Here is a 57,671-nt window from a genome sequence, read left to right as displayed (position 1 = left end):
AGTGTAGTTTTGCTCTCCCTTTGGGCATGATGAATGAAGTGATCGGCATCATCCCGTGAAAATTTATCGATTTGAAAATCGCGCCGGCGATCTGACAGCGAATGCCAAAGATGGTACCCCGGATAATCGGAACCAACGGTTCCATCAGTTTTCCACGAGAACCCTACCACAAAATTTGAGCGAACTTCATCTGCAGCCAGCGCCAGTTCCTTCATTCGCGCAAATACGGGGGCCAGTTCAGCTCTGTGGATGATTTCCTCGAACTGATCGAAGATCACACAGATCACAAACCCTTGCTGCTTGGCGATGTCGAGAAGCTCAATGATGCTATCTTCCTCGAAAGGGTTGGCTTCAAACTTTGTGTTGAGTTGGAAAAGTGGGCCTGGGTAAAGCCGTTTGGCTGCGAGTTTGAAAGCCCGGTCCAAGACAAGGTTTGGGTAGATTGAGGTTTTCGCAGCTCTACAATCAACAGGAACCACAATAGTTTTACTTTTGCCGAATTCAGCTGCCAGTTTTAGAGCTAAGCTGCTCTTTCCCCACCCTGATTGACCTTTTACTCCAAACAGCCTCGAACTGGTTTCTTCGTTTCGCACTCTGCCAAAGAACTCACCTATATCTTCTATGACGCGCTTTCGTCCAACGAAGTCATCCGGTCGTGACGGTCGATAATCGCTCCACTCTTCGCCCGGGATTACTTCTACCACAGGTTGATTTTGTTTCGTTGCCGAGTTTTCTCCAGCCTGATGATCCAGCCATGTCAATTCAGGAAATGGAAAATCTGTGTCAGTCAAATCAGGAGCATCATTTGGGCTGATTGCTTTCCCCGTTTCGGCGTTCCACGCCCGTAGCGCAATCGGTTGTCCTGAAGAACTTTCGTGGACGGGATATACCCAAAGATATCGATTTTCAAAAATGCAAAGGTATTTTTCATTTGGTGTGTCTTCTTGAACTACAGTGGGTTCGGTCAACGCACTGATGTTCACCAAATGGCCAACGAGCGCACTCGGGGAAAAATGGCGAAACGTTTCCTTTCCCCCTTTCTCGTTAAGTTTCTTCAAACGCCCTTCAGCTTCCTTACCCAAGTCTGAGATCGAAAAAATCCAACCAACATGTGCGTCGTGCAGAGACACATCAGTGTGAAGTTTGTTCACGACAGACGACGGCAAGGTCTCGGTTTGTGTCTTGCATTCAACAACAGCTATGTCACCGGATAGGTCGTTGCTGCATACCAAATCGATTTCACTGCCCACATCTCGCACGCGTTCAGTGACCGTGAAGCTCTGATTTTTTAGGAACTGACTGACAATCCCTTCAAACAATCGACCTTTGTCGTTCCGGTATCGCTCATTCGCCTTATTGAGCGGTATCAATATCCGGTACTTTGTTTCTCTGAGTGACATATGTAGTCGCTATATCTGGTAGGCGATGAGCGCTGCGCTTTCTCCAATACTCTATGCCTGTCATTTAAAAAAGAACAGCATGTAACTGGCAACTGGATCGCATGACTGCGATCCAAAGTTCTAGGCGTTTAGGTTGGGGCCAACGACTGCACCCAAACAGCACCCAACTCACAAGCCTAGAAGCTGCAGCGATGCTGCGATAACGCGTAAGTTGTTGTTTTTGTTTGATTTAAGTGGTGCCCGGGGGCGGAATCGAACCACCGACACGAGGATTTTCAATCCACTGCTCTACCCCTGAGCTACCCGGGCACGGGCTGCCAAAGCTTGGCTGGGTGAGCGGGTTCTAGGAGTTTGCTTCAAAGGTGTCCAGTGCCTTTTTGCCAAATGCTCCGCTCAATAGCATCGCCAGTGCAGGCGGCTTCTGTGTGTGGAGCTATCCGGAGGTTACATTTGCCAGCGACGCTCACCAGAACGACCCCCTATCACATTCAGGTAAACAGATGGACGGCGGTTCACTCGCAGAGGGAAATCGCTCAAAAAACAGGCACGCATCTGCATTTCTCCAAGGTTATTAAGCTCTTGCCGCGAATTGGTTGTGCCTCTGCGTTAGACCAGTATCATGAAGGGATGACAACGAATGCAAAGAGCTTCGACGAGATGATCCGCCCCGACGGATCTGTAACCCCTCCCTACGCGGCCTACGACGCCTGGTTTAAATGCCAGGATCCGGCACGGCTCGAATCCAAAGCGGAAGAAGCTGAAGCCTTCTTTCGCAGGACCGGGATCACTTTCAACGTCTATGGACAATCAGAAGCACAGGAACGTCTGATCCCCTTCGATCTGGTACCCCGCATCCTGTCGCATCGGGAATGGACGAAACTGTCGAAGGGCATTGACCAACGGGTACGGGCGATCAACGCTTTCATCTGGGACATCTATAATCGGCAGGAAATCCTGCGGGCGGGGCGCATACCGAAGGCGCTCATCGCGCACAATGAAGCGTTCGTGCCGCAGATGATGGGCTTTACCCCGCCCGGCAAAGTCTACACCCATATCGTCGGCACCGATATTGTGCGCACCGGCGAAGGCGATTTTTTCGTGCTTGAGGACAATGCGCGCACGCCCTCCGGTGTCTCCTACATGTTGGAAAATAGGGAAACGATGCTGCAGATGTTCCCGGAGCTGTTTTCACAAATCCGCGTCCAGCCCGTGAGCGATTATCCCAAGAACCTGCGCCGGTCCCTGTCGGCATGCGCGCCGCAAGCCTGTTCCGGCAAACCGACCGTGGCGGTTCTGACTCCCGGCATCCACAACTCTGCCTATTTCGAACACTCCTTTCTCGCCGATCAGATGGGCGCGGAGCTGGTCGAAGGGCATGATCTGCGGGTGGTCGACGGGCGGATCGCCATGCGCACCACCAAAGGCTACCGCGTGATCGACGTGCTTTACCGGCGCATCGACGACGATTTTCTGGACCCGCTGAGTTTCAATCCCGACAGCATGCTGGGCGTTCCTGGCATCATGGATGTCTACCGAGCGGGCGGCATCACGATTGCCAATGCACCGGGTGCCGGGATCGCGGATGACAAGGCCATCTATTCGTATATGCCGGAAATCGTCGAGTTTTACACCGGTGAAAAGGCAATCCTGAAGAACGTGGAAACGCATCGCTGCGCGGAGCCCGAAGCGCTGCAATACGTGCTGGATCACCTCTCTGACCTGGTGGTCAAGGAGGTACATGGCTCTGGCGGTTACGGGATGCTGGTGGGCCCCGCGGCGAGTAAAAACGAAATTGCCGACTTCCGGAAAAAGCTCGAGGCGAGACCGGGCAACTACATTGCGCAGCCGACCTTGTCGCTCTCAACCGTTCCCATTTTTGTCGATCAGGGGCTTGCCCCACGCCATGTGGATTTACGCCCTTTCGTGCTGGTCTCCCCTCAGGGCGTCAATATCACGCCAGGCGGGTTGACCCGGGTGGCACTGACCGAAGGGTCGCTGGTCGTGAACTCCAGCCAGGGTGGCGGCACAAAAGACACCTGGGTGCTGGAGGACTGATATGCTTGGGAAAACAGCAGGTGGCCTCTATTGGATGTTCCGGTTCCTGGAGCGGAGTGAAAATACCGCCCGTCTCCTCGAAGCCGGGTTCCGCATGGCGCTCACCCGGTCGTCGGATGCTGAATCGGAATGGAAATCTGTGGTCACCACCTCTGGCACCGGTCTTGGGTATGACAATAAATACGACAGTTACAGTGACACGCTGGTCATGGACTGGCTGCTGCGGGACACCGACAACCCCTCCAGCGTGATTGCCGGCACCAAGTCCGCGCGCGATAACGCACGACTGGTGCGCACCGCACTGACGACCGAAGTGTGGGAGGCGGTGAACGATAACTGGATGACCCTGCGCGATTTGCTCGCCAAACCGGTGACAACAGTCGATCTGCCCGCGACACTCGCGCTGATCCGTAAGCAGAGCGCATTGGTGCGCGGGGCCCTTCACGGCACGATGCTGCGCAATGACATCTATGACTTTGCGCGCATCGGCACCTTCGTGGAACGGGCGGACAACACGGCGCGGATCATCGATGTGAAATATTATACGCTGCTGCCCTCGGCCTCGGCTGTCGGGTCGTCGCTGGATAATGTGCAATGGGAAATGATCCTGCGGTCGGTCTCGGCACATCGCTGTTTTCGCTGGCTGGACGAGCAGGACATGACGGCGACGGCCATCGCGGACTTCCTGATTTTCGACAAACGCCTGCCCCGCTCGCTGGCCTTCTGCGTAAAACAGACAACGGAAAATCTGCGCTATCTGGAGCAGGAATATGAGACACGTCACCCCTGCCACGATCTGGCGGACAAACTGGGGCGACAGTTGAAGACGCTGGATATCAATACGGTCTTTGACCACGGGCTGCATGAGATGATCACGGAGTTCATCCGCGACAACAACGCGCTGGGGGCACAGATTGAAAGAGACTTCCGCTTCATTGGATAGGACAGGCATCAGGTGCGACTGAAAATCAACCACACGACGCGCTACAGCTATGACAGTCCGGTGGATTATGCACTGCAGCAGGTACGGCTGACACCGCCGCGCACGGCTCAACAGGAGGTGCACACCTGGGATTTAAGCGTCGAAGGCGGCAAGATCGAGACGGAATATCGGGATCACAATGGTGCACAGGTGCATTTGGTCAGTGTCGACCAAGGCGCGCAAGAGGTTGCGATCACGGCCGAAGGTGAGGTGGAAACCACGGACACCGCAGGCGTCTTGGGCAAGGTCTACGGACCTGCGCCCCTGTGGTATTTCAAGCAGTCTACGCCGCTGACCGAAGCTGGCCCTGGTATCAAGGCCCTGGCGGGCCATCTGGCGGCAGCGCCTGACCCGCTTTCGGCTCTGCACGCCCTCTCCTCATCGATCCTGATGGCTGTGCCCTACCGGATTGGCGAGACCTATGCGGCCACCTCTGCCGAAGAAGCGGTGATGGGGGGCAGCGGTGTGTGCCAGGACCACGCCCAGATTTTCGTCGCCGCCGCGCGCGCCGCCGGGGTGCCCGCGCGCTATGTTTCGGGTTATCTGATGATGGACGATCGGGTGGATCAGGACGCCAGCCACGCCTGGGCGGAGGCGCATGTGGACGAGCTGGGCTGGGTCGGTTTTGACATCTCCAACGGGATCAGCCCGGATGCGCGGTATGTCCGGCTGGCCACAGGGCTGGATTATAGCCACGCCGCCCCGATTTCAGGCCTGCGTTTGGGGGCCTCCAATGAATCCATGATTGTGTCGCTGCAGATACAGCAGTAAGCCTCTGCCCTGAAAGACTGCCTGACGACTGGAAATCTTCATGACCTATTGTGTGGGCCTGCGCCTGGATCGCGGCCTTGTGTTCATGTCCGACACCCGCACGAACGCGGGCGTCGACAACTTTTCAAAAACGCGCAAGATGTTTCAGTGGGGCGTGCCGGGCGAGCGGTTGATCACGCTGATGACAGCCGGCAATCTGGCCACCACGCAGGCGCTGGTCAGCCTGATCGAAGAGCGGGTCAAGGCTGTGGGAGACCGCGATCCGTCGATCCTGCACGCGCCGTCGATGTTTCAGGTCGCGCGCATGGTCGGATCGACGCTGAAAGAAGTCATCGCCCAGAGTGCGCCCGTGGGTCAGACGGGAGATGCCGCGTTTCAGGCCACCGTGATCGTAGGCGGGCAGATCAAGGGCGGCGCGCCCACCATGTTCATGATCTACCCGGAAGGGAACTTCATCGAGGTGACGTCGGAGACGCCGTTTTTCCAGATTGGCGAGACGAAGTACGGGCGTCCCATTCTGGTGCGGGCTTACGAGCCGCATATGCGCTTTGAAGATGCCGTGAAGCTTTTGCTGGTCTCCTTTGATTCCACGGTGCGTTCCAACCTCTCTGTCGCGCCTCCTTTCGATTTGATGGTCTATGAGAATGACGCCTACGCGCCGCTTCTGGACCGCCGGATCGAGCAGGATGACGCCGTCTATCAGAGCATTTCAACCGGGTGGGGCGATGCCCTGCGCACGGCCTTCGATCAGTTGCCCACCTTCGACCTTTGAACAAAGGTGGCCTGAAGCCCACCTTACCTGCCTGACGTCAGTGTGGCATTTCAGGGCCGCGCTGGTCGCGCGCGGCTTCTTCCAGCGCCTCATCGAGCTCTTCGATGTCTTCCGGGTCCGTCGACGGCACCGCGTAGCTACCATTGAACCAGCGCGCCAGATCGCGATCCGCGCAGCGCTTGGAGCAGAACGGGCGCACATCCGGCACCGTTGCATTGCCACAAATCGGGCAGATCATGCCAGGACCTCGCTCAATGGCAGGCGCGCGCGTTTGCGCTGGAGCTCAAAATGGCCCAGCGGTGTCCAGCCAACAAGGGCCGTTTCGATATCGTCCCTTCGAAAGCCTTGACGCAGCGCCGTCTCGAAGCTGCGGCGGTCTTTTTTGGGCATGGGAGCAAGGTCGAGCACGATCTGACCCCCCAGACCGCGCAGGCGCAGCGCGCGTGGCAGAGCCTTGGCACAGGCCATATTGGCCTTGATCCCGGCGGCCAGCGACGCATCCGCGCCCGTGTTGACATCGACGGCAACCAGGGCGCGGGTCGGCTCAACGTAGAGGCGCGCGCCAGAGCCCAGAGAGACCTCCGGGCCGCGCACCGTTTCCAGAGCATTCAGCACGCCGTGGGTCTCGAACCCACCTTCATCGGTTACCACTTCGGCCGGCGCCACCCAGTCGCGCCAGGCCAAGAGATGCGGACCATCGCCTTCGGCGAGCACCTCCATCTCCTGGCTTTCATCCGCCAGGATACGTGCCGCAAGCTCCGCCATTTGCGCGATGTCTTCCGCAATCGCGTCGACCGGCGCGCCGTCACAGGAGGACCGCAGGATCAAGCCCGTGGGTTGATCCGACAGGGTGTCATGAGCAATTTCCAGAAGCCGGTCGCGTTCCGCCTCATCCTTGATCTGGCGGCTGATGTTGATCCCCGGCGCGCCGGGTGTGACAATCGCGTAACGGCTTTTGAAGAGCAGTTTCTGGGTGACCGGCAAGGCCTTGCCCGGTTCGGCATAGCCCGTGACCTGCACCAGAATGGGCTGCCCGGGCGCCAACCCTTTGATCTGCCGCAGAAAGGCAGACCCGTCGGGTGTTTTCAGGAACATGCCCCCCTGCCCTTTTACGGGCCGGTCGGCAATCGCGCGGTACACGGTCCCGGGACGCGGCGCATCGGTATCGATCAGGATATCTTCAAGCTGACCATCAACCATCAGGGCGGCGGCCTCGCGGTCGCCCATTTGATCGAGAATGATACTCCGGCCCTTCATGAGGGGGCCTGCAGAACAGGATGTCCGGCGGCCCTGAGCAGGTTCGCCGTTTCCGCCAAGGGCAATCCAACGATGCCGGTGAAAGAGCCACTGATCCACGGGATCAACGCCCCGGCGGGCCCCTGAATGCCATACCCCCCTGCCTTGCCGCGCCAATCCTGCGTTACGAGGTAAGCGTCCAGCTCTTCATCGGAGAGAGATTTCATACGCACCGTGCTGACCACATCCTTTTCCCAGATCTTCTCACCCCTCCGCACCGCCACTGCCGTGATCACCCGATGCCTGCGGCCCGACAACAGGCGCAGGAAAGCGGCGGCCTCTGCTGCATCGGCCGGTTTGCCCAGAATGCGACGTCCCAGGGCCACCGTGGTATCTGCGCAGAGTACAATATCACCATCGTCAGCCGTCACCGCCGCCACCTTTGCGCGGGTGATGCGGCGGCAATAGGGGCGCGGCAACTCACCCTTCAACGGGTCCTCGTCAATATCCGGCGCGCGAACATGGTCCGGCACAACGCCGATTTGCGCCAGCAATTCCTTGCGGCGCGGACTTCCAGACCCCAGAATAAACAAGGGGTTACTTAAAGCGGTAGTTGATCCGACCCTTTGTCAGATCGTAGGGGGTCATCTCGACCTGCACCTTGTCGCCAGCCAGAACGCGGATGCGGTTCTTGCGCATCTTGCCTGCCGTATGTGCGATGATCTCATGGCCGTTTTCAAGCTCGACCCGAAATGTCGCATTTGGCAGGAGTTCCTTCACGACACCGGGAAATTCGAGCGTATCTTCCTTGGCCATGGTTTCTCCTTCATTGCACGCCCACCCATTTGTGGACGCCGCTTAAATGCGCGCATTCGAAGCTGTTTTCAAGGGGGATTCAGCGCAAGCTTACAATTGGCGCCGCAGCGTCCCGGTCAATCTGCTCGGCCCAATGGGCCCGCCCCAGCACCACGCCATCCACGCGCACATGCGCAATGGCCCGCAAATCCACCTCTGCGTAGGTCCAGCCCGGAACGCCCATTTCGCCCTCGGCCAGGACCCCATTGGCAGGAAAGCCAGTATCCGGCGGGCCAAAGATGCCCCCTGTCCCGGTCGAGATATCCACGGCGTCCGACCACGGTGCCTCTCCCACCAGCGAGGCCATGACGCTGACGCATTGGCTCTCCAGTGCGCGGGCCATCGCCCCGATGCGCACACGCCAGTACCCGGACAATGCCTCGGTGCAGGACGGCACAAGGATGATGTCACAGTCCGCCAATGCCCGGCCTAACAGAGGAAATTCACTGTCGTAACAGATCAGTATGCCGATTTTGCCGATGGCCGTATCAAAGATTTGCAGCGGTCCGCCGCCGATCACGCCCCAGATATCGCGCTCGAACCGTGTCATGATCTGCTTGTCCTGCATCCCGATCTGACCGCCGGGTGCAAAGAGACGCGCGCGGTTGACCGGGCGTGTTGCGGTGGCCGCCGGTCCCGATGCCGCCAGAATGTGGATGTCATGCGCAGCCGCCAGTTTGCCGTGCAATGCGTCCGCCTCGGGCAATCTGTCAGAGACAGCGTAAAGCGATCGTTCCAGATCACCGGCGGCGGCCTCCCCGCCAAGCGTGGCCAGTTCCATCGCACCATACTCAGGAAAAACCGCCAGTTTCGCGCCCGCCTGCGCCGCCTCGGACACCCAAGCGGAAATCTTGTCCTCATATTGCGCCCAGGACGTCAGGAAATCGAGCGGGTAAGCGGCTGTGGCGATGATCACGTTTGAAAGTCCCTGTGGTGTTGGCGCCCTACCCTCCGGCAAATCCCGCCCCGCTGCAAGTGCCCACGCCTGCGCCGATATCTTTGGAATTTCGACATATAGAGCATGTGAGTTCTCAATATTTCTTGACGCATGGCAGGAATGCCCTCAAGAAACCGGAAACTGCGCGAAGGTTGTTCGACATGATGAAGGGGATCACATTGCGCGGGCTGGAGGTTTTCGAGGCCCTGGCCAGCACCGGTTCGGTCGCGCAGGCCGCCGCGCGCACGGGTCTCAGTCAACCTGCCGTCAGCCAACAACTGCGCAACCTTGAGGCGGCACTCAGCACGGACCTCATCGATCACGGGCGCAGACCGATGCGCCTGACCCCCGCCGGCTCGCTTTTCCTGCACCGGGCCGAGGCGGCGCTGGCCGAACTGCGGTTGGCGCAAAGTGAGTTGACCGTGATGGACCTCGCTCATCTCCGCGCCCTCAGCATCGGCATTATCGATGATTTCGACGACAGCCTGACGCCGCGGCTGGCAACAATCCTCGCCGACAGTCTCACCGGATGCCAGTTCAAGATGATTACCGCCTCCAGCAATGATCTGGCACTTGCGATGGTGGAAAAGCGCCTGCACTTGGCAATTTCCGCCAGTACGGGTCGACCATTGGAGGGGGTCATTGAACATCCGCTTGCGCGGGATCCCTTCATGCTGGTGGCGCCCAAGGGAACCAAGGTGGCTGAAAACGCACTGCCTGCGCCGGATGGCTTGCCCTTCCTGCGCTACGACGCGGATCAGCTGATCCGCCACCAGATCGAAGCGCATCTTGCAGGACATATGGGCGATCACCCCGAACGGTTCGAGATCGGCAGCCATCTGGCGCTGATGGCCATGGTCGCGCGCGGCATCGGCTGGACGATCACAACGCCCCTGGGGTACATGCGTGCACATCGGTTTCACAGCGATCTGGTCGCCTACCCCCTGCCCGGGCCGCCGTTTTCCCGGCAGATATCGCTCTTTGCAAGCGAAGACTGGGCCGACGATGTGCCATTGAACGTGGCGCAGACGATGCGGCGGTTGATCAAGACCCACATGATTGATCCCGCCCTTGCCGAGCTGTCTTTCCTGTCCGGTCACTTGCAGGTTCTGGAAGGCTGACGCCCGCGCACTTTGACACCGGTGCACGGGCGCGGCATCTATGGGTCAAGATATCAGAAGGCAGGCCCCATGCAGAAAATCGTGATCCTTACTGGTGCAGGCATTTCCGCTGAAAGCGGTCTGGGTACATTTCGGGCCGAAGGCGGACTTTGGGCACAGCACCGGATCGAAGATGTGGCCACGCCAGAAGGCTTCGCCCGTGATCCAAAGCTTGTGGTTGATTTTTATAATGCGCGGCGCGCGCAGGCGGCGGAGGCCGCACCCAACGCAGGTCATATCGCGCTGGCCGAGTTGGAGGAGGCCTTCAGCGGTGAGGTTGTGGTGATCACGCAGAATGTGGATGACCTGCACGAGAAAGCAGGCAGCAAGAAAGTGATGCACATGCACGGCGCGCTCAAAAGCGCGCTCTGCGCCGCCTGCGATCATCGCTGGCCCGCGCCGCTGGCCATGGCGCCCGGCGACACCTGCCCCTCGTGTCAGGCGCCGACAGCCCGCCCCGATATCGTCTGGTTTGGCGAAATGCCCTACGACATGGATGAGATTTTCGATCATCTGGCAGGCGCAGATGTCTTTGCCAGCATCGGCACCTCGGGCAACGTCTATCCGGCCGCAGGTTTTGTTGCCGAGGCCCGCAGGTCAGGCGCACATACCGTTGAATTCAACCTCGAACCCTCGCTGGTCGGTAGCCAATTCGACGATATCCGCATCGGACCGGCCAGCCAGACCCTGCCGCTCTGGGTCTCGGAACTGTTGAAGGGCTGAAATGACAAAACCCCGCCCGATCTGGGCAGGGTTTCCCTACATTCAAAACCGGCTGTGATCAGCTCAGTGCTTCTGCCGTATCGGACGACTTGGCGATTGCCTTCTTCACTTTCAGTGCGTTTGGCGACAGCTCGCTGTCCTTGGCTTTCGCCAGGAACTTGTCCAGACCACCGCGGTGATCAACCGTGCGCAGGGCTGCGGCGGAAATGCGGAACTTGAACGCGCGGCCCAGTGCTTCGGATTGCAGGGACACATCATTCAGGTTCGGCAGAAAACGCCGGCGGGTTTTGTTGTTGGCGTGGCTGACATTGTTGCCAGTCATCGGGCCTTTTCCGGTCAATTCGCAAACGCGCGACATGGGTTTATCCTTTTATCTGAGCCGTCCCGGCGGTCCGGTAAACGACAAAAGGGGGCAGCCACAGGCCACGCCCCGGAAATTCGTTTGCTGGCTTTAGTGGGAATCATCCCTCCGGTCAACCCGAAGGGGCGCGGAATTCACCGATTTGATGCATCGGCTTTGCGTAGATCCGCCAGAAATTCTTCTGCGGCTGCTGCGGGGGTTTTTGCGCCAGTCTCCACATCTTGGCTCAGCATGGCCAGGCGTGCCTTGGCAGGCGCCGTCTCCAGCTGAGACAAAAGCGCATTCCTGACGTCCTGTTCAAACCAATACCGCGCCTGATCCGCCCGCGTCGCCTCCCAGAACCCATTGCTCTGGCGCCAGTCGCGCAAGCCGGTCAGATCGGTCCAGACATCCTTGAGACCCTGTTCCTGCAGCGCCGAGACCATCATCGCCTTTGGAAAACCGGCGGGGTCCTGCGAACGCTTACGTAACAAACGCAAGGCCCCTGCATAGTCGGCACAGGTCCGGGTCGCGGCAGGTTTCAGATCACCGTCCGCCTTGTTGATCAGGATGATATCGGCAATCTCCATGATCCCGCGCTTGACGCCCTGCAGTTCATCGCCCCCTGCGGGAGCCAGCAGCAGCAGGAAAATATCCGCCATCTGCGCCACAACCGTTTCAGACTGACCGACGCCCACGGTCTCGATCAGCACAACGTCGAACCCCGCCGCTTCGCATAGGGCGACAGCCTCGCGGGACCGGCGCGCGACCCCGCCCAGATGGGTCTGGCTGGGAGACGGGCGGATAAAGGCATTGGGCACCCGCGACAGCCTGTCCATCCGGGTCTTGTCCCCAAGAATGGACCCACCGGACCGCGTCGAGGACGGATCGACCGCCAATACGGCGACTTTCAACCCCTGATCCACCAACATCATGCCAAAGCTCTCGATGAAGGTGGATTTACCCACGCCCGGCGTGCCCGAGAGACCGATACGCAGCGCCTGCCGATCCTTGGGCAGTGCATCCATCAAGGCCGCGGCCTGCTGCCGGTGATCGGCGCGCGCGCTTTCCACCAACGTGATGGCGCGGGCCAGTGCCCGGCGCTCGCCTTGTGCGACACGCTCTGCCAGATCGGCGATATCCATAGGCCCTTGCCCCTCTTTCCTGAAATGGTTTTCCGGCAGCCGTTGCTAAATGTCCAGAGCTTGGCTGCGCCGGGGCTTTTCGCTAAGCAGAGGCATGCGGTTTTCCCTGCCCATCGACAACATTCTGCCGGATGCCATTGCGCAGCTGCGCGCATGTGGTCGGCTGGTGCTGCAAGCCCCGCCCGGTGCGGGTAAGACCACGCGGATGCCGCTGGCCATGCTGGAGGCTGACATTGCCCCAGGCAAGATCATCATGCTGGAGCCGCGCAGGCTGGCGGCGCGTGCCGCAGCCGAACGGATGGCCGACACGCTGGGCGAGGCCGTCGGTGGCACTGTCGGATATCGCATCCGCGGCGAGGCCAAGACGTCGCGCGCGACCCGGATCGAGGTGGTGACCGAAGGCATCCTGACCCGCATGATCCAGTCACAGCCCGATCTGCCGGGTGTTGGCGCGGTCATCTTTGACGAATTTCACGAACGCTCGCTCGACGCGGATCTGGGTCTTGCGCTTTGTCTGGATGTGGCGGGCGCGTTGCGCGACGATCTGCTGCTTGTGGCCATGTCCGCGACGCTGGATGCAGAACCCATCGCCCGCTTGATGGATGCACCGATCCTCACATCGGAGGGTCGGGCCTTCGAGGTGACCCCGCATTGGCTGACGAAACCCGTGGCCAAAACGCAACGACTGGAACGGGCAGTTGCCGATTTGACGCTGCAGGCTTTGGACACAGACGACGGCAGCGCGCTGGTGTTCCTGCCCGGCGAAGCAGAGATACGCCGCACGCAGGCCGCGTTGCAGGGGGCTTTGCCGTCGGACACGACATTGCATCCGCTCTACGGGGCCATGCCCTTCAAGGAGCAGCGCAAGGCCATCGCGCCAGCGCAGTCGGGACGTAAAGTGGTTCTGGCCACCTCCATTGCGGAGACCTCCCTGACCATCGAGGGCATCCGCATCGTGGTCGATGCGGGATACGCGCGGCGGGCCGAATTCGACCCGGGCTCCGGCATGTCCCGGCTGATCACGACGCGGGTGACGCGGGCGGAGGCGACACAGCGGATGGGGCGCGCTGGACGTGTCGCGCCCGGCGTGTGCTACAAGCTCTGGACGAAGGGCGAAGAAGGCGCCTTGCTCTCCCATCCTCCGGCTGAAATCAACGTGGGTGATTTGACCGGACTTGCGCTTGAGCTGGCCCTCTGGGGCGGCACGCCGGAACAGATGCAGTTCGTCACCCCGCCCCACGCCGGGCGGTTTGAAGAGGCGCAGACGGTGCTGAAAATGCTCGGCGCTCTGGACGAAAAGGCTCAGATCACAGCGCATGGCAAGGCGTTGGCGGCCCTACCGCTGCATCCACGACTTGCCCATATGGTCACGTTGGGTGGGAGTGATGCACCGCTTCTGGCTGCAATCTTGTCTGAACGCGATATTTTGCGTGGCGCACCGGTTGATCTTTCACTGCGCATTGACGCGGTCAAAAACCCCGGTGCCTTCGGGGCGAAATACAGCTGGGAACCGCATCGCCCTACTCTCTCTCGCATTCGTGACGAGGCAAGAAGGCTCAGATCCAAGGCCCCTGCGACCGGGCCAAACGCACCGGGGGTGCTGGCCGCCCTTGCCTATCCGGACCGGGTTGGCATGCGGCGGCCTGGTGAGAAACCTCGGTTCCTGCTGTCCGGCGGCAAAGGGGCGATGCTGCCCGAGAGTGATCCAATGGCCGGTGTATCACTGCTGGTCGCCACGGATCTGGATGGCGACCCGCGCGAGGCGCGCATCCGGCAGGCAATTCCCCTGTCGCAGGCCGAGTTACGCGACACCTTCCCCAATCAAATCGGCTGGCACGACGCTTGCGTTTGGTCCCGACGCGACGGACGCGTGCTGGCACGACGGCAGGAAAAGTTCGGGGCGCTGATATTGGAAGACCGTGCCTGGAAAGATGCGCCTGCCGAGGATGTGGCGCGCGCGATGCTGGAGGGTGTGCGGCAGATCGGTTTGACCCCGGACAACAAGGCACAGCGTTTCATCGCCCGCGCGCGTCTGATGCAAGCTGCAGATGACACCTTTCCGGACTTCTCGGAGCAGCATCTCATTCAGACGTTGGACAGCTGGTTGCTGCCCCATCTGAACGGCGCGCGCACCGCCGCCGATTGGAAATCATTCGACCTTTGTCCCGCGTTGCGGGCCCGGCTGGATTGGGATCAGACGCAACGCATGGACGCCGCTGTGCCGTCCCATTTTACCACGCCGCTCGGCCGCAAGATCGCCATCGAATATGATGACGCGCGGCCACGCATCTCTTTGCGCTTGCAGGAGGTTTTTGGTGTCACGCGACACCCGCAAGTAGCCGGTACGCCCGTGCAGTTTACGTTGCTGTCTCCGGCGCAGCGCCCGATACAGGTGACCGAAGATCTGCCAGGTTTCTGGGCGTCTTCCTACGCGGATGTGCGCAAGGACATGCGCGGGCGGTACCCGCGCCATCCCTGGCCGGAGGACCCGACGCAGGCCGATCCAACCCTGCGCGCCAAACCGAGAAAGTGACCCCATGACGCAGACCTCTTACGAACAGATGATCAGCGGCGATTGGTACAATGCCCTGACCCCGGAACTGGATGTATTGCGGATGAACGCCCGGCGCGCGGTTTATGCGCATAACACATGCCCGCCCGAGAAGCGGGGAGGCATGGCCCCTGAACTATTGGCGCTTCTGAAATCCGTGGGCCGGGATTGCCTGATCGAGGCCCCGTTTCACACCGCCTATGGCTGCAACACCACGCTGGACGACGAAGTCTTTCTGAACGCAGGTGTCACGATACTGGACAGTGCCCCCGTAACGATCGGGACACGCAGCATGCTGGGCCCGAACGTGCATATCTACTGTGCGGACCATCATCGCGATATTGCCAAGAGACGCGCCGGGATCGAACGCGCCCTGCCCGTGACGCTGGGTGCGGATGTCTGGATCGGTGGTGGCGCGATCCTGATGCCGGGGGTTACCATCGGAGCTGGTGCAATCGTTGGGGCGGGGTCGATTGTGACCCGGGATGTCGCCGAAAACGGGCGTGTTGTGGGCAATCCCGCGCGTCCGATCTGACGCTCCCTTCCTTAAATTTCATTGTGCAATTTTGTTTACAGAAAATTTGAACTTTTTGACTATTCTCGATCCGGAACGGTCTGAGAAACTTATCCACATATCCAGTGATTTGAAATCTCAGAGAAAATCGCTATAGTGAACAAAAATCTGGCAGGTAGTCAAAAACACGTACGATGTTTGCATTTGTTAAATCTCATTTCGAAGACGCCTTGCGTCTGATCCTCAAACCCGCTCGGGAAAGACAGGTTGCCGCTGTGTGCTACCGCCGCACGCGCGCCGGAAAAAAGGTGCTGCTGGTCACCAGTCGAGGCACCGGACGTTGGATTGTGCCCAAGGGTTGGCCCATTAAAGGTCTGGAAGATCCCGAGGCGGCGCTCCAGGAAGCCTGGGAAGAGGCGGGGGTCAAATCGGCGGACATTCAGACCGACCCGGTTGGCACCTACGACTATGACAAGAAGCGCGCGGGCGGCGATGTCACCCCCGTGCAGGCGCAGGTGTACCTTGCCGAAGTGGAAAGCATGGCGGAAAGCTATCCCGAAGACCACCAGCGCGAGCGCCAGTGGTTCAGTCAGGAGGAAGCCGCCTCCCGCGTGCAGGAACCAGAATTGAAAGCGATTTTGCGCGATCTCTGAGGTCTGATCAGACTTCGAGACACCAGCGCAGGATGGCTTTTTGCGCATGCAGACGGTTTTCGGCCTCATCAAAAATGACCGAATGCGGCCCGTCCATCACCTCGGACGTCGCCTCGTCATCGCGATGGGCAGGCAGGCAATGCATGAACAGTGCGTCGGGCTTGGCCTTGGACATCAAGACTTCGTCAACGCGGTAGGGGCGCAGCTGATTGTGCCGACGTTCCCGCGCGGACTGCGCATCGTGCATTGACACCCAGGTATCGGTGACCACCAGATCAGCGCCCGCCACAGCCTTGTCGGGGTCGCGTTCGATCTCCACTTTCGAGCCCTTGGCCCTTGCCAGATCAACAAACTCCTGCTCGGGGTCCAGGGTCGGCGGGCCGGTGAAGGTCAGATCGAAACCGAACTGCCCCGCCGCATGCAAGAACGACGCGCAGACGTTGTTGCCATCGCCGGACCAGACCACCTTCTTGCCCTTGATCGGGCCGCGATGCTCTTCAAAGGTCAGTACATCCGCCATGATCTGGCAGGGGTGCGTCCGGTCGGTAAGACCATTGATCACCGGCACGGTGGCAAACTCCGCCATCTCGGTCAGTACCGCCTCGTCAAAGGTCCGGATCATGATCAGATCGACATAGCGGCTGAGCACGCGCGCCGTATCGGCGATGGTTTCGCCATGCCCCAGTTGCATGTCCGAGCCGGACAGCACCATGGTCTGCCCCCCCATCTGGCGCACGCCCACATCGAATGAAACGCGCGTCCGGGTAGACGGCTTTTCGAAAATCAACGCGACCATGCGATCCTTGAGCGCCTGATCATCGTCCAGCGCCCCGCGCGGGCGCCCGGCACGGGCCGTTTTCATGGTCGACGCGCTGTTGATGATCTGCCGCAAATCCGATGGATCGGTCAGGTGAATATCGAGAAAATGGTTCATGATTTGTCGTTTCGTCTTTGAATTTGAATTGTACCGGTCCCTGACCGACGCAAGGTCCCGGCCTTAAGGACCCTTAGGCCGCTGACAGCGCCACTGCAGCAGCGTCCAGACGGTCAATCGCCTGCGCGATTTCCTCGTCTTCGATCGTCAGCGGTGGCAAAAGACGGATCACATTGTCCGCCGCCGGAACGGTCAGCACCAGTTGATCGTAGCCCGCCTTGACCACATCGACATTCGCAGCCTTGCATTTGAGCCCCAGCATCAGGCCCGATCCACGCACGCTCTCGAACACATCGGGATGTGTCGCGGTCAGGCCCTCCAGCTTTTGCCGCAAAAGCCCGGCCTTGCGGTTCACGCTGTCCAGAAACGCGGGGTCCGTCACGTGATCCATCACCGCAGACCCAACTGCACAACCCAAAGGGTTGCCGCCGTAGGTCGAGCCGTGGGTGCCCAGCGTCATACCGCGCGCCGCCTCTTCGGTCGCCAGCACCGCACCGAGGGGAAAGCCGCCGCCAATGCCCTTGGCTACCATCATGATATCCGGCGTGATCCCGGACCATTCATGCGCAAAGAGCTTGCCGGTCCGACCGACACCGCATTGCACCTCGTCCAGGATCAGCAGGATGCCCTTTTCATCACAGAGATCGCGCAGTCCTTTGAGACATTGATCGGGCACCGGGCGGATGCCACCTTCGCCCTGCACGGGCTCCAGCAGAATGGCCGCCGTCGTCTCTGAGATCGCCTCCGTCAGCGCCGCGTGATCGCCGAACTCTAGATGTACGAAACCCGGCAACAGCGGTCCAAAGCCCTTGGTCATCTTCTCCGACCCCGCCGCGGCAATGCCTGCCGATGACCGACCGTGGAACGAACCGGTGAAGGCGATGATATCGGTCTTTTCAGGCTGGTCTTTTTCGTACCAGTATTTGCGCGCCATCTTCACGGCCAGTTCGCAGGCTTCCGTCCCGGAATTGGTGAAAAACACCGTGTCGGCAAAGCTGTGCGCGGTCAGCTTGTCCGCCAGCTCCTGCTGTTTCGGGATCTGATAGAGGTTAGACGTATGCCAAAGCACCCCGGCCTGATCGGTCAGTGCGGCCACGAGTGCGGGGTGCGCGTGACCCAGCGCGTTGACGGCGATCCCCGCACCGAGATCCAGGAAACGTCGCCCATCCGCCTCGATCAACCAAGCGCCTTCGCCTTTGACAAAGCTGAGCGGAGCACGGGCATACGTGGGCAAAAGGGTCGGGATCATCGGATCATCCTTTTCAGGGGTCTGCAGCAAGAACACAACACGTGCATGAGCCAAACAGACAGGTCAACATTTTAAGTGAGAAGTGGAGGAATGCGCCGGGCGCACAAGATCATGGCAGCGGGATTATGCGGCTGCGCGTCGTCGGTTCATTTTCAAATTCAACGTGATCATAGCAAACGGCTACCGTATTCCAGCAGATTTGCAAAGCCCTTTTCATGCTTGATGCCCGTGCGGTTCGGGCGCATAGCAGCCAGAATGTTCCTGCCGAAAAAGCATAATCCCAGGCTTGCCGTCTTGCTGATGATCGTGGCGACGGCCTTCATTGCCGCTACCACCCTTTTTGCCAAGGCGCTTGGGGGTGATACGCTTGGTCCGCCGCTGCACCCGTTCCAGATCAGCCATGGGCGTTTTGTCTTTGCGTTCATCGCCATCGCGTCGGCAGTCGCGGCGACGCGGCCTCAATTGACGCGCCCTCATTGGGGTCTGCATTTTGCCCGCACGTTCTTTGGGTGGGGCGGCGTCACGCTGATGTTCGCCTCCGTCGCCTTCATCCCGCTGGCTGATGCCACGGCCATCGTGTTTCTCAACCCGGTTTTCGGGATGATCCTGGCCATCCCGCTTCTGGGGGAAAAAGTCGGGCGCATTCGCTGGAGCGCGGCTGCTATCGCTCTGACCGGGGCGCTGCTGTTGTTGCGCCCGACACCTGAGAGTTTCCAGATTGCGAGCCTTCTGGCGCTCGCGGCGGCAATGATCATGGGCGTGGAGATCATCTTCATCAAGAAACTCTCCGGGCGCGAGGCACCGATCCAGGTTCTGCTGATCAACAACTTCCTCGGTGTCCTCATCGCCTCGGTTGCCGTTCTGGCGGTCTGGCAGATGCCGACGGCGGCTCAATGGGCTGTTCTGATCGCCTTGGGCATTTGCATGGCTTTGGCACAGGCCTGTTTCGTCAATGCAATGGCCCGCGCCGATGCAAGTTTCGTGGCGCCTTTCAGCTATGGCACGCTGATCTTTGCCACGCTCTATGACATTGCGTTTTTTGCCCAGATCCCCGATTGGATCACGCTAACGGGCGCAGGCATCATTCTGTCGGGCGGGCTCTTGTTGGCATGGCGCGAGGCGCGACTGCGTCAATTGCCATAGATTGCGGCCCAAGTGACGCGCGTTCACCGCTTGTAACTCCGTCCCGAGTGACTAAAATAGGGCGATATCGATACTGACAAAGCGGTCCGCAGCCAGCAGGACCGCTTTTAAATTAGGGAATGGCTGATGTCGTGGACTGACGAACGCGTGGAAATGCTCAAGAAGATGTGGGGCGAGGGTCAATCCGCAAGCCAGATCGCCAAAGAGCTTGGCGGCGTGACCCGCAATGCCGTGATCGGCAAAGTGCATCGTCTGGGTCTGTCGAACCGCGCCACCGCGTCCGCCACGGCCAAGCAGGAGCCCAAGGCCAAACCGGCCCCCAAGGCCGAAGCCAAACCCAAACCGGTCCCCAAAGCCGCCGAGCCTGCCGCCAAGGTAGAGGCCGAACCCGCGGCCCCCAAGCCGCTGCCCGCACGCAGGCAGATCATTCCGGCGGGTCAGCCCCTGCCGCCGCAGCCTTCGGCGAACGAAATCAGTCCCGAAGCGCTGGCCAAGGTGTCTGAAATCGAGAAGAAGGCCAAGAAGCTCTCCTTGATGGAACTGACTGAACGGACATGCAAATGGCCCGTGGGGGATCCGGCAACGGACGATTTCTGGTTCTGCGGCCTGCCCGTGCAGCAAGGCAAGCCCTATTGCGAAGCACATGTTGGCGTTGCCTTTCAACCCATGTCTTCGCGGCGTGATCGCCGCCGTTGATCCGTCCCGCCCGCACCGGCGCGTCTTGAAACACTTCGAACACAATGGTGAATTGCGCTCGCCTCGGCATCGTTTATGACGATGCAGTGAAGTGACAGTCGGGAGAGCGGCACGTGGCCACATCAACAACGATCAGAGCGGCAGATGCCTTGGCGCGCCGCCTTTACGCCGAAGGGTGCCGCTATGCCTTTGGCATGCCAGGGGGCGAAGTCCTGACACTGGTTGATGCGCTTGAAGATGCGGGCATCCGTTTTATCTTGGCCAAGCATGAAAACGCGGCGGCCTTCATGGCCGAAGGCGCCTATCACCGTACGGGCGCGCCGGGAATTCTGGTGGCCACCGTTGGTCCCGGTGCATTGAACGGCGTAAATGCGGTGGCCAATGCGCATCAGGATCGCGTGCCCATGATCGTGCTGGCCGGGGCCGTCGATGCGGACGAAGCCCAGACCTACACGCATCAGGTGCTCGATCAGCAGGCCGTCTTCCGCCCGATCACCAAGGCCACGTTTTCGCTGGTGCCCGGTGCCACCCATGTGATCGCGGACAAGGCTGTGGCCATCGCCACCGAAGGCCGCCCCGGCCCGGTACATATCGACGTTCCGATCTCTGTCGCGGATGCGCAGGTGCCCGCAAAAGCCCCGCCCCCCCGCGCCAAGGCCTCTGCCACTGCGCCCTCGGGCGAGGATCTGGCAACCGCGCGCGCGTGGCTGCAAGGCGCCGAACGCCCCGTCATGATCCTGGGACTGGACGCGATGGTCGAAGACGCAGGCGCAGAGGTCACCGCCTTTGCTGAACGCTTTGGCGTGCCGGTGATCACCACCTACAAGGCCAAGGGGCTGCTGGCCGAGGATCACGCACTGGCGCTTGGCGGCGCCGGGTTGTCACCACTGGCAGACCGCCACCTGCTGCCGTTCATCGAAAACGCGGATCTGATCCTCTGTGTCGGCTATGATCCCATCGAAATGCGTGTCGGCTGGCGCGACATATGGGACCCCACGCACCAGCGGGTCATCGACATCACCGCCGAGCCTAATCACCACTACATGCATCAGTCGAGCCTCAATTTCATCGCCGATTGCGCCGCCAGCCTCAAGGCGCTGTCAGACGGCGTGACACCCCAGGATACATGGCCGGGTGGAGAGATTTCCGCCACCAAATCCGCGCTGGCGCAAGCCTTTCCAACGGATGAAGACTGGGGCCCGTCGGCCATCATGGACACCTGCCGTCAGCTGCTGCCACGCGAGACACTGGCAACCGTGGACAGTGGCGCGCACCGCATCCTGCTCAGCCAGATGTGGGAATGTTATGAGGCGCGCGGGCTGACCCAATCCACCGCCCTCTGCACCATGGGCTGCGCCATCCCGCTGGCCATGGGCGCCAAGCTCGCCGACCCCGACAGACCCGTTGTCGGATTTTGCGGCGATGCCGGTTTCCTGATGGTGGCAGGCGAGCTTTCCACCGCCGCCGAATTGGGGTTAAAACCGATCATCGTGGTTTTTGTCGACGCCTCCCTATCCCTGATCGAGCTGAAACAACGCTCGCGCCAGATGAAGAACCGCGGCGTGGATTTCGCCAAACATGATTTCGCGGCCATGGGCGTGGCCTTTGGCGGCGCTGGCCATACCGTGACCACCCGCGCCGAGCTGACCGACGCCCTGCACACCGCGATGACGGCGGAGACCTTCACCGTGATTGCTGCCGTGATCGAGCGCGGGGCCTACGATGGCCGCATCTGACACCCCCATGGCGCTCGACGGATTGGTTGTGCTGGACCTCAGCCGCATTCTGGCCGGGCCCACCGCCACGCAAATGCTGGGTGACCTCGGCGCGACCGTGATCAAGGTCGAGAACCCCAAGAGCAAGGGGGACGATACCCGCAGCTGGGGCCCCAACTATGCCAGGGACAGCGCGGGCAACCCGACCGATCTGTCGGCCTACTTCATGGCCGCCAACCGCAACAAGCTGTCGATATCGATCAATCTGTCGAGTGAGGAAGGCCAGCACACGGTGCGCCAGCTAGCGGCGCGGGCGGATGTTGTGGTCGAAAACTACAAGCCCGGCGGTCTGGAGAAATACGGGCTGGATCACGCGACCCTTCTGAAGGCGCATCCCGGCCTTGTCTATTGCTCGATTTCGGGTTTTGGCCAAACCGGCCCGAACAGCGCGCAGCCCGGCTATGATCTGATGGCGCAGGGCTATGGTGGGATCATGTCGCTGACGGGTGCCCCGGACGGCCCGCCGATGAAGGTGGGCGTGGGCATTGCCGACGTGATGTGCGGGATGTACGCGACCATCGGTATTCTGGCCGCCCTGCGCCACTGCGACAAAACCGGCGAGGGTCAGCACATTGATCTGGCACTGGTGGACGCGCAAATGGCCTGGCTGATCAACGAGGGCACCAATTTCCTGACTTCCGGCAAACTGCCGGAACGACGCGGCAACGCGCACCCGAACATCGTGCCCTATGACGCCTTTCCCTGCGCGGACGGGCACGTATTGTTGGCCGTCGGCAATGACGCCCAGTTTGCGCGGTTCTGCGATGCCTTCGGCATGTCCGCCCTTGCAGAGCACCCTGCCTATGCCACGAACCTTGCCCGGATCGAAAACCGCGCGGCGTTGACCGCAAAGATCACCACAGCCCTTGCCGATGTACAGCGCAAAGACGTCCTGGCCCGCTGCCACGCGGTGAAGGTTCCTGCCGGACCGATTCACACTGTTGCCGAAGCGCTTAGCTCTGATCAAGCCAAGGCGCGCGATACGGTTGTGCAGGTCGAGGCGACAGATACCGCAGGTGGTAGCGTTGCGCTTTTGGGAAATCCTCTGAAGTTCTCCCGCACGCCCGTGACCTACCGGCACGCGCCGCCGCGCTTTGGGAAGGACACTCAGATCGTGCTCGACGCCTTTGAAATCAAGCCCAAGGCGGACTGAAACACACTGGCGAAATCGGCTTTATTCCGCCTGTATTCCGGGCTTATTCCTGAAACATTGGCGGAAATCTAACACGCGGCTTCACGTTGGCGTGTACCGCCTGCCCGGAACCTTCGCACGTGCCGATATTGCGTTAAAGAATTGTTCTGTTCCGAGAATAAAGGCGCGATCCTGATGATGTATGATATCTGTAACAGCCCTGTTTCGCTCTCTACCCAAGCGGCGCTGGATCACTGGAATGGCATGGTGCGGGCGTTTCTGGCCCATAGCACCGCGACGCCGACCCATTTGGGCGCCGTGCTGACAAGCCATCCGGATTTTGCGATGGGCCATGCGGCACGCGGGTTGTTCTCCCTGATGCTGGGGCGCGCGGAGTTAACGAAAACGGCGCAAGAGGCGGCAATAGCTGCCCATCTGGCCTGCGCGAACACAACCCCAAGCTTTCGCGAGGCCGCTTGGACACGCGCCCTGGATCACTGGCTCGACGGGCACCCCACCAAGGCTGTCGCAGCAATGGAAGGCGTCTTGACGCGGCACCCCGAAGATACGCTAACAGCCAAGGTCAGCCACGCCATTCGCTTCATCCTCGGGGATGCCACCGGCATGCGCGCCTCCATCGAACGGGTGCTGGAGGCCCATGGCCCCGATCATACCTGTCGCGGATTTGCTTTGGGTTGCCACGCCTTCGCATTGGAAGAAACCGGGGCCTACGACCGGGCCGAAGCCGCCGGGCGCGAGGGGCTGACATTGGCGCCGGACGATTCATGGGGGCTACATGCGGTCACGCATGTTTACGACATGACGGCGCGGCCCGATCTGGGGATCGCGCTAATCGAAGGCAACACCGGTGCCTGGGATCACTGCAACAACTTCCGCTATCACGTCTGGTGGCACAAGGCGCTGCTGCACATGGACCGCGGTCAGCATGACGTTGCCCTGGGCCTCTACGACGCTCAGATCCGCGCCGACAAGACCGACGACTACCGCGACATTTCCAACGCAACCTCCCTTCTGGTCCGTCTGGAGTTGGAGGGCGTGGATGTCGGCCCGCGCTGGGAAGAGCTGGCGGATCTGGCACAGAACCGCACCGAGGATGGCTGCGTTGTCTTTGCCGATCTGCATTACATGCTGGCGCTGACAGGGGCCGACCGGCCAGAGGCGAAGGCCGCAATGACCCGGCGATTTGCCCGCGATGCTGCGAGATCCGGCGAGATGCCGAGGCGCTATGCCGACCCCGGTGTCGCGGCCCTTGCCGGACTGAATGCCTTTGCCGAAGGGCGCTATGACGCCGCCTTTGCCGATCTGACAGCCGCGCGCCCGACATTGCAAACCATCGGCGGCAGCCACGCCCAGCGTGACGTCTTCGACCGCATCACCATTGACGCGGGTCTGCGCGCGGGTCGTTACGAGCAGACAGAAGCCGTCATCGCGGACCGTCTGGCCCGACGGGCAGGACGGCCGGACCGTTTCACCACCACCCGCCTGGCCAGCATTCAAGAGGCCCGGCGGATCCCCGCACAATGATCGCAAGCCCCTGATGACAATTCCTTTTACACAGCATAAAGACCGGCCATGACACTTGCCGACCCCGCCCATATGACGCCACGCGCCTCCCCTTCGCGCACCGAAGCAGCCCCTGTGGCCAAGCAGCGCGACGTTCGTCTAGACTTCTTTCGCGGCATTGCGATGTTCATCATCCTCTTCGCCCATACGCCGGGGAACTTCTTTACGTCCTGGATCCCCGCGCGCTGGGGCTTTTCAGATGCGACAGAGATCTTTGTCTTCTGTTCCGGCATGGCCTCTGCAATCGCCTTTGGGCGCGCATACGACACCGTCGGCTGGCGGCTCGGCACGGCGCGGGTCAGCTTTCGGGTCTGGCAGGTCTATTGGGCGCACATCGGGCTCTTCTTTGCCGTTGCGACCTTGCTGGCCGCCATCGACATGACCGGGGCCTACGATAAGGTCTATATCGGTACGCTCAACCTGTGGAAGTTCTTTGCCGAACCGGGGCCGCAACTCGTTGGGTTGCTGACCCTGACTTACGTGCCCAACTATTTTGACATTCTGCCCATGTATATGATCGTGCTGGCGATGATGCCCCTGATCATGGCATTGTCCCGGGTGCATCTCGGCCTGGTGGCGGCCTTTGTTGGGCTTGTCTGGCTCTTTGCGCAGGAACGGCTGCTGGCTTTGGTCGGACTTGATCACCTGAACCTTGCCCTCCCGGCAGAGCCATGGTCGGACAGGACGTGGTTCTTCAACCCCTTTGGCTGGCAGCTCATTTTCTTTACGGGTTTTGCCTTCATGCGTGGCTGGTTGCCTAAGCCACCGGTCTCGCCGCTGTTGTTCGGCATCGCGCTGGCTCTTGTTTTGATGAACATCCCGCTGTCGAACATCGGAGTGCGTGAATTTGGTTTCGACTGGGCCCGCGACTGGCGCATCGCCAACAAGATGCTGATCGACAAATCCGATTTCGGGTTGCTGCGGTATGTGCATTTCCTGGCGCTTGCGTATCTCTGCTGGGTGGCGGCAGGCGACAAGGGTGCGCGGCTTTTAACGCAAGGCGACGGTATCGCGGCCCGCATCTGGCAACGCACGCTCGCGATCATCCTGAAGGTCGGACAGCAGTCGCTCGCCGTCTTCATTGTGAGCATGTTCATCGCGCGGGTCAGCGGATTTGTCATGGATAACATCGGTCGCGACACCTGGACTGTCGTGGCCGTCAACCTTGCAGGCATGGGTGTGCTTGTCATGACCGCCTACGGCGCGGGCTGGTACAAATCCCAACCCTGGCGCAAAAAGGCGGTGCACTGATGCTACGTCGCGATGTTCTGAAATCCCTTGCCGCACTGGCTGCGGTGCCATCGGCCAGCTTCGCCGAGGAGCCCGGATTGCAACTTGGGGATGCGCAACCCTTCGATGCGTCCACCGTGCGCGCCCGTGCGGTGGCTTTGGCAGAGGCGGATTACACCCCCCGTCCGCTGATCCCCGAAAGCTGGCGCAACCTGACTTATGACCAATATCGCAAGATCTGGTTCGATGGGCGCAACGCGCTCTGGGAAGGCTCGCTCAGACCGCAACGCGTCGATGTCTTTCCGCCCGGTCTGTATTTTCCGCAGGCGGTGGAGATCAATGTCGTCGACAACGGCGCCGCACGGCCCCTCGCCTTTGACATGGGCGTTTTCGACAGCACCGATAAGTTCCCGGATGTCGAGATCGATGCGACGCTGGGCTATTCCGGACTGCGCCTGCGGGCGGAGCTGGAGCAGGCGGGCATCTTTCAGGAATATGCCGTCTTCCAAGGTGCCAGCTATTTCCGGGGGATCGGCACGGGCGAGACATATGGTCTGTCTGCCCGCGGCCTTGCGCTCAAGACTGGCGATCCGATGGGCGAGGAGTTCCCTGACTTCACCGCCTTCTGGCTGGAGACACCGCAACCGGGGTCCGGGTCGGTCGTGCTGCACGCCCTGCTCGACAGCCCCAGTTGCACTGGTGCCTACCGGTTTGATATCGCCCATGGCGACACGCTGCGCATGGCGGTCTCGGCGGAAATTTTCGCGCGGACCGATATGGACCATGTGGGCATTGCCCCGCTCACTTCGATGTTCCTCTTCGACGAGACAATGCGCCAGCGTTTCGACGACTTCCGCCCCGCAGTGCACGACAGTGATGGCCTGCTCATCCACAACGGCGCGGGCGAGACGATCTGGCGGCCGCTTGCCAATCCGCTGACGCTGCAGATCAGCGCGTTTTCCGACAATAATCCGCGCGGTTTTGGCCTGATGCAGCGCCCGCGTGAGTTCCGTGACTACGCCGATCTCGAAGCACTTTACCACTCGCGACCTTCCCTGTGGATCACCCCGCAGGAGGACTGGGGGCAAGGCTCGGTCACCCTGGTCGAGATCCCGGCTGATCTGGAGATTTACGACAATATCGTCGCCTATTGGCGCCCGTCAGAACCCATTCTGGCCGGACAAAGTCACCAGATGAGCTACCTGATGGATTGGGGCGACGATCCGGCCCCAAAGGCTGACATGCCGCTGCGCGTACTCAGCACGGCCATAGGCGGGCGCCCCGAAGGCGGCAAGGTGGTCACCATCGATTTCGAAGATGGCGCGCTGGTGCCTGACGATCTGTCACGGCTCGATATCATCCTGCGCGGCAGCGATGGCACGCTGTCCGACGGGCTGGTGCAAAGAAATCCTGAAACCAATGGACCCCGCTTGGCGTTCACCTTTCAGGCGGGTGAGGCCAGATACATCGAATTCAGGGCGCAACTGCGTCTCGATGGCACGCCGCTCAGCGAGGTTTGGCTCTACCGGTGGACAACGGGATGAACGAAGGTACGGACACGATGGGTGGGATGGCAGCAACAATGCCTCCTCGTGCGCCGTTGAAGATGCGCGCCCAAGACCTGTCCGCCTCTCCGGGCACTCCCCGGATTGCGCCGACGCAAGGGCCTGAGCGCACGATTGGCTGGCGGCTCGCCCTGTTCCTCCCGGCACTGATCGGCACGGCAATGCTGATGTCTGCCTTGCACGGCTGGCTATCTGAGACCGGCATGACCGGGTTGGAATGGGCGCTTCTGGCGCTGATTGGCGTGACCTTTGTCTGGGTTACGCTGTCTGTCAGCACCGTCGGCGTGGCCATTGCCGGGCTGCTGGCCCGTGAAACGGCCCAAGGCCGCAGCCCCAAAGAGGTGGTCCCGATGGATGTGGCCTTGCTGGTGCCCATCTACAACGAAGTACCGAGCGACGTTTTTGGCAATGCAACGGCAATGTTGGACGACCTTGCACGACGCCAGAGCGCACACAGCTACACGCTCTTTGTGCTGTCGGATACACGCGACCCTGCCATTGCCGAGGATGAACAGCGCGCCTTTGCCGATCTGGCCGCCTCCGCGCCGGACGGGTTTGCCGTTCACTATCGCCGCCGGGCCGCCAACACGGATAAGAAGGTCGGCAACCTTGTTGACTGGATCACCGGATGGGGCGCCGCCTATGAAGCCATGGTGGTGCTGGACGCCGACAGTCTGATGACCGGGCGCGCCATCGACCGCCTTGCAGGCGAGCTTAGCGTCGACCCCGAGACCGGCCTGATCCAGACCTTCCCGATGCTGATCGGAGCCGAAACCATATTTGCCCGATTGCAGCAATTCTCCAACATTGCCTATGGCTGGTTGCTGGCCGAAGGGTTGGCGAAATGGGCGCGTAGCGAAGGCAATTACTGGGGCCACAACGCGATCATCCGCACGCGCGCCTTTGCGGCATCCGCCGGACTGCCTCATTTGCAGGGGCGCAAGGGCCAGGCGGAACTGATCCTCAGCCACGACTTTGTCGAGGCGGGGCTTCTGCGCCGTGCTGGATGGCGTGTGCGGTTTCTGCCGCGCGTCTCTGGCAGTTTCGAAGAGACGCCCGGCACGCTGATCGACTACGTGCTGCGGGACCAGCGGTGGTGCCGTGGCAACCTGCAGCACCTGCGCCTGCTGGGCACTGCGGGTCTGCACCCGGTGTCGCGCTTTCATCTCTTCCACGGCGCAGTGAGCTATTTGCTGTCACCTGCGTGGTTTGTCTTGCTGGTGATCTGGGCCCTGCTGGGCGTCGACGCGGACACCAACGTCGTGCGCTATTTCAACGAGACCAATCCGCTCTTCCCGGATTGGCCGCCGGAGATGAGCCATATCGATTCCGCCGTCTTCCTGGTAATCATGTACGCCATGCTGCTGACCCCCAAGCTTGTGGGGGCGGGCATCATCGCCCTGCATCCCAAGGCCACGCGGGTCTACGGCGGACGCGGCGCTTTCCTGACTGCCTTTCTGGTCGAAATCATCTTGTCGATTGCCTATGCGCCGATCCTGATGATCCAGCAGACCCGCGCGGTATTGCGCGCCCTGCTCGGCCAATCCGACGCCTGGGCCACACAGTCGCGCCATGCCCATGCCTATCCGCTACGTACGCTGATCCGGTTCCACTGGGCGGAAACCCTACTGGGCGCAGTGCTTCTGATTGGCTTGGCTTCCGGTCTTATCTCTCTCTGGCTCATCCCGATTGTCGCCAGTCTCTGCCTCGCCGTGCCGTTGTCAGCGCTCAGCGCTGTGCCACTATCGCGCGCACTGCCGGGCGGGCTGCGGATGCAAAGCCCGCACACCATTCGCGAACCCGCCATTGTCGGCCGCGCGCGACTTGAGAGATCGCGGCTGCGCAATCTATTGGACGCAGGCCAGCTTCCCGCTGAATAACTCCGGCACCGGACTTTGAGAATTGGGGGCGTTCAAGTTCGCGCCATAGACTGGCACCCGCACTTTTCTAGACGGGACAGGTGCCCTCAGGAGTTGGAGCGGCTACTGGATCTCGGCCCTGTCACACGCGCGCTTCTGGCCTACCTCCGACCTGTGCGGTGTGTCCGGTTGATCGGTCTGGACGCCCGGGCGGCTTGCCGCGCAACGCTGTGCTCAAAGCCCCTCGTACCAGTCCAGCATCATGCCTGCCCAGCCTTGCGGCACGACGTGCCCACCGGGAAAGAGCGCAAATTCCAATGCGGAGCCGTCGGCACAGCGATCCCATGCCCGGCGCATAAAGTCGCCCTTGGTGACATATCGGTCCGCGCGCAATTGGTTGCAGGCGTTTACCTCGCGCCACATGCGCAGCGTGTAGAAGATATCCCCCTGCACCAGCGCCTCCGGATCCGTCACGTCATGACCGCGCAGAACACGGCCTTCGAGCGGCACGGTGCCATCTGTCCACCCGTGGGTGTGCAACAGGCGCACGGGTCCCGCGCAGTCGGTCGGATGCGGGCGCCAGAAACCACCGGCCACCGGTGCATAGGCTGCAAAGCTGTCCGGCACGTCGCAGGCCATGTAAGAGGTCATGGAGCCGCCAATGGAAAAACCGCTCAGGATCACGCGTTCCGCCGCGAAGCCAAAACGGGCGGCGGCATCATCCCGCACGGCCTGCAGGAACGCAGGCTCATCGCGCAATTTCGGGCGGCCCGGGATGAACGACCAGCCACGCCCGCGTCCCTCCGCATAGGGTAACCCATCCGGCGCGATCAACACATAGCCACGGTCAAGCGCCGTGTTCACCCAGTCCTTGGGTCGCAGCGCGCCCTCGCCCGACCCGCCGAACCCATGCAAATAGAGTATCGCGCCCTTGACGGGAGCCTCAGGCAGGCGCGCGTGATAGGTTCCCATCTCAATCGAGCAGGCCCCCGTGTCTTCGCCACAAGCGGCATGCGACGGTGCCGCCCCGCCCAACCAAGCGGCGGCGACCAGCGCGAGGAACCGTTTCATCTCAACTCTCCTTGCGCAGGGGCAGTTCGCGTTTGATCCAGCCGGGCCCGGCACCGGAGCCCAGCATGCCTTCGGGCACGTCGATAATGCGCGTGAACCCGGCCTTAGTCAGTTTCGCGCTCTGATGGCGAGATCGCACGCCGCGCGCACAAATCAGGGCAACGGGGCGTGTGGTGTCGTTCTGCACGGCGGCCAGAAGCGCTTCGGTAAAATCTTCGCGCCGCATGTCGAGCGTTATCGCGCCTTCGCCGACGCCTGTGAGCGCCCATTCGTCCGGTCTGCGGATATCGACCAAAAGGATATCACCGGACAGGGCCGCCTGATGGGCCTGAGGCGCGCTCAGCGCGTTCTCGCCCGTCTCGGCCCAGATGTTGAACCATCGTGACGCCACCGCACCTGCCGTGACCACGGAAATGGCACCCAGCGCCAAGAAGCCCCGCCGCGTCAGACGCGGCGAGGCTTCCGGGGAACGAGAAGGCAGGTCCTTCTCAGTCATGATCATTCAACCGGTGCTGCACTTTCAAACTGCGGGATTGCCCGGTCGGAGGCCGGCGCCGCTTCGATATCGACCCAATTCGCTTCAGAGAGCTGAATGTTGCCGGGAATGTCTTCTTCCCAGAAGCCCACGACGTTTTGGGTGATGTTGAGATAGAGTTTACCATCCAGAATACGCCACAGGTTGGGGTTGCCGGGCACCTTGCCGCCCTTGGCCACACCATAGGCGCAATGGCCATCGTACTGCGGCACATATTTTTCGGGATCGGCCTCGAACGCGGCCTTGTTGGCTTCGGACGAGAACGCGAACGTCGCGCCATTATAGGTCGATGTGATATCCTTGTCACCGGGCACCGCCGCAGGCTGCGCCGTGCCGACCGGGTTCTGTTCGAGGTCGAAATAGGCCACGACGTCATATCCGGAAACGGCGAACCCGGTCGGATCAACGTATTGATCACCGGCCCAGGCCGAAGACGCGATGGTCAGCGCAATGGCGGCACCTGCAATTTTGAGGGGGAAGCGGTTCATCAGAAAACTCCAGTTCTTCAAGAGGATCATTAGGGTCGGGTTTTGAGCTCTTGGAATATTTAGACGGCGATCCCGCCGCTTTGCACCCTCTGTAGCGCAGCCTCTCGCCCTTGTGAAAATCATCGTGTTCCGCGTGAGGACAACGTGAGGGGGCGGAGCCTATCGGAGTTTAGGCGGTTTGGCGGGGTCCCCTCCCGGAATGCCGGGTTGCTGTGGCGCGGGGGGCTGCAGCTGAGGCAAATCAAACCGCAAGCCGACAGAGTCCATCCGAGGGGTCATTGGATCAGCGTGACGGAAAAATCCGATATCCATGGCACCCGCCTCAATGCCGGAGAACGTGAGCGCCTCACCGGCTGCACGCGCCAGGGCGCCCTCTGCTTCGGGGACCGCGCCCACAAACCCCAGCATATGCCCGCGCGCGCCGGTGTCATAAGTCACACCCACGAGATAGGCCGTTTGTGCAAGCCCAAGTGCCGTCGCCAGCTTACCATCGAGCGCGGTGATGAAGTGTTCCGGCAGACCTTTCGGCGCGTGCACTTGGGCAATGGCGGCTTCGACCTCGCGGGGCTGATTGCCCAACGTGTCATGCAACCAGGCAATTGCCGTATCCGGCAGCAAGATCGACGAAGGCGCCACCTCCAGATTGACACCCAGCCCGATCCCCTGCCCTGCCAGCATCCCAGCGATCATCCGACCTGACAGCGCGACATAAGGCACCGGCTTGCCTGCAAAGGCGGCGAGTCGCTCCTCCCGGTCAAAGACAAGCACATAGCGGGCATCGCCCAAATCGAAGAGCTCAGGCGATATCTGATCGCCCTCGTTCGCCTCCTCAGCAAGCATCAAGAAGAGCTCGCACTCGGCCAGACGCTCATAGAACCGCAGCCGTACCGCATCGTCACCGGGGGCCGCTTCCATCGCGCCGTGAGCCTGATCCAGTGGAGTTACTTCAGTCATGCACGTGCTTCCCCAGAGGTGAGCGCTGCCTTCTTAGCGGACACCATTTGAACGGTAGATTTTCAATGATCCCGCTGATGTGACGCAAATCAACGCCGGTCAACACGAAAATGCACCTTGCCTGATCCGACAGCCGCTCCGCCAACGAAGGCATCCCGGCGCCATTTTCACGGGTTGCCCGACCACCATCTGCACAGCGGTCGTCAGATGCGCTGCCGGTACCGTACTCAGCTCCCGGACAGCGCTCTGGAAAACGATCTCTCGAAGCCAATGCTTCATCTTATGCACCTACGCCCTCCTTATACCCCGGAAGGCGTATCCAGTATCCGCCTCACACTCTGTTGGATGCGGGGGATCACCTCCGTTTCGAACCAGGCGTTTTGTTTCAGCCACCGATTGTTTCGGGGGCTAGGGTGCGGCAGCACGAACATGTTTCCGTCTCCCCTGGAAGATTGCCGGACGGCTTCCGTCACCGATTTACCCCCGAGGTCTGGCAGGTGCCATGCGATCGCGTAGGCCCCCAGAACCAGTGTCAACTCAACCTGTTCCAGCGCTTGCAATACGGATGACCGCCAGGTCGTGGCACAGATTTTCGGCGGCGGCATGTCGCCGCCCGATCCCGTACCGGGAAAGCACAATCCCATCGGGAAAATTCCAACCCTGGGATCGGTGTAGAACGTGGGTTTGTCGACGGCGAGCCAACTACGGAGGCGGTCGCCGGAGGGATCGTCGAAGGGTCGGCCTTTTGCATGTGTGATACGGCCTGGCGCCTGTCCGACAATCAGAATTCTGGCTTGCCGGTCCAATTGGAAGATAGGGTTTGGCCCCAGCGGCAGATCCTTGCAAAGCGTGCACGCAAGCATTGCGGATTTGAGGGCCTGTAAATCCTTGGGCATCTGCATCCTTTAGACCGAAGATTGTTACCGGAAAGGCGTTTGTCGGCGCCCATTGTTGTTTTGCTCTAAAAGCAATTTAGGTCAGCGAAACGTCTATGCAATCAAGTTTGGCACGGCGCATTTCGAGCACATGGTTATGCCATGACCTTCAAACCCGTCGAAAATCAAATGCTCTGTATAGTGCAAGCGCTTGTAAGCAGTGACCTGCTCCCTGCACACATCGGCTCTTTATGTGAGCTTGAGACGGCCAGAGTGACTATTGAGGAATTCGCGCTAGCGCATAGAGAAGGAGAACCAGTTTGGATAGAACCTCGCCCTCCTCCAGCATCGGATCGGGCATGGACGTGCCGGGAGCAAACTCATTTGGATTGTCGAGGAAGGCCGTCAGCGTTTCTTCGTTCCAGACCTGATTGGCCGCACTCAATGGGCCCTCGTAGCGTGCCGATATCTCGGCTGAGAAAGCGCTGCCGAATACGCTGCCAAGGGCGGGAACTGCACTGTTGGAAACCTGCCCCAGGGAGTGACATTGAGAGCAAGCATCCAGCGTCTCCAGAAAGGACGCGCGTGTCGCTGTATCCACATCCAGTTGATCCGCGAAGGTCAAAGCATACTCAAACGCGTGATCCGCGGCACCAACCGACAGCAATTCAACAGTTTTTGCATCGGTGAAAATTGCAATCCGACCATCTTCCAACATCTGGAGATGGCGCACGCGCTGCCCAACAGGAATTCTCTCTGCAAACAAAACGCGGTCATTTCTCACCCTGATCCGGTACAAGGCCTGATCTTTGAAAGTGCCCAGAAGAAGATCGCCATCCCAAAGAGGATCGAACCCGTCGATCAACATGAGCGCACCAGGAGCGACGGAGGGGAGCCATGCATAAACCGGTGCCTCAAACGCTCCGGAATGCTGACCGTTTTCCATCACTGTCGGAATGGCGAGTTTGTTGTAACGCGTGCCAAGAGATGTCAGTGGCCAGCCATAGTTCTTGCCATCCTGTATGTGGTTCAGTTCGTCGCCGCCACGACGTCCATGCTCTGCAATCCAGATTTCTCCGTCACGGTCCAGTGCAATCCCCTGCGGATTGGAGTGGCCGCTGCTGATATGGCGCGCGGCGCCGGTGTCGAGATCGATTTCGATGATCTTGCCATAGTCGTAATCATCCGCCTGCGCCGCCATGGGCGGCGCATGAAGACCGTCCTTGCCATAGTCGCCGCTGGCCAACAGGATCTTGCCGTCGTCCCTCTGCACAAGGCGACCCCCAGCCATCTGGCCGTGGATCGGGCTTCCGAACTCCGAAATCGGGAGGCATGGGGCAGTTTCATATTTCACCACCCAGTCACCAGTGATCGGACCGGGCCGGTCCTCCGCAGGGGCCACCGCAATCGCATTGGTGGCGCATGCATTCGTATCGTTCCAGAGAGAATAGGATAAGATAAGCTCGCCGCGCTCCCTGGAATAGAGAACATCGTTGTAGCGAAACCAATACTCCCTGGGATCACGGTCACTTGTCTCTTTGACATAAGCGGCATAGGCATCGACCCCGTTTTCAGGGGCAGAAATTGCAAGCTTTATCGCCTCGCCATTTTCGACGGCGATGAATTCACCTGTCGCCGTGACGACAACCGGAACGCCGCTCCACGAGGTCATCCCTCCTCCAGATCCAATGGCCTCTGACGGAATCGGGATAATCTCGCGATCAATCGGCATGAAGATCGTCTCAATCTGCGTTGCGTCGGTGACGTTTTGATCGTCTCCTATCGCCGGGACATCGATGCGATCCCAAAATCTGGCAGCCGTTATGCCGATCACGCTGACGGTCGCGGCAACACCAATGAAGATCAGGGCGTTGCTTCGCAAGCCGCGCCTGCTTTTGAAAAAGCCTAAAATATTCATTTTACAACTGCTCCAATGGACCGTCGGCATTTTTTTAATGCCCTTAAATCATTGATGAAGCCTAAAACACTAAACGTCAGCTAAAAACTCTTCTTCTTTGAAACGAAAACACCAGAAACCAGGAGGCGATGATCCAGTCCTAATCGGTTTATCCCTTTGAAACCGGCAGTGTTTCAGCACCGCTGACGGCACGATATTGGGTTGTGATCTCTATAAGCCGCAAAGCCGAATGGTTCTGCAGATGTTCAAAGTGTTTGTGAAGGTCGGTGCATGCATCGTGGTCGCGGAACACTGCGGCCATTGCAGTTAGAAGTTCTTGAGAGGCATGATGCCACGCCCAACCGATATGGCCTTGGTCCAATTCGGATTTTCGCAAATAGTCAACGGCCATCCGCAGCATATCAGAGCCATCAAGACCGCAATGTGGAGCTTTTGTTTCATTCGCTACCTCCTGTGCAGCAACAAGAACCGCAGGGGGCCGGGCGGACAAACGATCCGGCACCCCAAAAGGTATTTCTGAACGTCTAGAAGCGGAAAATGATCCCTGTCGATATCTCTGTTTGACTGTCATCAAATGAGATCGGGCTGTCTTGAGCATCCCCGAGAAGGCGCGCATGCTCGACCCCGAGGAAAACACCGGTGCGAACGGTCAGATCATACGACGCGCGAAGCTCGACCCCGACACGCTCAAAGCCTGACCCCGCCTCAAAGCGAGAAAACGACGAGGTTGCAGCGTTTGCCGCAGATACACCGTAAAACGCGTCTGTGTAAGAACCATCCGCCCATGTGACGAAGGGTTTGGCAGACAGATAGACCCGCTTTCCAACCGGCATGCCAAATTCAGCAGCCGCCGTGGCACGGGTTCCCTCGTGCCCGTCGCTGCTCAGCCCGTGACTGACCTCGAATTCCAGATCGGCAATGCCCGCATCATACTCGGCAAAGGCGGTCAGCAGGGCACCCGCCTCAACATCCTTGAGCCCTGCCAGACGTGCGTCATCTGCTACCAGCCGCTCGTTGAAGTCATACCCGATCGCGATGCCGACGGAGAGATCATTCGGACCATGGTTCCGCAGTGCGTAAACACCCAAACCCCGTTGGTTGAGGAAGTACCGGTCGCGCCAGGTCAAATCGAAGATCGGAAAAACGCCGGCTGAGGTCTCATCTGATCCATTGAATTCCGGTCCGGAACTGATGCCGAGCCCGATTGCGCCTGTCAGGTCACGCCCCGTCTCCTGGGCGCCTGCGATCTGTGCATTGAGGAGTGTCAGTGAAAACACGGTAAGGGGAACCAGTGTTAAGGTCTCGCGATATCTCGACATGGGAAGTCCTTTGATCATTGCCTGTTTTGCCGCACAATCCTGTTGAGCGCGGCACGCCGCAGACAGGTACCGATGTGGTCAGGTTCGAAAACGAAAGGTTCATCAACACGTCTCTGGAATTCGCGAATTGCACAGGTCTGTTCGCCAGTGGTCAAATATCGACCGTTGGCGAATTTTGCATTCGCGGGACAGGATCGCACATGTAAAAGCACCACTGATTGAGTCGTGCTGGAGGAGAAAATTTTGACGGATACTGCGACCGAAAGGTCCAGCACAGGAAATGACCGCTTTCAATCCGCCCTGCTCTCAGTCTTTGGGTTGCGTGACATCTCGTGGCGCCAGCTGGTCTGGTACTGTCTGGTGTTTTCAGTTGTCGGTGGCGTCATCATCACCAGTTTTGAGCCATTGGTCACCGCCCCCCTCCCTGTGTGGGTCGCGATCCTGCATTGGTTTTTCCACCTTTTTGTTGCCGCTGGCGCACTGATACTCACAACGGTTTTGGGTGTCATTGCGGGGCTGCGCATGCCGTGGCCGTTGGTTGCAGCCGTTATCTTGCTGCCTTTTCTCCTGGCGACCTTCTCGATGGTCGCTGATATCATTCTCGATGTTCCGACACTGAGTGACGATGCCTCGCTCAGCATCACACAGCTCTACATTTTGGAGCTGGGTGACATTGCAATCCCTTCCCTCGGTCTCTCGGCACTCATGGCTGTGCTCGCCTACCGGGCAGCCAACATTGTCCAAAAACATCAAGCAGATCGCCTCCTTAGACAAGCCCCTGAACCGACTTTGCGCAGTGTGATTCCCGCAGCGCCGCACAATTTGGGCGATGATCTCATTCGCGTGGAGGCGCAAGATCATTATGTCCGCCTGATCACCTCCGATGGCACTGCCACGCTGAAGCTTGCATTTTCGGATTGCGTGGCAGCCCTCGCCAGATTTCAGGGAGGGCAATGCCACAGATCACATTGGGTGAGGTTTAAGCATGTGAAAACCATCAAACGCTCCGGCAGCGCATACGTGTGTACCCTTAAGGATGACACGCAAATTCCTGTCAGTCGGCGACGCTACAGTGAACTGAAGCGAAGAGCCTAAGCCTCGCCAGTCCATTCAGTTTCGCCCTTCAGGCGCGAGGCAGCACCAGCGCACCGCTCAACTGGCGCCTTCCGGTACCTCGGTTTCGCTTTGCGTCACGCGAAAGAAGATTGCGTAGAGCGTTGGCACCACGATCAGGGTCAAGATCGTTGCAAAGCTGAGCCCACAGATGATCACCACCGCAAGCGACTTGAAGAATGGATCCCAGAGCAGTGGCACAACCCCCAACACGGTCGTAAGAACCCCAAGCGACACCGGGCGCACCCGGCTGACGGCCGCATCGACAACGGCGGACATTCGGGCCTTGCCACTGGCGATCTGCGTATCCGTTTCATCTATCAGCACGATGGCGTTCTTGATCAGCATACCGGTAAGCGAGAGCACTCCGAGAATAGCCATGAATTCCAGCGGAGTTTGCGAGCCTGCCAGGCCGTAGATCACGCCGATCAGAGCCAACGGCACGGCCAGCCAGATGATAATCGTTTGCCGCCAGGCGTTGAAGAGGAACAGCACGACGAGGAACATCGCCCCGAACCCAAGAGGCATCGTCGAGGCCAGCCCCTCGTTGGCCTCCTGACTGTTGCCGTACTCGCCTCTCCATTCCAGCGTGTAACCGGGTGGCAGGTCGATGGCCTCGACCGGGCCGCGCACCGCATCGAATAGCTCACCCGACAGAACGCCTGGTGCGTTGTCAGCCTGAGCCATGATCGCCAGCTTGCGATCAATCCTTCTGAGGTTTCCTGCCTCGAAGACGATGTCGAACCGGTCCACCACCTGGCTTATTGGGACGTAACCACCGATTACCTCGCTGAAGACCTGAATGTCTCGCAGTGCACCGACGTCGTTTCGGGCCTCTTTCACCGGTCGCATGATCACGTTGCGAAGCTCATCGCCTTCGCGGTAAAGGCCCAATGTCGCGCCGGTCAGATGGTTGTAGAGTGCATTGGAAATCTCGCCCTGGGTCAATCCGAGCCTTCGCGCATTCTCGGTGTCGACAATGGGCTGAACCACCTGCACCTGCTCGCGCCAATCATCCTTGACCGCAACACCACCCGCCCTGGCCATGATTGCCTTGGCCTCGCCTGCAAGCCCCCTGAGCACCACTGGATCTGGTCCTGTAAACCGCGCCTCAACCTTCGAACCGCCTCCCGGACCCAGAACGAACTTCCAGACCTTGGCGTTTGAGGCCGGGTAGGTCTCGTCAATATGGGTCTGCAGTTGGGCCCGCAGATCATCGATGACCGGGTACCCTTCGACATCGACCAGAACCTGCCCATAGGCCGCGTTCTGGTTCTCACCCTCATAGATCAGCATAAACCGCAGATGCCCGGCTCCAACGATGCTGTTGGTGCCGATCACCCCGTCAAGGCCGCGCGCAAACTCGGCGATCTCCAAAACATCTGCTTGTGTCTCGGTGATGTCAGTGCCCTGTGGCAGAAAGTAATCGATCACAAACTGGTCGCGGGTCGAGGAGGGAAAGAACCCCGGTGGCACAAATTTGAAAAGTGCGATTGCGGACAGAAAGAGAAGAACCACGCCACCCACCGTGAACCAGCGCACCTGGATCGCCAGCGCCAGGAGTTTGCGATAGGCGATAAGGATTCCGTTCTCCTGAGTGTCCTCTTTGGTCGCGCCTTTCTTTAGCAACAGCGCACAATAGTAAGGCGTAAGCCAGATCGCCACCAACCACGAAAAGAGCAGCGCAATCGCGATTGTCCAGAACAGGCTGCCTGCGTATTCACCGGTATTATCCGGCGAGAACCCGACCGGCGAAAACGCCAGAATGCCCACGATTGTGCCGCCCAACAGAGGCCAGATCGTCTGCCGTACCACAGCGCGCGACGCTTCAGCGGCGTCTTCGCCACGCTGCACCCGCACGAGAGTCCCCTCGACAACCACAATGGCATTGTCGACCAGCATCCCCAGGGCAATGATCAGCGCCCCCAGCGAAATGCGCTGCATATCGAGCCCGTAGAGATACATGCCAAAAAGCGTGCCGGCGACCGTCACCAACAGGATGCCTCCCATCAGGATGCCCGAGCGCAGCCCCATGAAGACGAGCAGCGTGCCAACAACGATGGCCAAAGCCAGCAGCACGTTCACGACAAAATCACTGATCGAAGCCTGCACGCTCACGCCCTGGTCCGAGATCGGTTCGACATTGATGCCAATGGGGCGATCGGCCTCCAGCGCATCAATGCGTTCCTGAACGGCGGCACCCATGTTGACCACGTTTCCGCCGAGCGTATTGGACACCCCAATCCCAATGGCTTGCTGGCCGTTACGATAGAGCAAGGTTGTCGCCGGATCTGTCAGCCCGCGACGGATCTCTGCGATATCGCCAAGACGGAAGGAAACGCCCGTTTGCGGATTGGAGATCAGCAGATCACCAATGGCATTGATCGAGTCGAACGCCGCTTCGGGCCGCACGGCCAAACGGGCGGATCCTGCAACGATTGTCCCCGCGGGCGTGACAAGGTTCTGGCCTTCCAGAATTTGCTGGACTTGTTGTGGTGCCAGGCCCAGTTCCGTCAGACGCGCGGGGGTGTATTCGACGTAGATTACCTCGTCGCGAACCCCGTTGAGCACGACTTTGGAGACCCCATCGACCGTCACCAGCTCGCGTTGCAGGTCCTTGGCGTATTCATAGAGTTCGGTGATCTCGAACCCGTCGCCTGTAATCGCATAGTAGAGCGCATAAACATCGCCGAAATCGTCATAGACTTGGCTCTCCAGTGCGTTGGGCGGCAGCAGTGACTGCGCATCCAGTATCTTGGCGCGCATCTGTTGAAAACGCTGGTAGAGCTCCGGATAGTCAGGTGTCGAAGCGATGGTAAACTCAACCGTGACCGTACTGACACCGGGGGAAGACACGGAGCGAACCTCGTCAATTCCCTGAAGTTGTTGCAAGGCGTTCTCGACCACCTCGGTCACTTCCTCGGCCACTTCTTCGGCGGAGGCACCCGGATAGGGCGTTATGATCTGAGCTTGCCGGATGACGAATTCCGGATCTTCGAACCGCGGCAGAGCAGTGTAGGCAAAATATCCCGCCAGCAAGATTAGAACGGTGGACACAGCCGAGATGAGACGCTTCTCAAGCGCGAAACGGGCCAGATCCATCGTCTCAGTTCCCGACGCGCGTGATCGGACGGATCGTCATGCCGTCGAGGATCTGACTGATCCCTGCGGCAACAATGGTGTCACCCGATGAAAGGCCTTCGGTGATGGCCACCTCGCCACCGGTTGCTTCGCCAAGTGTGACCGGTTGTGCTGCAACCATGTTGTCGTCGCCGACCAACCAAACCAATGGAGCGCCGTCAGGGCCCGCGGCAATGGCGGACAGCGGTGCGCGAACCTCAGCTGCGGCGCCGGGTGTTGAAGAAATGACGCGCGCAATCATGCCCGGCAAGATCACGGCATCTTCTGGCACCTCAACCGCAACTCGACCGCGATAGGTCTGCGTGGCGGCATCCGCCTGGACGGAAAACTCGACCAACTCGGTGGGAAACTCCTGATCGGGTAACGCATCAAAAAAAGCCATGTTGCTGATCTGGTCGGTACCGTTAAGGGTCAGTGCTGTTACATCAGGGGCAGGAATATCGAATGCGAGATGCACGATATTGAGACCCTGCAACAACACGATGCTCTGACCTGCCTGCACATTGGTGAAGTTATCGATGTCACGCCGCGCGATAATACCGTCGAAGGGGGCCATCAACGTGGCATCCGCAAGATCGTCACGCGCGGCCTGCAACTGTGCCTCGACCCCACGCAATGCGGCTTCGGCAGCTGAAATGTCCTCTGCGCGGCCTCCGACCTGGCCGATGCGGAGTTGCTCACGTTGGGCCCGCAGGTTGGCCTCGGCCACGCGAAAGTCAGCGCGGGCCGTTTCTGATTGCGCTGCTGCTGATACGCCGCGCTCCACCAGTTCTTCAACACGGGTCAGGTTGTCACGTGCTTGTTCGACCTGTGCTTCGGCGGAGGCGACCGCCGCTTCCAAAGCCGCAACCTCTTCTGGCCGGGCACCGCTGCGCAAAGCGCTCAGCTGGGCTATCGCCTCATCCCTCCTGCTTTCGAGTTGCGCAATCTGGCTTTCGAAGTCACGCGGGTCGATCCGCGCAATGACATCCCCTTGCAGCACTTGCGATGCCGCGCGGACCGGTAACTCGATCACGGGGCCGGACACCTTGAAGGATAACTCGACCTCCCGTGACGGCAACACAACTGCTGGATAAGAGCGCTGGATAATACTGTCCGTTGCCACCACCGTGGTGACTTTGGCGGGTCGAACCGGGCTATCTTGCGCGCTGGCATCTACGACGTGCAGGCAACCGGCGGCGACCAGAGATAGGAAAAATATCTTGCACTGCATCTGTTGGGCTCCGTCTGATATTTTTTGTATTATATGGCAGCAGACTTAGATCAAAAAACAATTACTATCAATATCTTAAGCCAAACGCTGCCAATCCCCGCTCATCTAGCATCCAAAGTGTAGCATAGATACGGCGTCTGGCAGTCCGGATCGCGGGTTGGGAACCACGCTCGAAATGGCAAGCAACCGGAACACCGCGTGCGAGACACATTTCCTCACCCCAACCTGTTTGACTGTCTTTCTTGCCGCACGATCCTGACCGACATTTAGGCCCGCTCCGCGGTGAAGATCGGTCTGCCATTCAAGGACAGCAATCAGTAGCCTGTGCTCACCGCTGGCTTCTAACGCGTCGCAGCATCTGACGGGATTTTTTTGTCTCCCGTGGTCAGATCGGATGACACACTCAGGCTTTGGTTCCTGCCATTCCAGTTGCGATTGATTGGAAGGAGCGCTCTGAATTGACCAGCTACACGTGAAAATTGCTGCTGATATAGTGCGCGCGCATCCAGAAAATGAGGATGACTTCTACAGAAGGCACAGTTGCGCTTGGTGGCAAGCCTTGAAAGAATTCACACAAACAATCTGCCGTCTCGCGGATGAAAGACGTTCTGTAACACGAACGATCAGGAAATAGCGCATGAACCAGTCAAAAACTCTATCCGAGCAAGAGGCAGCAATCATGGCTGTGATTGCACGAGAAACAGATAGGTTCGTTTGCCGCGATTCCGAAGGATGGACATCATGTTGGGTACAGGATGAAAGAGCCCGCCTGGTGAGCGTTTCACCATCCTTTGGCACGACAATTCTTGAAGGGTGGGAGGCCGTAAAGCACTATATGCAAGATGTTTTCGAAAGCGGGTCGACCTGTGAGATTGTCGATTTTCAGCGGAGGAATGCTGATATCATCATCGGTGGTGACATCGCCTTTGTCATTTTTGACGGTCACTCAACGCACGTCGATCAGAAATGCGAAAAAACTTTCGAGACCAGAGTTCTGGAGCGCAAGGCGGGAGAATGGAGCATCCTGCATGCGTCGATTATCTTGCGTGGGCACCAAAGACAGGACGCAAATCGCATTGCTGTTGATGCAATGGGCAATGTCTTGTTTGCCGCGGATAGCGCTCTCATGGCGCTGAAGGCACATTCGAGCCTGACCATTTCAAACGGACGTCTCCGCGCAAAACGACCGGCGTGGGATAAGATACTGCAAGCAGGATTGAAATGTGCCGCCGCACAACACGGGTTTTGCCAGCATTACCAGTTTAGCGTGAAACAGGGTAAGGGCTTTCATTTGCCCATCGTATTTGGAGAGACGGATGATGGTGGCATAGCACTCTGTACCCTGGTCGTCAGGGATGGCGCTACATTTGTCGAAACTCAGAACGACGAGGAGTTCGATGATCGGTTGACTATTGCCAAAGCAGTCTTCGGTCTCTCTGACGGACAACTATCGTTGGCCCGCCATGTCGTAAGCGGCGACAGTTTGATTGCGGCGGCGGCAAGCCTGGGGGTCAGCATCAACACCGCCAGAACGCATCTGTCCAGCATCTATGGCAAAACCGGTGTTAACTCTCAGACGGCTCTGGTGCGGACCTTGAGTAGCGTCGGGTGACCGGGTGGGTGCTGCGCCGTCGAAACTTTATTACGGATGCAGTGTTGCGCCGCAGCAGGTCCTGGGTTGGTCCGCCCCATGGGCCATTTGCAAAGCTACTGGATGTTTCTCAAAAGACTGATGGATTTGCTCGGCGTTTCTCCGAACTCCTGCCGGTAGAGCTTTGTAAAGTTGCTGACGCTCGAAAAACCCGCAGCGTGGGCGATCTCTGCAACTGTGTTGCACTGTTCCAGCAGGATCAGATTGCGGGCGAAGTTGAGACGCACGGCCCTGATGAACAACGCAGGCGACTGTCCGTTCGCCACCTTCAACCGTCGGCCCAGTGTTTTTTGACTGACAGCCAGCTGGGAGGCCAACATCTCCACGCCAAATTCCTGATCGGCCACATGATCGAGAACGCACTCCGTTGCCTGCTCCAGGAACTGCTGCCGGGCTGACAGGTGCTCTTTGTTCTCCGGATCATCTGCCAGGGCGGTTTCGAGCGCCTCAAGCCGCGCCGTCGTTGTCTTCTCGGCTTCTCGGTGCTGTTGCTCAATATCTTTGACCTGCTGGCCAAGTGTGGCGAGTTCTACGACCGCCGAGCGGCGCTCCGTCTTCATCGCGCGCACCATGGTCGAGATAGCCACCATCATGAACAGCGTCTCGCCGACAATGGCGACGTAGTAACCCCAGGACAGCGGGCGCAGCAGCACCAGATCATAAGCGTAGCTCGCGCCGGTGATGTTCATCGGAAAGATGAAAAAATAGACTGCGATGAAGAGCCCAAAACTCAGCGACAGCAGCGAACAGGCGATGGGCTTGGCCTGCGGCAAACCTACCATGATCTTGCGGATTGCAACGACCAACAGGATCAGGGGGCTGATGATGTAGATCAGATGCAGCGGTCCGGACAATTGCCACGGGTCCACGACGGCCAAGCCGATCACGACAACCACCACGGCGGACAGCAGTGTAAACACGCGCCGCCAGACCCATGCATCACCTTGGACATGCAGCAGGACCCGGCAGTATTGCACATTGGCCAAGATGCCCAACCCGGCAAAAAACTCGGTGACCGGGGCGAGCGTGGTAACCGGAAGCGTGATGCCGAAAAATTTGCTCAGCCAGCCATCATATATGAATGAATAAATGAACAGGCACAGGACGTAGAGCGCGTAGTACTGATAGAAGCGCACGTCGATCTGCCGAAACACGATCAGGCTGAAAAGCGCGATCGTCGCGACATATCCCAGAAAAAGCGCGGTCATGACCAATTTCAGCGTGCTCCAACCGAAAAACAACTCTGCCGACATGATCACAGCGCTGATGTTGGGGGCAAAGGTGCCGGCGACACGCAAATAGAACACCCGTTCATCCCCCGGCTTCATGGCAACTTCGAAACCCGTCCGGATGGCGGTGTTGTTCTTGTCCGCAAGATCGACTGTGCGACCGGTGCGTGCCACCTCGGTCAGCGCCCGACCGTGTTCTTCGAAGAGGATCACCTCGTCAAAGATCGTCTCCATCAGGCCGATCACCCAGCGGTGCGTTTGCTCATGCGGGTTCGACAGCGCAAATCGCAGCCACAGGGTCTGGGAGGGCAATGGAGCGACGAAGATACCGTTGCAGATGCGGGGCTGGAAAGCTTGCGTGATGATGCTGTCCGGTTTGATGGCGGCCGTATGATCGAGAAAATACTCGGCGCGCAGCGGGCGCAACTGATCGTCCGGCGCATCGGACAGCGTGTGCGCCACCGGTGGCGCATCGCCTTCCTGCAAGCACGCGGCAGCGGGTCTTGCGGTGCCTTCCGCACCGGCAGACCCGGCGCTGAAGGACAGCAAAAGCAGAACGCAGGCAATCACATATGTCCTGATCATCGGCACCTATCGACAGTTTTCTTTTCCAGACTTGTATGCGAATTCGTCGCGTCCAACTGCCCTCGTTTGGGACAAATTTGAGCGCGTTTCGGTCAAATGACCGCCACCCCGTTTTCTTCGCGCAGCAAAGCTGCCTTTGATGATGCCTGTAATCGGCACGCACTTCAACTCTGGCGGGAATTTCTGTGAGCCAGGTGCAGGCCATGCATTGATCGGCGGTTCGCGTCTCTTCCGGCACAGCCCCACACCGTATTTTTTGGTGCGCATGAGAGGTACCGATGGCCTGTCGAGCAGGACTAGTCTTAAGGAGATATAAATATGATCATTAGGACATGCGCCCTCGCCGCTGCTCTGGCCGCGCTTACCGCAACGTCGGGCTTTGCGGCCACTGTCAAACTAAGCGTCGGCGGCGGTCAGCAGATGGGGACCTCGAACGTCGAGGTGAACGGCAAGCTTTTCGATGTCGAATTTATCAACGGCAGTTGTTTGGCGCTGTTCGATGGCTGCGACGCGGTTTCGGACTTTGACTTCACCAACAGCGCCGATGCGTTGGCGGCGGCGAAAAGCCTGAACGACACTGTCTTTCTCGACGGCCCCTTGGGGAACTTTGATAGTGGCTACACACTGACAAACGGTATCGAAGCCAATCTCATTGGTTTAGGGATAATGGCTATTCCCTATGCCATAGAATCTACCCGTACAAACGCAGCCTTTTTTAGAAATGAGGCGGCGTTTTCAAAGGACCTCGTTGGATCGAATCTCAGGGTCGGAATCTCTGTCGACCTCTCAGCGAATTCCATTTTTACGTATGCTCGGTTCACTCCCGCCCCAATCTCTGCCGTCCCATTGCCCGCGGGAGGCTTTCTCCTGCTTGCGGGATTGGCTGGGTTGGGCGCACAGCAGATGCGGCACCGGATAGCCGCGACCGACTGACCCTAAACTGAAACGCAAAGGACGGCGTCATTGATGTCGTATCAAGCGATATGGATGATCACGCCCACGCGGAGGCTTTCGAACCAGAGAACAGCGGCAGCCGCGCCACTGGTCACGGGCGTGACGCGATGGCTGAAATCGACGCCTCGGCCCCGGCACCCCGCGCGCAGTGGCTGACCGACCTGCCCGCGATCCTCTCTGCCGGGTTGATCTGCGGCCTGCTGACCGCGATGTTTGCGATCTCGGCAGCCGCCCTGCTGTTCTCTTCAGTGCTGAGCACGCACATCACATTGGCCATCGGTATCTGCCTCTTTGGAACCATCGTATTGAGCTTAGTGATAGCGCTCTTCAGCTCCTGCCCGGGTATGCTGTCGGTGACGCAAGAGGTGACCGTTGTGACGCTGGCCGTGATCGCGGCCTCGATCCATGGCACCATGTTCGCAGCGCACAGCGAGGCCGACATCCTGGCCACCATCATCGTGATGATCGGACTGGCAACGGCCCTCACCGGCGCCGCGCTCTTTGCGATGGGCACGTTTCGGTTGGGCCGATTGATCCGCTATATCCCCTACCCGGTCCTGGCCGGATTTCTGGCAGGCATGGGCTGGCTGATCGTCTCAGGTGCAATGGCAGTGGTGCTGGGCGCGCCGGTAACACGACAAACCCTGCCGATCATGCTGGAGACTGTGAGCCTGATCAAATGGGGTCCGGCAGTCATTTTTGCACTGGGTGTCGATCTGGTCGCCCGGCGCAGCGGCAACCCGTTGGTCTTGCCACTCGCCATCGCCACCTTCCTGCTTTTGTTTCACGTCAGTGCATGGCAGCTCGACCTGTCTTTGGCCGAATTGCAACGGCAAGGATGGCTCTTTGCACCGCCACAGGACGGCAGCATCACTCTGCCGTTTCAAGGCAACCCACTGGAACGAGCGGATTGGCAAGTGATCTGGTCCGAGCTTCCCAAGATCAGCGCGCTGCTGGCCATAAGTGGCACCGCCCTGCTCTTTGCCTCCAGTGGCATCGAACTATCGGTGCGTCGCGACATCGACCTGGACCGTGAACTGCGGGCAGCTGGCCTTGCGAATATGCTCGCCGGCACAGGCGGGGGTGCGGCAGGATTTCAAGGGTTGGGACTGACCATATTGGCGCACCATCTCGGTGCCCCATATCGGGCCACGGGTGTTTTGGTGGCGGCGGTCTGTGTCGCAGTCTTGTTCTTTGGAGCAACCCTGCTCAGCGTCATTCCAATCCCGCTTTTCGGGGGTCTCCTGCTTTGGATCGGCGGCGGCCTGCTCTATCAGTGGCTGATTGGAATTTACGCCAAAGTATCGCATCGCGAGTATCTGGTCGTCCTGCTGATTGTCGTGCTGATGGCGACGGTGGGGCTGCTGGAGGGCATTTCTGTGGGCGTTTTTGCAGCAGCTGCACTCTTTACCCTTGAGTATGCGCGTGTCGATGTCGTGAAGTATGCGGTGACCGGCGAAACCTACCACAGCCGCGTGGAACACGAGGCGGAAGATCAGGCCTACCTCCGCAAACATGGCGCGCAGATACATGTCCTGCGGCTTCAGGGTTTCATCTTTTTTGGTAGCGTACACCAGCTGCATCAACGCATAAGAGGCTGTTTCGACACCTCGGATATTCGCTTTCTCGTCCTGGATTGTCGGGATGTGACCGGCTTCGATTCTTCCGCCATTCAAAGCTTGAGCAAAATCTGCGAAATGGTCCGGGGAAAGGACGGTCGGCTGATCGTCAGTGCCCTCAAACCCGCAATTTCGAAGAGGCTGAACCGACTGATCCTGCAAGGGTCACATGGATCGCCTGTTTTGTATTTTGACGAGGTGGACGAGGCCGTTGTATGGTGCGAAGATCGGATGCTGCACAAATGGGAACTTCGCCCCTGTACATTGCAGACGCAACGCATTGTGGATCAGCTGGCCCGTGACCTCGACTATCCTCAAGCGTTTCAGGCACTAAGACCCTATCTCGAAAAAATCCGACTTGGGCCGCAGATGCCGTTAATCCAGCAGGGGGATCAGGGAGCAGACATCTATTTCATTGAAAACGGCTTCATCAAAGTTCAGCTTGAGACGGCGAGCGAAAGGACCATTCACCTGCGCACCCTCGGTCCGGGCACAATTGTCGGTGAGATGTCCTTCTTTCTAAACCGCGCGCGGACGGCCTCCGCCATTGCGGAAACCGATGCGGTTCTCTGGCGGTTGCGTCAGGACGATCTGTTACGAATGACGCAGCTGGAGCCTGGGTTGGCCCACGCGCTCAACAGCTATTTCCTGCGCACAGTCGCCGAGCGGCTCGACCAATCGAACCGACTGGTCCGATCCTTGATGGACTGAAGTCAGCGTACACCATATGCTGCCTGTCTATTTCGTGGAACTGACACTTGCCATTCGGAACCCAGCATAAAGCAATGCGCAGCCCGCCGTCTTATTGACGAGGCTGACGATCCACTCCTTCAAACCGCCACGTGCCAACCGATCTCCCAGGAATGCATAGGTACTGTAGGAAATCAGGTCCATCGTCAAAGTAGTGATGCCCATGACCAAAAGTTGGAGCAAGACAGGAAGAGAAGTGTTAAGAAACTGGGGTAGAATAGCAGCAAAATACAGCAGTGCCTTGGGATTGGCGAATTCGATAACAAACCCTTGTGTGAACAGTCTGGTCAGTCCCGAGCGTTTTTGATCGGGGTTCACCTTGATGGCTCCTGAAGGGCTCAACAGCGCCATTAGCCCGAGCCAAACTAAGTAAGCGACACCCACCCATTTGATCACTGAGAATACAAGATTGGATGCGAGGATGAGTGCGGCGATCCCGGTGGCAGACAGAACAAAATAAATAACATTGGCCGCTGCGATCCCAGTGACCCCGGCAAAAGCGCGTCGTCCCCCATTGGCTGCACCCTGGGAGGCAACCGCGATAGCCGCTGCCCCGGGCGAGAATACCACCACAGCGGTCGTCAGAAGAAAAATAAGATAGGCTTCAATTGGCATACTAAAGCTCTCCGTCTTAAGGCAGTTCTGTCATGGGGGCATTATCCGCCCTCACGGTTCCGGTTGATCAGTTCTGGCAGCATAGTAACGTCGTGCCTTTGCTCTGTTGCCGCATGTTTCCATCATGCACCATTTTCGCTGCCGATTTCGCGACTCATCAAGAAAGAACCATCCACACTCAGGTCCTGCGCACATGCCCACGCGCCCGATTTCGCGCGGGTCGGACAAAATGGCTTTGGTCGATGTGAGGATCAAATCCAGCAGTGAGCTCTCAACGGCAAGCCAGGGTTGATTGGCAACCCGAACCATCCACGAAGTGTTTGCCGTTAACGCGAGAAGATCATTGATCTGTTGGATGGCCACTGCGTTCGGTGCCCGGCCAACAACGGCAGACAAAAACAGTTCCCTTAGTTCAGCCCGTAAATCTCGAAGAGCTGCCAAATCACATGCGCGTCCATCGTCAACAAATTGAGTAATGTTCAACGCATCTGTCCATCTGCGAACGTCTTTCTCGCACCCCAGCTTCTCATGAATGACTGCCCCATCCTGCGACCAGTCAGCTGTATTCAGAAAATCTAGGGCGAGCCGCCCACCGACAGTTCGTACTGGGACTTCAGCATAGCTCATTCAACATCTCCTCCAGTGAACACAATTCAACTCTTATAACCACCATTGCGGTTATGCAATTTTTCTCTATAACCGTCATTTAGGTTAGATTGAATAGGAGCCGCGCATGCACAATAGGCCGATCCGCCTTACATTTTCAGGTGTCAAACGTGGTATGTGGCAGCTTGCTCCGCTCGCAATCTTTGTCATTCCGTTTGGCATGGCATACGGGATCGCAGCGATTGAACGAGGAATGTCCAGCGCGCAGGCAATCGGTTCGAGCGTTCTCGTGTTCAGCGGCGCAGCCCAGTTCGCTGTCCTTGATCTTTGGGATGCTGACATGTCGCTGGTAGCAGTGTTTCTCGTAACCTGTGCGGTTGGTGCACGGCATATTCTGATGGGTGCTGCGTTATCGCCGTGGGTCAATCAGCTCGGCCCGAAACGACGTGTTCTTGCCGCAACGTTTCTGTCGGATCCCAATTTCGCCCATGCGCACGAGGCCCTCAAAGAAGACGAGCGGGACATCGGCATTCTTGTAGGCAGTGGTGCTATCTTCTGGGTCGCTTGGATTTTAGGGACCGCAATAGGTGCGATTGGCGGCGCCCAAGTAGGAGACCCAAGCATCTACGGAATTGACGTCATCATGCCGATCTACTTCGCAGCACTCATTGCGCCGGGTGTTATCGCGGACCGTAGATGGCTGTTTGTCGTCGTTGCCGCTTTGGTTGCCATCTTGGCTCAACCCATTGTCCCGACGGGTTGGAACATCATCGCCGCTGCGATTGCTGGTGGATTGGTGGGGGTACGAACCATTGATGAATGATCAACTTGCTTGGCTCGCCATAATTGTGATTGCCTCGACCGTTTTTGCACTCCGGTATTCGGGGTTTGCCCTGATGAAACGTGTGCAGATCACGCCGAAGCTCGAGCTCTTTCTTGAAAAGATGTCTGTATCGGTGCTGGTTGCAATTGTGGCTTCTTCGTTTGCAACCGGGGGAATTCGAACCATCACCGCTGTCGTTATTGGTCTTTCCGTGATGATGATCTGGCGAAGCCCCATTGTTGCAATGCTAGTCGGTATTGCGGTCGCCGCGATTTGGACTGGCGTCGCATCATAAGCTCGATTGTCCAACGACCCTGCTGTGGGGAGAAAATGATAAATGGATTCCACTTGATCGCGGTCACAAACTTGCAAGCATGTTGACGGATGGTGAATTCAAAGTGGTCCCGAATGCTGGGCACCTTGTTCAGGTAGAAGCGCCCGAAGCAATCGTCGCAGTAATGCTCCAGCACGGTGAATAATCGGAGTGCGGGCAACGTAGATATGCGTGTGCCCTTTCACCACTGACAATCAAGGGTTGGCCGCGGTCACACACATATTTGTGCTACTTGTTCAGCTGGGAAAACGCGAAATGCGGTGCAACCCGTGACATCAATCGAGCAGCACGGCTGAGACCGGGTGCTATTTCATACCGGTCTTTTTCCAGCCCGGCGATGAAGGCGCTCGCGACCTTCTCAGGTGACAACTTTGAAATGCCGTCAACATGTGCGGCCATCGGCGTGTCAGTCAGAGGTGGAATGAGTTCGAACACCTTGACTCGCGTGTCCCTTAACTGATGTCGCAGCGCGAGCGTCAGCGCATGCTGAGCTGCTTTGGTCGCGCTATAGATCGGGGGCTTGGACTCAGCAATGAAAGCGGTGGCAGACGTGACATTCACGACCGCCGCTGTGGTGTGGTTTTGCATCAAGGGCAAAAACACGTGCAGCATTCTCAGCATGCCATTCAGGTTGATATCAACCTCTTTGATCTGCGCGCCAAGATCGGCATTCGCGTGAAGTGATAGCTCCTGCACAATGCCTGCGTTGTTGATAAGCAGATTCACCTCAGAACCAATGTCGTCCTTTAGAGCCTCAATTTGCTCCAAATCCTGAATATCACAAACTTTCGTTTGGATGCTTGGGATCCGAGATTTGATTTGGGTTAGTCTATCTTCATTTCTCGCGCAGACGATGACCGTATTGCCTAAGTCGGAAAGCCGCTTCGCAAGAGTAGCACCGATGCCAGAACTTCCCCCAGTAATGAGAACTGTATTATCGTTCGTTTTCATCGATTCTCCAAAATCAAGACAAATACGGATCTTGTATTTTTCAATGTCGTTTGCTTTTCAGGCCGAGAAAAGTCCCGTTCAACTTTATTCAAGTAGCCCCACCGGTCGATCAAGCGGACTGAGAATTCTAGGCAATTGTCGATTCGAACGCGAGGCGGCTTGCCGCTGATCCGCTTAGGCCGGCCCAGTTCATGAATGGCCTGATAAGCCGGGAAATTTGTCCTGGCAGATGTTGCCACAGCCGCTGTCGTAAAGCACTTCTCTACTGATTTGTCCCGCTTCCAATTAGGGTACAGGCATTTCAGCTCTCAGTTCTCGCCTTCCAGATATTTCAGTCTGCGAATCTCGGAAACCCTCATGACTACGCAAACTTTCGTCCAGCGGGAGGATGCCGTCTCGGCGATCCCCCTGCATGTCACGATTGTCCACCCGATCAATTGCTTGACGCTTTAACTGCGGCAAATCTTAGCACAGTCGTTCCAAACGCTGTCTGCCTCGACGCAAACGTAATCTGTTCGTCACTAAATCGTTTCGTCCGGATGGATGTTAAGCGCCTCTGTTGCCGACAGTATGTCAAAGATTCCGCACTTAGACCGACCAGTTCCAGGTGTCCAAACCAGAATGACAGGGATGGGAAATTCGGTTTTTAGAAGACGAACATATCCGCTTCGGGCAGACCGAATTGCACCTCTGACAGATCGTACGTCGCCTCCGGCACGCCTGATTGCGCATCACTGTTCCAGCCCAGCGGTCCTTTTGCGACGTTCTCTGGCGTGTTGGGGTCCCATTCGAAATCAGGGGCGCCGCCGTCGACCTCGGCGTGGAAGATGTCGCCGTTATCGACCATGGTGGCAAAAAGGGTCGCGTCCACGTTCTTGAACAATGCGATCTCCTGATACTCCATCTCGTAGGTCGAATAGTTCAGCCTGTGTGCGACCAGAAGGGTGTCCTGACCCGAATGGAATACGAAAAGCGCCCCGTCGATGTCGACGACGACGTCCTCGTCGTAACCATAGTCCCCGTGAAAGAATCTTGGATGGAAGGCGAGACGATCTTCCGCGAGATCGAACCCATAGATCGTGTCAAAGCCGTCGTCCCAGCCGTCCCATCTCAGCACATCGCTGCCCGTGCCCATGAAAATCATGTCATCGCCGCTACCACCGCGCAGATCATTGTCGCCGTCCATATCGTAGATGATGTCGTCTCCGCTACCGCCGGTAATCGTGTCGTTGCCTTCGCCGCCCAGAATTGTATCGGAACCGCCGCCGCCGTCTAGGTCGTCGTCGCCATCGCCACCTTCAATGGAGTCGTTGCCGAACTTCCCGTCGATCGTATCGTTGCCGTCGCCACCGTCAATAAAGTCGTGGCCAAGGTGATTATAGTAGTCAACAGCATCGCCCACGATTGAGTCATGCCCGTCGCCGCCGTGGATGGTGTCATGGCCCTCATGGCCGATCAGCGTGTCATTGCCGTGGCCTCCGGTGATGCTGTCATCGCCCTCGCCGCCATCGATACTGTCGTTGTGATTGCCGCCATGCAGCAGATCGTCGTCATCCCCGCCAAAGAGCGTGTCGCTGCCGTCGCCGCCCCACATGGAGTCCTTGCCCTGGTAGCCTGTCCCGGCGTCATCGCCCCCGGAAAGCCACATCAGGTTGTCGCCTGAGGTTCCCTGGACGAGATCGTCGCCATTTCCAGTCTCAACGCCTTCAATGTCATAAATCTCATCGGTGCCCAGATTGCCGGCGTGGGCCAGTTCGGCCCACAGCCAGACCTGCACATCGTCGTTCGTGTCATAGACCACCCGGTCAAACCCGGTGCCGCCGGTGATGGTGTCGTTGCCGCCATCGCCCTCGATGCTGTCGTTGCCGTCGGCCCCCCAGATGACGTCATCACCCTCGCCACCAAATATGGTGTCGTGACCCAAGCCGCCTTCGAGCGTGTCTTCACCGTCGCCGCCGCCCATGTAGTCATTGCCGGCATCGCCCCAGAGGCGATCATCGCCGTCATTGCCGGCGAGCGTGTCGTGATCGTTGCCGCCGTAGATGCTGTCGGTCCCCTCGCCGCCCGAGATCACGTCGCTGCCGGCATGACCGTAGAGCGTGTCGTTCCCGTTCATGCCGTTGATGACGTTGTCACCATTGTCGCCCCGGATCTTATCGTTGCCGGAGCCGCCCGTGACATTCTCGAAGTTGTAGATCTCGAAGTGAATGTCATGATTAACGATCTTCCAATCGTTGATCCCGTTGTCCCAATAGACGTAGTCGGGCATCTCGATCCGGCCGTACTCCTGGCCAAGGTCCAGAACGATGTCTTCTTCGACATGTCCGAGGCTCAGCCAGTCGGTGCCGCTGCCACCGTCGAAGTACACCTTCCTCGGAGAATTATAGGGATTCCAGTCGATCTTTGGGTTGAAGACGAGAAAGTCATCTCCGCCAAGCAAATACACCCAGCCGTCCCAATAGCCCGTTCCATCTTTGGGCAAGTTTTTCGAGTCCACCACGCTGTCGAGATAAAGATAGTCGGACTCGCTGGTCCCCACCACTGGATGTGCCGTAACAGTTCCTCTTGCTTTTCCCATTAATCTTACTCCTTTCGAGACCTGGCACCCGTCGCCAAGTCTTTGATCAATCTTTAAACCTGCGCGGACAGCGGGCCCGCGCAGCACGCACCTTCATCAAAAGACAAATTCGTCGGACAGGATCGGGTTGAGGCCACCGAAGGGGTCGTCCTCTTCGGGGCTCCATCCGCCAGGCGCACCCGGTCCGGGTTCGATGCCGACAATCGACAGATCCTCGATCTTGGCCTGCAGGTCGTCTTCGTGGATGCCCTCAAACCGCGCGATCCACTGCCAGCCCGCATCCTGAGTCTCGGCGCCGAGGTAGGTGTCGTCGCCGATCATCATCAGCGTCGTGAGATCATCGAGCGTCTTGCCCTTGACCTCATAGACCTTCAGGAACCCGGGCCCGAACTGCAGAATGTCGGAGTTGAGGTTGAAATCGAGGATATTGGAGAACCCGACCGCGCCCGCTTCCCAGGCCACGATGTCGTTGCCCTTGCCGGTGTGGATCTCGTTCTCGCCTTCGCCACCGATCAGCAGATCGTCGCCGCGCCCGCCCCGGATGACGTCGTTGCCTTCACCGCCGTCGATGGTGTCGTTGCCCGACGCGCCTTTCAGCGTGTCCTCGCCCTCGCCGCCGGTGAGATCGTCGTGGCCGATCCCGCCGCCGATGGAGTCGTCACCCAGCGATCCCTCGATGACATCATTGCCATTGTCGCCATAGAGCGTATCGGCCCCTTCGGCACCGGAGATCGTGTCGTGACCGTCGCCGCCGTACATCAGATGCGTTCCGGTGAACCCGTTGATGTAGTCGTCGCCGTCGCCGCCCATGACCGTGTCATTGCCCGACCCGGACTGGATGATGTCGTCACCGTTGCCGCCTTCGATGCTGTCGTGGCCGGAGCTGCCTATCAGCGTGTCTTCACCCTCACCGCCGATCAGCGTGTCGTTGTCGGCGCCGCCATGCACGGAGTCGTCCCCGTCGCCCCCGCTGATGAGGTCATCACCATCGCGGCCATAAAGCGTGTCGTCGTCATCCTCGCCAAGGATCGTGTCGTCCCCGTCACCGCCTTCTACGGTGTCTGCGCCGTCGCCACCGTTGATGTAGTCATGGCCCTCTTGTCCCCAGAGATTGTCGGCCCCGCCATTGCCGAGGATCGAGTCGTTGCCCTCGCCCGCATAGGCGGTGTCGTTGCCGGAGCCAAGGAGGATCGCGTTGTCATCGCTGTTGCCATAGACCAGCGCATCGCCGCCGCCGATGATCAAGGCCCCTTCAATGCTGTTGAACGTGTCCTCGCCCATGGCGCCATAAGAGCCGCCAAGATCCAGCCGGACCTCGACGAAATCGGGTGTGTCATAGACCGCAAGGTCGAGCCCGGTGCCACCGTTGAGCACGTCATCGCCGAGACCGCCCTCCAGTTCGTCATCGCCACCGCCGCCGTTGAGCGTGTCGTCCCCTTCGTCACCATGCAACTCGTCGTTGCCTTCGCCGCCGTTAATCAGGTCATCCTCGCTGCCGCCCCAAAGGGTGTCGTTGCCGTCGTCGCCAAACATCGAGTCGGCGCCGGACCCGCCGTACATGACATCGTTGTCGTCATCGCCGCTCATCCAGTCGCCGCCGTTGTCGCCATGCATGGTATCGGCGCCAAAGCCACCCTCCATGAAATCGCCGTGTTCGCCGCCATGCATGCTGTCGTTGCCATAGCCGCCGTCCAGGGTGTCGTTGCCGGTCCCTCCGTAAACTACGTCATCATCCCACCAGCCGAAGAGGGAGTCGTTTCCGGCATCGCCCCTGACAGTGTCATTGCCGTGGCCCCCATCGACGAAATCTGCATGGTCACCACCCCGCACGGAGTCGTTGCCGCCCCCACCGAGCACCGTGTCCATGCCGTCACCGCCGATGAGCACATTGGCAGCGAGGTCGCCTTTGATGTAGTCGTTGCCCTGACCGCCGGTGACGTTCTCGATGGAATCGTAGTATTCCTTCGCGTCGTATTCGGTGTACACAGACTGGCCGGTCTCCGGCTCGTACAAGGTGTAATTCAGACCGTGAATCTCACCCCAGCCAAGGTTCAGACGGATGTTCAGGTCATAGGTCGACCAGGTGTAGCTGACGGTGTCGCTGCCTGATCCGCCGAAATAGTAGTGATCATGAAAGTTCCGGCTGTAGACATCCCCCCCCTGGCCCGGCGTGTAGTAAAACGTGTCATTGCCGCCGTGGCCAAAGATCTCCCGATTCCAGGTGTGGTCGAGAAATTTGGGATGGAAGTTGATGTAGATGTGATCATCTTGGGTCGCGTGACCATGGATGGCTGTCTTTGCGGGCATAATCGTTACTCCTTTTCAAGCAGACGCAACGCGTCAGGTGCCGTCTAAACCGATGTGGATTTGTGTGATGCTGAGCTCTTGCCAGCGGGAAGTCGGATAAAGGAGTGTCGTGGAACGTCCCGTCCGGCGGGAGACGCGTCCGTGGCATGTCACGGTTTCAAGTGTATTCCGCATATCTCAACTGTCCTTTACTCACACCACACTCGACCAGAGCGTCGAACGAAGACGTAGGTGCATCATCAGATGCCACCCATTTCCCCGATGGTTTCCTTCGATCCCGACGATATACTGGTCATCCCTGACAGCGGAACCCGCACGCCCGCAGGTAGGTCTTGCAGGAATACGGGCTCGGTATGTTGTTTTTAAATCAAATGATTAGGGTCAGAATTTGCAGCTTGGAGGCAGTTCACGGGGTCTTCCGGAAAACCATCCTGCCTAAGCTCCTTGCAAAGCTTTTTTTAATTCGCGAGACAACCGACCACGCCGATTCAAACTCAACAGACGCGACCTCGGCGGCCCTCGAAGTTAAGCCGACAAGGACCAGCACCACCTACTTGCCTACGAAGACGGCCACTGGCTCGACAAGGAACACGAGATAGTTTTTTACTTCCTGGCGAGTATCGCGATCCAGCATGAGCAGTCGTCGCCCTGAGCTTGCTTTTAGCGCAGATACAAAGGTTCCATATGCTTTGGCAGAGTCAGAGTGAACCGCGCCGGGTTTGCCGGAGGCTCCAACTCATGAGTAGGATGGAGCATCATGACGAAGACAACGAACAAGTAT

At 58.9% G+C, this 57,671-nt stretch carries 49 protein-coding genes and 1 tRNA gene (1 of these 50 running past the window's edge); 23 read left to right on the top strand and 27 right to left on the bottom strand.

Going from position 1 to position 57,671, the window contains the following annotated elements; all coding sequences use genetic code 11:
* Positions 1–1,400, bottom strand: partial view of a restriction endonuclease gene (locus Q1A52_RS06175; RefSeq protein ID WP_300012402.1) — the 5' portion only. It extends 1,276 nt beyond the left edge of the window; 1,400 of the gene's 2,676 nt are visible here — the first part of the coding sequence; its start codon is at positions 1,398–1,400; the stop codon falls past the left edge of the window.
* A 234-nt stretch (positions 1,401–1,634) separates the two neighbouring features.
* Positions 1,635–1,709: transfer RNA gene (locus Q1A52_RS06170), tRNA-Phe, on the bottom strand.
* Positions 1,710–2,027: 318 nt separating this feature from the next.
* Here Q1A52_RS06170 and Q1A52_RS06165 point away from each other — a divergent pair.
* Genes Q1A52_RS06165 through Q1A52_RS06150 form a run of 4 tightly spaced genes read left to right on the top strand, consistent with a single transcriptional unit; the run spans position 2,028 to position 5,980 of the window.
* Positions 2,028–3,455: a circularly permuted type 2 ATP-grasp protein gene (locus Q1A52_RS06165; RefSeq protein WP_300012399.1), complete on the top strand. Its 1,428-nt coding sequence runs from the start codon at positions 2,028–2,030 to the stop codon at positions 3,453–3,455.
* A 1-nt stretch (position 3,456) separates the two neighbouring features.
* Positions 3,457–4,398, top strand: a complete 942-nt coding sequence (locus tag Q1A52_RS06160; RefSeq protein ID WP_300012396.1) for an alpha-E domain-containing protein — start codon at positions 3,457–3,459, stop codon at positions 4,396–4,398.
* A 12-nt stretch (positions 4,399–4,410) separates the two neighbouring features.
* Positions 4,411–5,208 carry a transglutaminase family protein gene (locus Q1A52_RS06155; RefSeq protein ID WP_300012393.1) on the top strand — a complete coding sequence of 266 codons (798 nt, stop codon included), beginning with the start codon at positions 4,411–4,413 and terminating at the stop codon, positions 5,206–5,208.
* A 40-nt stretch (positions 5,209–5,248) separates the two neighbouring features.
* Positions 5,249–5,980: a proteasome-type protease gene (locus tag Q1A52_RS06150; protein WP_300012390.1), complete on the top strand. Its 732-nt coding sequence runs from the start codon at positions 5,249–5,251 to the stop codon at positions 5,978–5,980.
* A 37-nt stretch (positions 5,981–6,017) separates the two neighbouring features.
* On the opposite strand, the gene Q1A52_RS06145 is transcribed toward Q1A52_RS06150, so the two are convergent.
* The 5 genes from Q1A52_RS06145 to Q1A52_RS06125 form a co-directional block, all read right to left on the bottom strand.
* Entirely contained in the window at positions 6,018–6,218 is a 201-nt protein-coding gene (locus Q1A52_RS06145) for a DNA gyrase inhibitor YacG (RefSeq protein ID WP_300012387.1), read from the bottom strand.
* Positions 6,215–7,237: a ribonuclease E/G gene (locus tag Q1A52_RS06140; RefSeq protein ID WP_300012384.1), complete on the bottom strand. Its 1,023-nt coding sequence runs from the start codon at positions 7,235–7,237 to the stop codon at positions 6,215–6,217. The genes Q1A52_RS06145 and Q1A52_RS06140 overlap by 4 nt, the downstream gene beginning before the upstream one ends.
* Positions 7,234–7,809, bottom strand: coding sequence for a nucleoside triphosphate pyrophosphatase (locus tag Q1A52_RS06135; RefSeq protein WP_300012381.1), 576 nt, complete (start codon positions 7,807–7,809; stop codon positions 7,234–7,236). The genes Q1A52_RS06140 and Q1A52_RS06135 overlap by 4 nt, the downstream gene beginning before the upstream one ends.
* A gap of 4 nt (positions 7,810–7,813) precedes the next feature.
* Positions 7,814–8,032: a translation initiation factor IF-1 gene (gene infA, locus Q1A52_RS06130; RefSeq protein WP_005978431.1), complete on the bottom strand. Its 219-nt coding sequence runs from the start codon at positions 8,030–8,032 to the stop codon at positions 7,814–7,816.
* Positions 8,033–8,111: 79 nt separating this feature from the next.
* Positions 8,112–8,987, bottom strand: a complete 876-nt coding sequence (locus Q1A52_RS06125) for a carbon-nitrogen hydrolase family protein (protein ID WP_300012378.1) — start codon at positions 8,985–8,987, stop codon at positions 8,112–8,114.
* A gap of 185 nt (positions 8,988–9,172) precedes the next feature.
* On the opposite strand from Q1A52_RS06125, the gene Q1A52_RS06120 reads away from it, so the two are divergent.
* On the top strand, positions 9,173–10,129 hold the full coding sequence (locus Q1A52_RS06120) for a LysR family transcriptional regulator (RefSeq protein WP_300012375.1): 957 nt from the start codon (positions 9,173–9,175) through the stop codon (positions 10,127–10,129).
* Positions 10,130–10,198: 69 nt separating this feature from the next.
* Positions 10,199–10,891 (top strand): NAD-dependent deacylase, encoded by a 693-nt coding sequence (locus Q1A52_RS06115; protein WP_300012372.1) that lies wholly within the window; start codon positions 10,199–10,201, stop codon positions 10,889–10,891.
* 58 nt (positions 10,892–10,949) lie between these two features.
* On the opposite strand, the gene rpmB is transcribed toward Q1A52_RS06115, so the two are convergent.
* Positions 10,950–11,249 (bottom strand): 50S ribosomal protein L28, encoded by a 300-nt coding sequence (gene rpmB, locus Q1A52_RS06110; protein ID WP_195821689.1) that lies wholly within the window; start codon positions 11,247–11,249, stop codon positions 10,950–10,952.
* A 137-nt stretch (positions 11,250–11,386) separates the two neighbouring features.
* Positions 11,387–12,376, bottom strand: coding sequence for a methylmalonyl Co-A mutase-associated GTPase MeaB (gene meaB, locus Q1A52_RS06105; RefSeq protein ID WP_300012370.1), 990 nt, complete (start codon positions 12,374–12,376; stop codon positions 11,387–11,389).
* Positions 12,377–12,470: 94 nt separating this feature from the next.
* Between meaB and hrpB the strand changes: the two genes are divergently transcribed.
* The 3 genes from hrpB (at position 12,471) to Q1A52_RS06090 (ending at position 16,094) form a co-directional block, all read left to right on the top strand.
* Positions 12,471–14,909 carry an ATP-dependent helicase HrpB gene (hrpB, locus tag Q1A52_RS06100; RefSeq protein ID WP_300014885.1) on the top strand — a complete coding sequence of 813 codons (2,439 nt, stop codon included), beginning with the start codon at positions 12,471–12,473 and terminating at the stop codon, positions 14,907–14,909.
* Between the two features lie 4 nt (positions 14,910–14,913).
* Entirely contained in the window at positions 14,914–15,462 is a 549-nt protein-coding gene (locus Q1A52_RS06095; RefSeq protein ID WP_300012367.1) for a sugar O-acetyltransferase, read from the top strand.
* Positions 15,463–15,635: 173 nt separating this feature from the next.
* Positions 15,636–16,094 carry an NUDIX hydrolase gene (locus tag Q1A52_RS06090; protein WP_300012364.1) on the top strand — a complete coding sequence of 153 codons (459 nt, stop codon included), beginning with the start codon at positions 15,636–15,638 and terminating at the stop codon, positions 16,092–16,094.
* 7 nt (positions 16,095–16,101) lie between these two features.
* Here the strand turns inward: Q1A52_RS06090 and argF are convergent, their stop codons facing one another.
* Both argF and Q1A52_RS06080 read right to left on the bottom strand, forming a co-directional pair.
* Positions 16,102–17,028 carry an ornithine carbamoyltransferase gene (argF, locus tag Q1A52_RS06085; protein WP_300012361.1) on the bottom strand — a complete coding sequence of 309 codons (927 nt, stop codon included), beginning with the start codon at positions 17,026–17,028 and terminating at the stop codon, positions 16,102–16,104.
* A gap of 73 nt (positions 17,029–17,101) precedes the next feature.
* Positions 17,102–18,277: an aspartate aminotransferase family protein gene (locus tag Q1A52_RS06080; protein ID WP_300012358.1), complete on the bottom strand. Its 1,176-nt coding sequence runs from the start codon at positions 18,275–18,277 to the stop codon at positions 17,102–17,104.
* 222 nt (positions 18,278–18,499) lie between these two features.
* On the opposite strand from Q1A52_RS06080, the gene Q1A52_RS06075 reads away from it, so the two are divergent.
* From Q1A52_RS06075 to mdoH, 8 genes are all read left to right on the top strand, one after another.
* Positions 18,500–19,420, top strand: coding sequence for a DMT family transporter (locus Q1A52_RS06075; RefSeq protein WP_300012355.1), 921 nt, complete (start codon positions 18,500–18,502; stop codon positions 19,418–19,420).
* Positions 19,421–19,546: 126 nt separating this feature from the next.
* On the top strand, positions 19,547–20,116 hold the full coding sequence (locus tag Q1A52_RS06070) for a GcrA family cell cycle regulator (protein ID WP_299778405.1): 570 nt from the start codon (positions 19,547–19,549) through the stop codon (positions 20,114–20,116).
* A gap of 113 nt (positions 20,117–20,229) precedes the next feature.
* A complete protein-coding gene (locus Q1A52_RS06065; RefSeq protein ID WP_300012352.1) occupies positions 20,230–21,852 on the top strand; it encodes a thiamine pyrophosphate-binding protein in 1,623 nt (540 codons plus the stop codon).
* Entirely contained in the window at positions 21,839–23,044 is a 1,206-nt protein-coding gene (locus Q1A52_RS06060) for a CaiB/BaiF CoA-transferase family protein (RefSeq protein WP_300012349.1), read from the top strand. Before Q1A52_RS06065 ends, Q1A52_RS06060 begins: the two co-directional genes overlap by 14 nt.
* Before the next feature lie 174 nt (positions 23,045–23,218).
* Complete coding sequence (locus tag Q1A52_RS06055; RefSeq protein ID WP_300012346.1) at positions 23,219–24,568, top strand: tetratricopeptide repeat protein; 1,350 nt, start codon at positions 23,219–23,221, stop codon at positions 24,566–24,568.
* 48 nt (positions 24,569–24,616) lie between these two features.
* Complete coding sequence (locus Q1A52_RS06050; RefSeq protein WP_300012343.1) at positions 24,617–25,858, top strand: OpgC family protein; 1,242 nt, start codon at positions 24,617–24,619, stop codon at positions 25,856–25,858.
* On the top strand, positions 25,858–27,381 hold the full coding sequence (locus Q1A52_RS06045; protein WP_300012340.1) for a glucan biosynthesis protein: 1,524 nt from the start codon (positions 25,858–25,860) through the stop codon (positions 27,379–27,381). The genes Q1A52_RS06050 and Q1A52_RS06045 overlap by 1 nt, the downstream gene beginning before the upstream one ends.
* Positions 27,378–29,282, top strand: a complete 1,905-nt coding sequence (gene mdoH, locus Q1A52_RS06040; RefSeq protein WP_367277994.1) for a glucans biosynthesis glucosyltransferase MdoH — start codon at positions 27,378–27,380, stop codon at positions 29,280–29,282. The genes Q1A52_RS06045 and mdoH overlap by 4 nt, the downstream gene beginning before the upstream one ends.
* A gap of 213 nt (positions 29,283–29,495) precedes the next feature.
* On the opposite strand, the gene Q1A52_RS06035 is transcribed toward mdoH, so the two are convergent.
* The 8 genes from Q1A52_RS06035 to Q1A52_RS06000 form a co-directional block, all read right to left on the bottom strand.
* On the bottom strand, positions 29,496–30,332 hold the full coding sequence (locus Q1A52_RS06035) for an alpha/beta fold hydrolase (RefSeq protein WP_300012337.1): 837 nt from the start codon (positions 30,330–30,332) through the stop codon (positions 29,496–29,498).
* Between the two features lies 1 nt (position 30,333).
* A complete protein-coding gene (locus Q1A52_RS06030; RefSeq protein WP_300012334.1) occupies positions 30,334–30,828 on the bottom strand; it encodes a rhodanese-like domain-containing protein in 495 nt (164 codons plus the stop codon).
* A 2-nt stretch (positions 30,829–30,830) separates the two neighbouring features.
* Positions 30,831–31,355 (bottom strand): YHS domain-containing (seleno)protein, encoded by a 525-nt coding sequence (locus tag Q1A52_RS06025; RefSeq protein WP_195821676.1) that lies wholly within the window; start codon positions 31,353–31,355, stop codon positions 30,831–30,833.
* 159 nt (positions 31,356–31,514) lie between these two features.
* Positions 31,515–32,309 (bottom strand): SseB family protein, encoded by a 795-nt coding sequence (locus Q1A52_RS06020; protein ID WP_300012332.1) that lies wholly within the window; start codon positions 32,307–32,309, stop codon positions 31,515–31,517.
* A 299-nt stretch (positions 32,310–32,608) separates the two neighbouring features.
* Positions 32,609–33,205, bottom strand: coding sequence for a uracil-DNA glycosylase family protein (locus Q1A52_RS06015; RefSeq protein WP_300012329.1), 597 nt, complete (start codon positions 33,203–33,205; stop codon positions 32,609–32,611).
* Positions 33,206–33,461: 256 nt separating this feature from the next.
* On the bottom strand, positions 33,462–35,066 hold the full coding sequence (locus tag Q1A52_RS06010; protein ID WP_300012326.1) for a PQQ-dependent sugar dehydrogenase: 1,605 nt from the start codon (positions 35,064–35,066) through the stop codon (positions 33,462–33,464).
* Positions 35,067–35,250: 184 nt separating this feature from the next.
* Positions 35,251–35,673, bottom strand: a complete 423-nt coding sequence (locus Q1A52_RS06005) for a hypothetical protein (RefSeq protein ID WP_300012323.1) — start codon at positions 35,671–35,673, stop codon at positions 35,251–35,253.
* The gene (locus tag Q1A52_RS06000; RefSeq protein WP_299778419.1) at positions 35,627–36,421 is read right to left on the bottom strand and encodes a MipA/OmpV family protein; all 795 of its coding nucleotides are present in this window, start codon (positions 36,419–36,421) and stop codon (positions 35,627–35,629) included. Before Q1A52_RS06000 ends, Q1A52_RS06005 begins: the two co-directional genes overlap by 47 nt.
* Positions 36,422–36,664: 243 nt before the next feature.
* On the opposite strand from Q1A52_RS06000, the gene Q1A52_RS05995 reads away from it, so the two are divergent.
* Entirely contained in the window at positions 36,665–37,516 is an 852-nt protein-coding gene (locus Q1A52_RS05995) for a LytTR family DNA-binding domain-containing protein (protein WP_300012320.1), read from the top strand.
* Between the two features lie 57 nt (positions 37,517–37,573).
* On the opposite strand, the gene Q1A52_RS05990 is transcribed toward Q1A52_RS05995, so the two are convergent.
* Together Q1A52_RS05990 and Q1A52_RS05985 are read right to left on the bottom strand one after the other, a co-directional pair.
* A complete protein-coding gene (locus tag Q1A52_RS05990) occupies positions 37,574–40,636 on the bottom strand; it encodes an efflux RND transporter permease subunit (RefSeq protein WP_300012316.1) in 3,063 nt (1,020 codons plus the stop codon).
* A 4-nt stretch (positions 40,637–40,640) separates the two neighbouring features.
* A complete protein-coding gene (locus Q1A52_RS05985) occupies positions 40,641–41,888 on the bottom strand; it encodes an efflux RND transporter periplasmic adaptor subunit (RefSeq protein WP_300012313.1) in 1,248 nt (415 codons plus the stop codon).
* A gap of 637 nt (positions 41,889–42,525) precedes the next feature.
* Here Q1A52_RS05985 and Q1A52_RS05980 point away from each other — a divergent pair.
* On the top strand, positions 42,526–43,500 hold the full coding sequence (locus Q1A52_RS05980; protein ID WP_300012310.1) for a nuclear transport factor 2 family protein: 975 nt from the start codon (positions 42,526–42,528) through the stop codon (positions 43,498–43,500).
* 95 nt (positions 43,501–43,595) lie between these two features.
* Here Q1A52_RS05980 and Q1A52_RS05975 read toward each other — a convergent pair whose 3' ends face one another.
* Entirely contained in the window at positions 43,596–45,353 is a 1,758-nt protein-coding gene (locus Q1A52_RS05975) for a helix-turn-helix domain-containing protein (protein ID WP_300012307.1), read from the bottom strand.
* Between the two features lie 318 nt (positions 45,354–45,671).
* On the opposite strand from Q1A52_RS05975, the gene Q1A52_RS05970 reads away from it, so the two are divergent.
* Together Q1A52_RS05970 and Q1A52_RS05965 are read left to right on the top strand one after the other, a co-directional pair.
* Positions 45,672–46,286, top strand: coding sequence for a VPLPA-CTERM sorting domain-containing protein (locus Q1A52_RS05970; protein WP_300012304.1), 615 nt, complete (start codon positions 45,672–45,674; stop codon positions 46,284–46,286).
* 50 nt (positions 46,287–46,336) lie between these two features.
* Positions 46,337–48,637: a SulP family inorganic anion transporter gene (locus Q1A52_RS05965; protein WP_300012302.1), complete on the top strand. Its 2,301-nt coding sequence runs from the start codon at positions 46,337–46,339 to the stop codon at positions 48,635–48,637.
* A 27-nt stretch (positions 48,638–48,664) separates the two neighbouring features.
* Here Q1A52_RS05965 and Q1A52_RS05960 read toward each other — a convergent pair whose 3' ends face one another.
* Together Q1A52_RS05960 and Q1A52_RS05955 are read right to left on the bottom strand one after the other, a co-directional pair.
* The gene (locus Q1A52_RS05960; RefSeq protein ID WP_300012299.1) at positions 48,665–49,291 is read right to left on the bottom strand and encodes a LysE family translocator; all 627 of its coding nucleotides are present in this window, start codon (positions 49,289–49,291) and stop codon (positions 48,665–48,667) included.
* 51 nt (positions 49,292–49,342) lie between these two features.
* Positions 49,343–49,918 carry a CGNR zinc finger domain-containing protein gene (locus Q1A52_RS05955; protein ID WP_300012296.1) on the bottom strand — a complete coding sequence of 192 codons (576 nt, stop codon included), beginning with the start codon at positions 49,916–49,918 and terminating at the stop codon, positions 49,343–49,345.
* A gap of 106 nt (positions 49,919–50,024) precedes the next feature.
* Between Q1A52_RS05955 and Q1A52_RS05950 the strand changes: the two genes are divergently transcribed.
* Both Q1A52_RS05950 and Q1A52_RS05945 read left to right on the top strand, forming a co-directional pair.
* Positions 50,025–50,720 (top strand): AzlC family ABC transporter permease, encoded by a 696-nt coding sequence (locus tag Q1A52_RS05950; RefSeq protein ID WP_300012293.1) that lies wholly within the window; start codon positions 50,025–50,027, stop codon positions 50,718–50,720.
* Positions 50,713–51,015 (top strand): AzlD domain-containing protein, encoded by a 303-nt coding sequence (locus tag Q1A52_RS05945; RefSeq protein WP_300012290.1) that lies wholly within the window; start codon positions 50,713–50,715, stop codon positions 51,013–51,015. The genes Q1A52_RS05950 and Q1A52_RS05945 overlap by 8 nt, the downstream gene beginning before the upstream one ends.
* A gap of 267 nt (positions 51,016–51,282) precedes the next feature.
* Here the strand turns inward: Q1A52_RS05945 and Q1A52_RS05940 are convergent, their stop codons facing one another.
* From Q1A52_RS05940 to Q1A52_RS05930, 3 genes are all read right to left on the bottom strand, one after another.
* Positions 51,283–52,005, bottom strand: a complete 723-nt coding sequence (locus Q1A52_RS05940) for an SDR family oxidoreductase (RefSeq protein ID WP_300012287.1) — start codon at positions 52,003–52,005, stop codon at positions 51,283–51,285.
* A gap of 646 nt (positions 52,006–52,651) precedes the next feature.
* Positions 52,652–54,583 carry a calcium-binding protein gene (locus tag Q1A52_RS05935; RefSeq protein WP_300012285.1) on the bottom strand — a complete coding sequence of 644 codons (1,932 nt, stop codon included), beginning with the start codon at positions 54,581–54,583 and terminating at the stop codon, positions 52,652–52,654.
* 96 nt (positions 54,584–54,679) lie between these two features.
* The gene (locus tag Q1A52_RS05930; protein WP_300012282.1) at positions 54,680–56,890 is read right to left on the bottom strand and encodes a calcium-binding protein; all 2,211 of its coding nucleotides are present in this window, start codon (positions 56,888–56,890) and stop codon (positions 54,680–54,682) included.
* Positions 56,891–57,671: the final 781 nt, after the last annotated feature.

The organism is uncultured Roseobacter sp., from assembly GCF_947488185.1.
Lineage (GTDB): Bacteria > Pseudomonadota > Alphaproteobacteria > Rhodobacterales > Rhodobacteraceae > Roseobacter.
This window is presented reverse-complemented; position numbering and strand designations above follow the sequence as displayed.

Coding starts and splice junctions, on each gene's coding strand:
- Q1A52_RS06165 (WP_300012399.1), top strand. CDS start 2,028: ATGACAACGAATGCAAAGAGCTTCGACGAGATGATCCGCCCCGACGGA.
- Q1A52_RS06160 (WP_300012396.1), top strand. CDS start 3,457: ATGCTTGGGAAAACAGCAGGTGGCCTCTATTGGATGTTCCGGTTCCTG.
- Q1A52_RS06150 (WP_300012390.1), top strand. CDS start 5,249: ATGACCTATTGTGTGGGCCTGCGCCTGGATCGCGGCCTTGTGTTCATG.
- Q1A52_RS06145 (WP_300012387.1), bottom strand. CDS start 6,218: ATGATCTGCCCGATTTGTGGCAATGCAACGGTGCCGGATGTGCGCCCG.
- Q1A52_RS06140 (WP_300012384.1), bottom strand. CDS start 7,237: ATGAAGGGCCGGAGTATCATTCTCGATCAAATGGGCGACCGCGAGGCC.
- infA (WP_005978431.1), bottom strand. CDS start 8,032: ATGGCCAAGGAAGATACGCTCGAATTTCCCGGTGTCGTGAAGGAACTC.
- Q1A52_RS06120 (WP_300012375.1), top strand. CDS start 9,173: ATGAAGGGGATCACATTGCGCGGGCTGGAGGTTTTCGAGGCCCTGGCC.
- Q1A52_RS06115 (WP_300012372.1), top strand. CDS start 10,199: ATGCAGAAAATCGTGATCCTTACTGGTGCAGGCATTTCCGCTGAAAGC.
- rpmB (WP_195821689.1), bottom strand. CDS start 11,249: ATGTCGCGCGTTTGCGAATTGACCGGAAAAGGCCCGATGACTGGCAAC.
- meaB (WP_300012370.1), bottom strand. CDS start 12,376: ATGGATATCGCCGATCTGGCAGAGCGTGTCGCACAAGGCGAGCGCCGG.
- hrpB (WP_300014885.1), top strand. CDS start 12,471: ATGCGGTTTTCCCTGCCCATCGACAACATTCTGCCGGATGCCATTGCG.
- Q1A52_RS06095 (WP_300012367.1), top strand. CDS start 14,914: ATGACGCAGACCTCTTACGAACAGATGATCAGCGGCGATTGGTACAAT.
- Q1A52_RS06090 (WP_300012364.1), top strand. CDS start 15,636: ATGTTTGCATTTGTTAAATCTCATTTCGAAGACGCCTTGCGTCTGATC.
- argF (WP_300012361.1), bottom strand. CDS start 17,028: ATGAACCATTTTCTCGATATTCACCTGACCGATCCATCGGATTTGCGG.
- Q1A52_RS06080 (WP_300012358.1), bottom strand. CDS start 18,277: ATGATCCCGACCCTTTTGCCCACGTATGCCCGTGCTCCGCTCAGCTTT.
- Q1A52_RS06075 (WP_300012355.1), top strand. CDS start 18,500: ATGCCCGTGCGGTTCGGGCGCATAGCAGCCAGAATGTTCCTGCCGAAA.
- Q1A52_RS06070 (WP_299778405.1), top strand. CDS start 19,547: ATGTCGTGGACTGACGAACGCGTGGAAATGCTCAAGAAGATGTGGGGC.
- Q1A52_RS06060 (WP_300012349.1), top strand. CDS start 21,839: ATGGCCGCATCTGACACCCCCATGGCGCTCGACGGATTGGTTGTGCTG.
- Q1A52_RS06055 (WP_300012346.1), top strand. CDS start 23,219: ATGATGTATGATATCTGTAACAGCCCTGTTTCGCTCTCTACCCAAGCG.
- Q1A52_RS06050 (WP_300012343.1), top strand. CDS start 24,617: ATGACACTTGCCGACCCCGCCCATATGACGCCACGCGCCTCCCCTTCG.
- Q1A52_RS06045 (WP_300012340.1), top strand. CDS start 25,858: ATGCTACGTCGCGATGTTCTGAAATCCCTTGCCGCACTGGCTGCGGTG.
- mdoH (WP_367277994.1), top strand. CDS start 27,378: ATGAACGAAGGTACGGACACGATGGGTGGGATGGCAGCAACAATGCCT.
- Q1A52_RS06035 (WP_300012337.1), bottom strand. CDS start 30,332: ATGAAACGGTTCCTCGCGCTGGTCGCCGCCGCTTGGTTGGGCGGGGCG.
- Q1A52_RS06030 (WP_300012334.1), bottom strand. CDS start 30,828: ATGACTGAGAAGGACCTGCCTTCTCGTTCCCCGGAAGCCTCGCCGCGT.
- Q1A52_RS06025 (WP_195821676.1), bottom strand. CDS start 31,355: ATGAACCGCTTCCCCCTCAAAATTGCAGGTGCCGCCATTGCGCTGACC.
- Q1A52_RS06020 (WP_300012332.1), bottom strand. CDS start 32,309: ATGACTGAAGTAACTCCACTGGATCAGGCTCACGGCGCGATGGAAGCG.
- Q1A52_RS06015 (WP_300012329.1), bottom strand. CDS start 33,205: ATGCCCAAGGATTTACAGGCCCTCAAATCCGCAATGCTTGCGTGCACG.
- Q1A52_RS06005 (WP_300012323.1), bottom strand. CDS start 35,673: ATGACAGTCAAACAGAGATATCGACAGGGATCATTTTCCGCTTCTAGA.
- Q1A52_RS06000 (WP_299778419.1), bottom strand. CDS start 36,421: ATGTCGAGATATCGCGAGACCTTAACACTGGTTCCCCTTACCGTGTTT.
- Q1A52_RS05990 (WP_300012316.1), bottom strand. CDS start 40,636: ATGGATCTGGCCCGTTTCGCGCTTGAGAAGCGTCTCATCTCGGCTGTG.
- Q1A52_RS05985 (WP_300012313.1), bottom strand. CDS start 41,888: ATGCAGTGCAAGATATTTTTCCTATCTCTGGTCGCCGCCGGTTGCCTG.
- Q1A52_RS05980 (WP_300012310.1), top strand. CDS start 42,526: ATGAACCAGTCAAAAACTCTATCCGAGCAAGAGGCAGCAATCATGGCT.
- Q1A52_RS05975 (WP_300012307.1), bottom strand. CDS start 45,353: ATGATCAGGACATATGTGATTGCCTGCGTTCTGCTTTTGCTGTCCTTC.
- Q1A52_RS05970 (WP_300012304.1), top strand. CDS start 45,672: ATGATCATTAGGACATGCGCCCTCGCCGCTGCTCTGGCCGCGCTTACC.
- Q1A52_RS05965 (WP_300012302.1), top strand. CDS start 46,337: ATGGATGATCACGCCCACGCGGAGGCTTTCGAACCAGAGAACAGCGGC.
- Q1A52_RS05960 (WP_300012299.1), bottom strand. CDS start 49,291: ATGCCAATTGAAGCCTATCTTATTTTTCTTCTGACGACCGCTGTGGTG.
- Q1A52_RS05955 (WP_300012296.1), bottom strand. CDS start 49,918: ATGAGCTATGCTGAAGTCCCAGTACGAACTGTCGGTGGGCGGCTCGCC.
- Q1A52_RS05950 (WP_300012293.1), top strand. CDS start 50,025: ATGCACAATAGGCCGATCCGCCTTACATTTTCAGGTGTCAAACGTGGT.
- Q1A52_RS05945 (WP_300012290.1), top strand. CDS start 50,713: ATGAATGATCAACTTGCTTGGCTCGCCATAATTGTGATTGCCTCGACC.
- Q1A52_RS05940 (WP_300012287.1), bottom strand. CDS start 52,005: ATGAAAACGAACGATAATACAGTTCTCATTACTGGGGGAAGTTCTGGC.
- Q1A52_RS05935 (WP_300012285.1), bottom strand. CDS start 54,583: ATGGGAAAAGCAAGAGGAACTGTTACGGCACATCCAGTGGTGGGGACC.
- Q1A52_RS05930 (WP_300012282.1), bottom strand. CDS start 56,890: ATGCCCGCAAAGACAGCCATCCATGGTCACGCGACCCAAGATGATCAC.